Here is a 55,725-nt window from a genome sequence, read left to right on the forward strand (position 1 = left end):
GTAGGAGAACGGCAAAAAGAAAACCGCGGACAGAGATATGTGGGGAACACAGACCTGCCCGCGGAAGGAAGGGGTACGGAATAGTAGGTGCATGTGCGACGCAGGCAAAGTTGAGCCGCACGGCACAGACAGCTTGCATGCTACATTTTCAGCCGCCAACAATGCACTTTTTCCAGTTGCGATTCCGGCTGAAACCTGCCCATCGGAATTTTTGTCGCGCAGTTTTGCGCCTATTCCGGAATTACTCGATTCAGTAGCTTCATATGACGCCAAAACCCAGTTTATGAGTAAATTTAGATGCACATGGCCTTCTTGGTTCCTATCGGACATCCGGAATTTTGGGGCAATTTTCGACTTACGTGAGCGTACTCTCATGCCAACTGCATTGGGCCTCATATTCCGTATATCACGAATATGATTTTCAGCTGTCCCAGTCACCTTTACCGCACCCCATCCAATATATCGGCAAAAGACTGTCGTGCCGTGTCCACGTCAATTACCAACAAAGCTTCGTAGCTGGACGGATCAAAAGGGTCTTCTGCAGCGACGACTTCCCGTCCAAATAGCCAGCTCAGCCGACCAGCATCCAAATTGCCGCGCTCAAAAGGCTGATCGCCGAAATGCTGCCATAAAGCCTCGAAAAACGCAGCGTCTGCCCGCCGGTCAGCAGGTTTTCGATCGCGAAAACGTTCCCTGCGGGTCAAAGGTGTTACGCCTTTGGGATTGGCCCGGCGAATTGTGAACTGATAGTCGGTACCGGCCAGGCGACCGGGAAATCCACGGTGCTTTATCATGATCAAAGCCCCTCCCAAATACACTGGGATTGTTCCAATCGGTAGGCTTCAAAAAATTGCGTCGCCTCGGGCGAAGAGGAGCCGAAATCGATTGGCCGATCCGAGAATGAGATAACAACCCGTGCTGGATCCAGTTTGTGCTGAGCTACATAAGGAACCGCCAAAACCTCGCAAAGGTGCGCCATATCGACAACAGCCACATCATAGGTGATGCGCCCGACGGTCGAACCGATTTTGGGCGCAACAAACCGAAACCGCACCCAAAGTTCGCCCGGATTGGTGTCTAGCAGAACGTTACTTAATTCAACCGGTTGCCCGGATGGCACTGGCAGAAGATTTTCCGCCATGGCTTGCCCTGGGAACCACGCCACAGACAAAACCAATGTCGACCATCCAAGTTTATCCCTCAGACGACTCATGCCTGACACCGAGGCTAAGCGACAGACGCGGTTGGATTTCTTGCTGATATGTCTTTTGCGGCGGTTCATTGGTTAACTAGCGCAATGGCATCTAAGTGTTGAACGTGTCTAATCGTCAGGCAGTGTTACGCCCCGTTGCAGCTAGAGCGGAATATTGTCATGTTTTTTCCATGGGTTTTTCAGCTTTTTGTTTCGCAAGCTCGCGAATGCCCGAGAAACCCTACGACGGGTGGAATGAGGCATGATCACCTCGTCAATGAAGCCACGCTCTGCCGCAACAAACGGATTGGCAAAGCGATTCTCATAGTCCTGAGTGTGTTGCGCAATTTTGTCGGCATCACCAAGATCAGCGCGGTGAATAATCTCGGTCGCGCCCTTCGCGCCCATGACGGCAATCTCGGCTGTCGGCCAGGCATAGTTGAAATCCCCGCGCAAATGTTTTGAAGCCATCACGTCGTACGCACCGCCGTAGGCTTTGCGTGTAATTACCGTAACCTTTGGAACTGTTGCTTCTCCGTACGCGAACAACAATTTCGCGCCGTGCTTGATTACGCCGCCATATTCCTGCGAGGTCCCCGGCAAAAAGCCGGGCACGTCCACAAGCGTCAAGATTGGAATCTCAAAACAGTCGCAGAACCTTACGAACCGGGCTGCCTTTCGTGAGCTGTCGATGTCCAGACAACCGGCCAGAACCATCGGCTGGTTGGCGACCACACCTACCGTTTGTCCCTCCAAACGGATGAATCCGGTGATGATGTTCTTGGCGAAATCTTCCTGAATTTCGTAGAAATCACCCTCGTCAGCCACTTTGGTAATGAGTTCCTTCATATCATAGGGGGTATTTGGGTTGTCCGGAATCAAAGTGTCCAATGATGCTTCGATCCGATCAGGCTCGTCAAAGAAAGGGCGAACAGGTGGCTTTTCACGATTATTCAGCGGCAGAAAGTCAACCAGGCGCCGAACTTCAGCTAATGCCTCGACATCGTTTTCAAACGCTCCGTCCGCAACCGAGGACTTTTTGGTGTGCGTGGAAGCTCCACCCAATTCCTCTGCGGTAACAACTTCGTTCGTCACGGTCTTCACGACATCGGGGCCCGTAACGAACATGTAAGACGTGTCTTTCACCATGAAAATAAAATCCGTCATGGCTGGGCTGTATACCGCTCCGCCAGCGCATGGACCCATAATAACGCTAATCTGCGGCACCACGCCCGACGCCATGATATTTCGCTGAAACACCTCAGCATATCCTGCAAGCGACGCCACACCTTCCTGAATTCGCGCTCCGCCAGAGTCGTTGATGCCAATTACAGGCGCACCATTCTGAATAGCCATGTCCATGATTTTGCAGATTTTCTGAGCGTGCGTTTCTGACAGGGAACCACCAAAAACGGTAAAGTCCTGCGAAAATACATATACCATGCGACCGTTAATCGTGCCCCAACCGGTAACGACTCCATCCCCTGCGGGCCTTTGGTTTTCCATTCCGAAATCAGTGCAACGGTGGCTGACGAACATGTCGAATTCTTCAAAGCTGCCTTCGTCGACCAATAACTCGATTCGTTCACGCGCAGTAAGCTTCCCTCTTGCGTGCTGCGAGTCGATCCGCTTTTGCCCACCGCCCAGCCGTGCATTGTTACGGCGCTCTTCAAGCTCGGAAAGGATGTCTTTCATGGCGATAATCCCCTGTCAAATTTGGCGCGACTTTACAATTAAGCCTGCGCCGACCAAAGAGTTTTTCGGCAAATTTGCAAACTAATAGCAATCCGCCCTTAGGAAAACGCAAAGTTGCTAACCCACCACATCAATTGCAAAGACGAATAGTAATCGAACAAACCTACCTATACATGTGAACCATGCAGTTCAGCTCTCAATCATCGCATCGATCTCCGCCCAGCATAACAACACTTGTTTTACTTTCCGGGCTTTCCGCACTGAGCATGAATCTGTTCCTGCCCAGTCTACCCAACATGGCTCTTTATTTCGACGCTGACTACAAAGTCATGCAACTGTCCATAGCGCTCTACCTTTTGGTAAACGCAGTGCTCCAGATTCTTATCGGCCCTATCGCGGACAAGGCCGGACGCAGGCCGGTTCTTTTATGGGGGCTTGCCCTGTTTCTGCTTTCCACATTGGGCTGTATTTTTGCCCCCAACGCGCAGGTATTCCTAGCGTTTAGAATGTGTCAGGCCGTTATCGTAGTTGGCATCGTGCTTAGCCGAGCCGCAGTTCGTGACATGTACTCTCAAGATCAAGCAGCATCAATGATTGGGTATGTGACCATGGGCATGGCCATAGTACCTATGATCGGTCCGGCAATCGGTGGTTTTCTGGAAGAAGGGTTTGGTTGGAAGGCTAATTTTTGGCTGCCCTTCGGATTGGCAGCACTTACACTCGGCTTAACTTATTATGACTTTGGCGAGACTGCAGCCAAGAGCGGTAAAACACTTATCGAGCAATTCCGCGAATTTCCAGAACTGCTGAGATCGCCTCGATTTTGGGGGTATTCTTTGTCCTCTGCTCTTTCTTCGGGCGCATTCTTCGCCTATCTGGGCGGCGCCCCATTCATTGGCACTCAGGTTTTTGGATTGAGCGCATCTGAGGTTGGGGTTTATTTTGGCGCACCGGCAATTGGGTACTTCTTCGGGAATTTCATTAGCGGAAGATATTCAGTGCGCTTTGGCGTCAACAGAATGGTTTTTTATGGCTGCTGGCTGAACGCTATTGGGGTGATTTTGTCAGCCGCCGTGTTCTTGGCTGACTTGGGTACTGCCCTCAGTTTTTTCGGCTTTATGACCTTTGTCGGCCTCGGCAACGGGATGTCCATTCCAAATGCGACAGCTGGGGCACTGTCAGTGCGTCCACATCTGGCCGCGACGGCCTCGGGATTGAGCGGTGCCATTATGCTGGGCGGCGGGGCAGCCCTTAGTGCGTCAGCAGGTGCCATGCTGACCCGCGAGACCGGAGCAATGCCCCTGCTGTGGCTGATGTTGGGCACCTCAGTTATGGCAATTATTGCCATCTATACTGTAATTGTGCGTGAACGACAGTTGGGCCTGTAATAGCTTGCGAATACCGGTTTGCAAAGTTAGCCTTCCGGTTAAGTAAATCTGCAAAGGCACTCAATGGCCACTCAAAAGCTATACGCAGGCGCGAAACTACGAGAAATGCGCACGCGCCTCGCCGTGACCCAAAAGGAATTTGCCGCCAAGCTAGGTATTTCCCTGCCCTACCTGAACCAGATGGAGAATAATAACCGGCCGATCTCGACCACTGTTGTTCTTGCCCTTGCACAAGAGTTCGGGATGGACGTCACCGAACTGAGTACCGGCGACAGCGAACGGCTTGTTTCCGACATGCGTGAGGCATTGGCCGATCCTTTGTTTGCCGACAATATGCCGCCATTGGCGGATCTAAGATTGACGGCCTCAAATGCTCCCGCCCTTGCCCGTGCATTTATCGAGCTGCATAGAACCTATCGCCAAACCCACGAACGGCTGGCGTCGCTGGACGAAGCTTTGGGTCGGGAAGATGCTCAGATTCAAGCAAGCCCCTGGGAAGAGGTTCGAGACTTTTTTCACTATTGTGACAACTACATTGATGCCGTCGACCGTGCAGCCGAGAGATTTGCTGCGCAAGCTGCAGATGTTGGCGACATTCGAAAAGCCGCGGTCGAAAGTCTTTCAGCGCAGGGAATTCAAGTTAGTTTCGCCGATATTGAAACTCTCCGCATCTATGATTTGGCGAACAAAACCCTCCGTTTGTCATCGCGTGCAGCGCCGCAGACACAGGTTTTTCAGCTCTTGCTTCAGGTCGCTTTGATAAACCAGGACAAATTGCTCGAAGCTACTCTGGACTTTGCCAAATTTCAAAGCGAAGAGGCGCGGTCCATCGCAAAGATCGGCTTGGCCAACTATTTCGCTGGCGCGTCATTGATGCCCTACGCCACCTTTCTTGCGGCTGCGCAAGAAGCTCGGCACGATCTAGAACTTCTTAGCAACCGTTTCGGCGCCTCAATCGAACAGGTTGCGCATCGGCTGTCCACCCTGCAACGCCCCGGCGCGAAGGGTATCCCGTTTTTCTTTGTGCGTGTCGATCAGGCTGGAACAATAACCAAACGCCATTCCGCCACTCGGCTTCAGTTTGCGCGGTTCGGTGGCGCTTGCCCGCTTTGGAATGTTCATCGAGCATTCGAAACACCGGGACATTTCCTGCGCCAACTGGCTGAAACGCCAGATGGTGTAAGGTATATTTCGTTGGCATGCGATGTTTCGAAATCCGGCGGTTCTTTCGGGGCTCCTGTGCGCCGCTATGCAATAGCCCTAGGGTGCGAGACACGTCATGCCAGAGCACTTGTTTACGCTGACAACCTCGATATCGACAATGCGAGCGCCTATGAGCCGATCGGTATCTCATGCAGAATATGTGAGCGTCAAACCTGCCACCAGCGTTCTGTCCCGCCGCTGGAAAGGCGACTGACCATAGACGCGCATACCCGCGGAACACTACCGTATCAAGTGACTTGAAATGTGTTCTGGAACGACGACACTTAAGCCGGCTTAAAAGCGGGATGACCCCGCCCGTCAAGTTAAGCTTTCGACAAAATCCCCCAGATTTCATCCTTGAGGGCTGCACGCTTTTTCCGCAACTCGACCTCGGCCAATTCCTCCATCGGTGAAACGTTGGTTTCGGCCCGATGAACAGTGCGATTCAATTCGTGATACTCTTCTGCCAGCCGAGCAAAATGTGCATCGGTTTGTTTAAGCTGGCTCATCAATTCAACCTTGTCTGGGAATTCTTCGGCCAGTTCATGCGGGGTGTGAGACATCTTGTTCGCTCCTTTGTTTGGCGTTGCGTCCAAGTTTTATCGATGTCCAGAGGCCGTCACTTTGACCCGGATCAAGTTTCCGTCCAAATCAATTTTGACACCAAAAAGAATAATCCCATCAGGTTCGCCCTGACCAGAATTTTACCTTTGCTGCGATGCCCAGTTGGGATGTATCCAAGGCCTGTCATTCGCTTTTGGCAAGGGATCTTTGCCCAACAAGTGATCCGAAACTTTCTCACCCACCATGATAGAAGGAGCGTTCAGGTTACCGTTGGTGATCTGCGGAAAGACCGAGCTATCTGCAACGCGTAACCCGTCGACTCCGATCACGCGCCCATGCGGATCAACAACGGCCTGTTTGTCGTCAGTCCGTCCCATTCGACAGGTTCCGCAAGGGTGATAGGCGCTTTCTGCATGTTCGGCGATAAAACCATTTAACTCTTCGTCGGATTGCAAAGACGCGCCAGGTTGGATTTCTTCCCCCGCGAAGTGTTCGAATGCTTCCTGACCAAAGATTTCTCGTGTCAGTCGAATGCAGGTCCGGAAATCCTCCCAATCCTTTTCGTGGCTCATGTAGTTGAAACGGATCACCGGTGCATCTTCAGGTCGATTTGATCGCAACGTGACCGTACCACGGGACGGGGAACGCATCGGGCCGACATGTGCCTGAAACCCATGTCCTTCAGCGGCGGCCTGACCGTCATAACGTATCGCCATAGGCAAGAAGTGATACTGGATATCTGGGTATTCGACACCTGGTTTCGACCTGATGAACGCAGCGCTTTCAAATTGGTTTGATGCCCCAAGCCCAGTTTTGGTGAACAGCCACTGCGCACCAATCAGACCCTTACTGATGAGGTTCCAGTGTTTGTACAATGTAATCGGCTGCAAGGATGCCTGCTGGATATACAGTTCCAAGTGATCCTGCAGGTTTGCGCCGACGCCGGGTCGATCCGCAACCACGTCGATTTTGTGCTCCGCCAAGTGTGAGGCCGGCCCGATACCGGACAGCATCAGCAATTTGGGTGAGTTTATCGACGACGCCGCCAAAACGACTTCTCGATTGGCCTTGATAACCTCCTTCTTCCCACCGCGGATCAGTTCGACACCTGCTGCACGTCCCTCCTCAAAAACGACGCGTGCAGCCAGTCCCCTGACGATACTGCAATTCCCGCGCCTGAGCGCAGGCTTTAGATATGCGTTTGCTGCTGACCATCGACGACCTTTCCAGACAGTCTGCTCCATCGGGCCAAAGCCTTCTTGCTTTTCGCCGTTGTAGTCGCCTGTTACCTCGTAACCGGCTTGCCTTCCCGCGTCGACAAAGGCTTGAAACAAAGGGTTTTTACGCGGTCCGCGCGATACGTGTAGAGGCCCGTCTTTACCTCGCCACGTTGGATCCCCACCATGACCGTTGTCGTGCCATGTTTCCATGCGTTTGTAGTAAGGCAAGACATCGGAATAGGACCACCCGTTCGCTCCCATCTCGGCCCAGGTGTCAAAATCACGCGCGTGCCCTCGTACATAAACCATCCCGTTTATCGAGGAAGATCCTCCAATGACCTTACCCCGAGGGCATGCCAGCCGGCGATTGTTTAAATGAGGTTCAGGTTCAGACCTATAGCCCCAATCATAACGCGACATGTTCATTGGGTAACTAAGTGCGGCCGGCATCTGAATGAACGGCCCCGCATCGGTACCGCCATGTTCAATCACCAGAACCGAGGCACCCGCCTCGCTCAACCGATACGCCATCGCACATCCGGCGGATCCAGCGCCTACGATGACAAAATCTGCTTGCATTATTTAATCTCCATTGCCCGGGGGATCAGAGTTCTTAATGGCCTGGTCTCTACCCGCGGGATGATCTTCAGTGTTACTCGCCGCGAGGAAAGCGTTGGCTATCTTCGACGTCGTTTAAGTCCATGTGGTTGCGCATGTATCTTTCCGAGGCCTTTTGCAGGGGCTGGTAATCCCAAGGATAATAACCGCCCTGCCTAAGCGCCTCGTAAACTACCCAGCGTCTGGCCTGACTTGCCCGGACATCTGCGTCGAAACGGTCCAGATCCCAACGAGCTTCGGACTTGGCTCGCATTGTCTGCAAGGTTCCGGCGTGTTCTTTAATGCCTGCCAAATTTTTCAGCTCATGCGGATCGTTATGCAGATCGAACAGCTGATCAGGATCCAACGCGCAGCGATTGAATTTCCACTTTCCATACCGCAGAGAAACTAGCGGCGCATAAGACGCCTCTGCCGCATATTCCATGGCGACGGGTGTTGTACGCTCAACACCTTGCGCCAACGGAACAAGGTTTTCACCGTCTGTCCAAGGCGCGATTTCCGCCATATCGACACCCGCCAAAGCACCCAGAGTCGGAGTGACATCGATTGTAGAAACGGGATCGTCAATACACCCAACGGGCAGCGAAGTTGCCGAAATCATGAGCGGAACCCGAGCCGAGCCTTCGAAGAAGTTCATCTTGAACCACAATCCTCGTTCACCCAACATGTCGCCATGATCCGAGACAAACAAAATGATTGCCTCTTGCCGAGTGTTATCCAGCACTTCCAATAATTCGCCGATCTTTTCGTCAAGATACGAGATGTTCGCAAAATAGGCTCGGCGGGACCGGCGGATATCCTCCTCTGTAATGTCGAAACTCCGCCAGTCATTGGCGTCAAATATCCGTTGCGCGTGCGGATCCTGATTTTCGTAACCAATGTCGGCAATTTCAGGCAAAAGGTGTTCGCAGTCTTCGTAAAGGTCCCAGTATTTTCGCCGTGCGACATATGGGTCATGCGGGTGCGTGAAGCTAACGGTCAGGCTCCAGGGACGATCGTCTTTGCCTCGGGCCAAATCATAAAGCTTGGCCTTAGCGTGGTAAGCGACTTCGTCGTCATACTCCATCTGGTTGGTGATTTCTGCAATACCGGCGCCTGTGACCGAGCCCATATTGTGATACCACCAATCGATCCGCTCGCCTGGTTTTCGGTAATCCGGAGTCCAACCGAAATCAGCCGGATAGATGTCCGTCGTCAGCCGGTCTTCGAAGCCGTGCATTTGGTCCGGACCAACAAAGTGCATTTTCCCGGATAAGCAGGTATAATACCCCGCGCGGCGCAGATGATGCGCGTAGGTCGGGATATCACTGCGAAATTCGGCTGCATTGTCATAAACCCCGGTTCGGGAGGGCAACTGACCCGTCATGAAACTGGCCCGGCCAGGCGCGCACAACGGAGAAGCTGTATATGCGTTTGCAAACCGTGTGGACCGTGCCGCCAGTTTTTTCAGATTTGGTGCGTGCAGCCAGTCTGCCGGACCATCGGGAAAGAGGGTGCCGTTCAACTGATCCACCATGAGGATCAGAATGTTAGGTTGGGTCATTCTCTGCCTCTAAAAACCTGGCGAGAACACGCAGGGCGTGATCCACTGCTAATTGTGGCTCTTCCGGTGCGCTTAGTGCAGCGCGGATATAAAGCCCATCTATCAATGCTATCATATCCTCTGCAGCCTCGACCGGATCGGACAAAGCAGGGCGCATCGCGTCAATCAGGTTTGAACGGATACGCGACTGATAGATTTGCCAAAGACGCAGCGCGTCCCCGTTGGTTTGCGCCAGCACATAGAAGGTCATCCAAGCTGCAATGACGTCCGGTGTAAAACACGCGGGCCCAAAACATGCACGGATGATGGCGTGTGGGCGTTCACCCGGCGCGGCCTGTTTAAGTTCTTGGCGTGCCTCTGCCCCGAAATCGCTTAGAATCTGTCGCATTGCAGCAAGAAAAATCTGGTCTTTTCCACCAAAATAGTGATGCGCCAAAGCGCTGGACATTCCCGCGCGCTTGGCGATCTGACTGACAGTAACGTCCAACGATTTCTTTACACCCAACTCCGCAATTGTCGCTTTGACAATCGCGTCCCGGCGGATCGGTTCCATTCCCAATTTTGGCATAACCGCCTCTCAGCCTCACCTAATCCGTTCGAAGGCTAAGAGGATTTTATTGACTCGTCAATCAACAACCTTTCGCAAACGCTCGGGCGGGCATTCCGAACCCGAAGGCGGCGTGCCGCTTGAACGTTTTAGAACAGCCTCACGCCACGCAATGAAACTGACGGCTGCCAGAATCAACGTTCCGCCCGCCACAACCCAGATGTCGACGCTTTCGTGAAAAACGATGGCCCCCAGTAATGTAGCCCAGATTAATTGCAGGAATGTGACCGGCTGAGTGACGGCAACAGGTGCCGCTTGTAGCGCATGTGTCATGAAATAATGCCCAGCAGTGGCAAAGCTGGCGACTAAAAATAATACTCCAAGGTCACGCAGTCTCGGCGGTTCCCAAACGGCGACAGCAAAAGGTATAAGCGCAATTGTCACCCAGATCGAAAGATGAGCCACAACAACCGAAGGTCGGATATCACGCACCATTACCTTGGCCAAAAGGTAAGACCCCCCCAATGCCAATGATGTTCCCAGCATTGCGATATGCCCCGGTGAAACTTCGCGGAAACCCGGACGCAAAATGATAACAACACCGACCAATGCCACGCCAATCGCTGCAATTCGGCGAAAGGCAAGTCTTTCCCCAAGAAAAAGCGCTGCGCCCAGCGTGACGTATACCGGTGTCATGTAGTTCATCGCTGTGACCTCGGCCAACGGAATGCGCGTCATGGCGAAAAACCACAGCATTACCGCCGCTGCATGAACCACTCCGCGTAGGCCAAAAAGGGTCACATTTCGACGGGTCAAACGTGTAGCGACAATGGCGCGCAAAGCCGGAAGCAGAAATACCAACCCCAATGCGTACCGCAAAAATGCCGCCTGTATTGGGTTCATGGTTGTTCCCAATGTCTTGACCAGCGCCGTCATGACCACAAAGGACATACCTGCGGCAAACATCCAAAACATGCCGGCAATTGGGCGCGATTGATCAGTGGCAATACTCATGGGTTTGTTGAACACCTAAACCCGGCACTCCACAACCCTTCACATGGCAACAAGTTTAAGTGCGATCCCCAGCATCACGATCCCTATAATTAGATCTAATACTTGCCACGACCTCGGACGCCTGAAAACCGGAGCCAAAATACCCGCCCCATACCCAAGCGAAAAAAAGAACACGAAACTGGACGTCATCGCGCCAATGGCGAAAGCCATCTGATCTTCGTACTGCGCTGAGATTGAACCGATCAAAACGACGGTGTCCAGATAGACATGAGGGTTCAGCCAGGTAAATGCCGACACGGTAAGCAATGCAGCACGCAGGGTCATGCTTTGGCCTGGCCCAGTTTCCAGGACCGATCCGCCCTGCCAGGCAGAGTGAAAGCTTCGCATTGCATACCATATCAAAAATACCGCACCGCCATAGCGCATCGCCGTTTCGAACCATGGCGCGGCCTGCGTCAGAGTTCCAAAGCCGGCTACCCCCGCGGCGATCAGAATGGCATCTGAGGTTGCGCAGATCAGGCACAAAGCAAACACATGCTCTCGTCTTAGGCCTTGTCTGAGCAGGAAGGCGTTTTGTGCGCCAATTGCCAGGATCAGGCTGAATCCCAAAGCGAAACCTGCAATCAGCGACGTTGTCATTTTGCCTCCATATTTGGAGGCGTTGACTAACCCACTTTGCTGGCTCTATCAAATTAAAGAAACTTCTCCTAAGTTAGAATCTCTAATGCGTTTCGACCCCCATCAACTGTCCGCTTTGTCCGCTATTTTGCGGCATGGGAGCTTTGAGGCTGCAGCTTCGGAACTTGCGGTGACACCTTCGGCCATATCGCAGCGGATCAAAGCATTGGAAGACCGTGTTGGCGCGTCTTTGATCCAGCGGGGCAACCCATGCTCCGGCACGCCGACCGGACTACGGATAGCGCGGCACGCCGAGGATATTGGACTTTTAGAGGCTCAACTGACCAGAGAACTGGCGCTTGAAACCAGTCCGGGCGCGGCACGCGTGAGGATCGCGGTTACTGCAGACAGTCTGGCAACCTGGTTTATTGATGCTATGGCTAAAGTTGACGGAATGCTCTTCGATCTGGTGATCGATAATCAAGATTACTCGGCTGCGTGGTTACGCCGCGGCGAGGTCAGCGCCGCCATTTCCGTAGGCGGTCATGCCGTAAGCGGTTGTGATACCTTTTCACTTGGGTCTCTACGCTATTTGCCTACTGCAAGTCCTGACTTTATTCGAAAATGGTTCGCAGTCGGCGTAACGCCCGTGACTCTGGCCAAGGCTCCTTGCCTGATATTCAATCCAAAAGACAAACTGCAGAGCACCTGGATCGAGGCGCAAACCGGCACCCGTATTTCGCCGCCTTCGCATTTTCTGCCTTCATCACAAGGTTTCGTCGACGCCGCCATCGCTGGCGTGGGTTGGGGGATGAATCCCGAAGTCCTGGTGCGACCCATGCTCGAAGACGGCAGGCTTTGCGAGCTAGTCCCCGGCAAGCCGTTGGACATTCCACTGACATGGCAAGTCGGAAGGATACTTGCCCCCGCCCTGACTTCGCTAACCCGGGCCGTCAGGCAAGCAGCGGCACAGATTATGGTTCCATCCGAATGAGGACTTAAGTTAAAGGTTTGCAGCCTTTACCTCTTCAGGAATGACGACGCGGTAACATAGGACCGCCGCCAAAATACTTACCGCACAGATGAACATGATGGCCAAAGAAACTTCGTGCATGTGCGCGACCGCTGCCAGGACCGATGAGATAACAACGGCAGATATGCGGCATATGCTTTTGATTGCTGCAGCCCCTTGTACGCGTTGATCTTTCGGAGCCACATCAAGAAAATACAATTTCCGTGCACTACTGACACCAGTGACCGCCACGGTCACGACAAACAACGCGGCGGCATGCAAATGAATGTCATGATCGGCACCCAGATAATGTATACTCAGCAACGCGATCCCTGTGCATGCTACCATCAGCGTGCCTGCAACCATGACGGCTCGATGGGATTTCATATTCACAACCTGCCACAACGGCGCAGATACAAGATATCCCGACGCGGAAGAAACAATCATCGCGGTCAGTCCCTTTGCAGATGAATGGTGCGCTTCCGCAGCGATCAAAGCGAAGAAGGGTACCGAAAGTGACACCACAACCAAAGGCAGCCTCATGACCATATAATGTCGGAACCATGGTTGTTCAAACATCTTGGAAATGTTGGTGAAATTCTCAACGAACCTCGTTTTTCCAACATCTTTTTCGGAGGTTTCCTTCTTCTTTTCCGCCTCGGCCATCGCCAGAATTGAAAGGCCAGAAAGAACGAAAAATGTTACAGAAACTGCTATGACAGCCGAGTGGCGCGAGAACGGTGGAGCGTCCTTCATGATCTGATGAATCAATAATGCCAAACCAATCGTAGCTAACCCCCCAGCCCCAAGCTGAAGGTAGTGCAATGCCATCCGAGACTTTGATTTGACATGATCCCCAATCAGATCCGTGTAAAGCAGTGACTGAACTTCTTCGATCAGACCAATCATCAAAAAAGCAGTCGCAAATGCCAAAGCAACAATCGGGACAACACCAGTAGCGGCCAAAGCCAAAGCGAGAACCAAACAGGCCCCGACCGCGACCTCGGTCAACGCAATCGCCCGTTTTTTTCGTTCACGAGCCGCTATCGAATGCGCAAGGAATACGTCAGCGACCATACTTCCAAACATACGTATCGAGACTAGAGCACCGGCGAGAAACATTGGTAGCTCAAGCGACACCGCCAGGAAGGGCAAAACGACCGATGGGCTTCCGAGTGTCCACGCGACCTGAGACAATATGCTTTGACCGGCCAGAACCGGGACATTCCGTCTTGCAAGATCAGGGGAGGTATCCGCCATACGCTCATTTCAGGAGTGACTTGAAGTCCAATCATCCCTTTTGTTTTGTGTGCTCTTTTCGAATGTACCGTCTTTGCACCGAACGGCCAAGTAGCCAATCACAGTACGAAAAACCCCAGCCATTCGGCCGGGGTTCAAAAGGTTTCAGGTCAGATGCTGTTCAGAGTTGCGCCATGACCTCGTCAGTAGCTTCGAAATTGGTTGTAACTCGTTGCACGTCGTCGTCATCCTCAAGTGCATCGACCAACTTCATCAGTTTCTGCATATCCTCAAGACCCAACTCCGTCGTCGTAGTGGGTTTCCAAACCAGCTTGGTGGATTCCGACTCTCCCAAATTGGCTTCCAACACGTTTGAAACTTCGTTCAGATCGGTATCCGCGCACCAAATAATGTGGCCATCATCCGAACTTTCAACGTCTTCGGCGCCAGCCTCGATAGCAGCTTCGAAAATAGTGTCCGCATCGCCAGCAGAAACGGGGTAAACCACCTCTCCTTTACGTTCGAACATGAACCCGACCGAACCGGTTTCACCAAGGTTACCGCCATTCTTGGAGAAAGTCGAACGGACAGTCGACGCGGTGCGGTTGCGGTTGTCGGTCATTGTCTCGACAATTACAGCTACACCGTTAGGGCCGTAGCCTTCATAACGGATTTCCTCGTAATCGTCGCCTTCACCCGCAACAGATTTCTTGATGGCGCGGTCAATCACATCCTTGGGGACCGAGTTCGACTTGGCCTCTTTCACCGCTAGACGCAGGCGCGGGTTCTTGTCAGGATCAGGGTCACCCATCTTGGCGGCGACTGTGATCTCTTTGGATAACTTGGAAAACAGTTTGGACCGCGCGGCGTCCTGACGACCCTTGCGGTGCTGGATGTTGGCCCATTTGGAATGGCCTGCCATATTGCGTCCTCGTCTTCGTAATTACGTATTTGGCGCTCATATAGACGTTTGCGCACCGTGTGATCAAGGGATCGGCTTGCCCGGACCGTCACGGTGGCTATGGTGTCGTTATGACAACTGACCAGATCATTCTTTTTAGCCTTTTCATCAGTGTGTTCGGAATGTTGCTGTGGGGGCGGTTCCGCTATGATCTGGTCGCGTTTGCCGCCCTTATGATCGGCGTCATTTTGGGCGTCGTACCCATAGACAACGCTTTTTCGGGATTTGGTCACCCCGCCACGATTATTGTTGCGCTTGTACTTGTGGTCTCAGCGGGCCTTGTACGGTCTGGAGCTGTATTTCTTATCACGCGCACGTTGGTAGATGCCTCGCGTGGGTTGGGGGCTCATATTGCCCTGATGGGAGGGATCGGAGCAATCCTGTCGGCTTTCATGAACAACGTGGCTGCACTTGCGCTCTTGATGCCGGTAGACATCCAAACTGCGCGCAAAGCTGGCAGGTCAGTTGGATTGAGCCTGATGCCATTGAGTTTCGCCACCATTTTGGGTGGCATGGCCACTCTGATCGGAACTCCACCGAACATAATCATCGCATCGATAAGAGCCGAAACACTGGGCGAACCGTTTCGCATGTTTGATTTTGCTCCGGTCGGCGGCCTTGCCGCGATTGTTGGTCTTGCCTTCGTTGCCCTAGTGGGCTGGCGGCTGATACCAAACCGTGGTCCACAGGTAGAAACGTCCGAGGCTTTGGCCGAATACATTGCTGAGCTTACAATTCCGCCAGAATCCGCCCACATCGGGAAGCGGGTCAGCGAATTATATGAAGTTGCTGAAAAATCCGACGTGGCGATCATTGGCCTGATCCGTGACGATAAACGGCGCTATGGCAGATCAGCTCATGCTACGCTGAAAGAAGGTGACGCATTGGTGCTGGAAGCCCGTCCCGAAGCATTGGATGAGTTTCGGGCGGCGCTAGCTCTGGATTTCTCGGACTCACGCCGTCAGGAGCTTTTGACTGCCGAAGGGGACGGTTTGGAGGTGACCGAGGTCGTCGTCACTGAAAACGCGCGTATTACCGGACGAACGGCCCAGGCAATTGGTCTGGCTTGGCGCCAGAGCACGGTTTTAATGGGAATTTCGCGTCAGGGGCGCAGCATAACAAGTCAGGTCCGAAAAACCGTGGTTGAGCCCGGTGACATCCTGCTCTTGTTGTGTCCGCGGGACCGCACCTCTGACGTGACCGAGTGGTTAGGGTGTTTGCCGCTGGCCGAACGCGGTTTGAACGTTACCGCAAACGAAAAAGCTTGGCTGGCAATCGGGTTGTTCGCAGCCGCGGTTCTGGCCGCCAGTGTCGGGATTATTTATCTACCGATCGCGCTGGGTCTGGTCGTGATAGCCTATGTGCTAACCAAGATCATGCCGATTGCTGATGTTTATAACCACATCGAATGGCCCGTTGTCGTTTTGCTTGGCTCAATGATTCCATTAGGCAGCGCCTTGGAAAGTTCCGGCGGCACAGAACTTATAGCAAATGCGCTGGTACAGCTCACCGATGGCTTACCTGCGTGGGCTATTCTAACCGTGCTGATGGTCGTAACCATGACCTTGTCAGACGTGCTCAACAATACGGCGACAGCCATTGTTGCGGCCCCGGTCGGTATTCAGATGGCGCGCGCGCTCGAGGTTTCGCCCGACCCGTTTCTGATGACCGTTGCCGTCGCGGCTTCGGCCGCGTTTCTTACGCCAATCGGGCATAAAAATAACACGCTGGTTCTTGGACCGGGCGGTTATCGTTTCGGCGACTATTGGCGCATGGGGTTGCCGCTGGAAATTCTGATCATTGCAGTTTCCGTGCCCGCAATCCTTGTCTTCTGGCCATTATGAGCGGTAGTAGCGCGGAATGAAACGATTTCTTATCCTTCAATTGCGACCGGAAACCGATGCGTCGGATGCTGAATTTGCATCGATATTGGACAAAACAGAGCTGTCGCAAGAACAGGCCCATCGCATCCGCCTGGACCGCGAGTCATTGCCTGAAAAATTGAACGTTTCAGAATATGCGGCTGTCATCGTTGGGGGTGGACCCGGGTGTGTCAGTGATGATCCAGACGAAAAATCCCCGTTGGATGCACGCATTGAAAACTCGATAATGGGCCTGATGCCGCAGATCACGGCAAAGGACCATCCATTTATGGGGTGTTGTTACGGGCTGGGAATTCTGGCCGCCCATTTGGATGGCAACGTGAGTAAAAAGAATTTCGGAGAGCCCGTAGGCCCGTCCACTTGCCGACTAACCCAAGACGGTATGCATGATCCGTTGACGGCAGGCCTGCACACTGTTTTCGACGCCTTTGTTGGCCACAAAGAAGCTGTGCAGAAACTACCCGCCGGTTGCGTTCATCTGGTCGCCTCAGACCCCTGCCCGTATCAAATGATCCGGTGGGGGCAGAATGTATATGCCACGCAGTTTCACCCCGAAGCGGATGCCAAAGATTTTGAACAGCGCATCAACATTTACAAAGACCATGGATATTTCCCACCGGAAGATGCGCAGTCACTTATCGATATATGCCACGCAGCTGATGTCACTCAGCCTGGTGAAATCCTGCGCCGTTTCGCGCAGCGTTACGGGTGACCTAACGGCGCGGTTGCTTGCAAGGTGGCGGCTCGCATAGATTGGTCCGAAGCGACTTTGGGAGGAGTTGTATTTGGATCTTTTAATCAATGTGGGCCTGCCAATTTCCTTGGCGATAATCATGCTATCTTTGGGTATCGGGTTGGAGATTGCAGACTTCCGGCGCGTTCTAAGCCGCCGTTACCCTTTCGCCATCGGTGCAATATGTCAGGTGGTTCTTCTGCCCATTGCCGCATTTGCAACCGTAAAGCTGTTCGCTTTACCACCAGAGATCGCCGTTGGATTCATGCTGTTGAGTTTTTGCCCAGGCGGCGTCACCAGCAATATACTGTCAAAACTCGCCAAGGCGGACGTTGCGCTGTCAGTCAGCCTTACCGCCGTGATAAGCCTTCTTTCAATTCTGACCGTCCCAATCCTTGCTGCATGGGCAATCGGCCATTTCATGGGTGAGAATGCCCCAGAGGTTTCCATCAGTGGATTGGCTGTGGCCATGTTTTTGATCACGACATTGCCAGTGGCAATTGGTGTCGCCATCCGAAACTTTGCCGAGGGATTTGCAGACCGTGTTGATGCGCCTTTGGCCAAACTTGCAACAGCATTGTTCATACTAATCGTCGTCGCCGCTTTGGCCGGAAACTGGCAGTTGTTTGTGGAAAATCTTGGCGTGATGGGGGCAGGCCTGATCTCGTTGAATGTGGCGCTGTTACTGATTGGATTGGGTCTAGCGCGTGTCGCGAACCTTTCGTGGAAAGAGAGCAAGGCGATTTCAATCGAAACTGGTATTCAGAATTCTACACTTGGAATCACACTAGCAGCCCTGATTACTGGAACGGAAAGCGGATTCAGCCCACTTGCATTGCCCGCTGCAGTTTACGGGATCACAATGTACGCAGTTGCGATCCCCTTTCTGATCTGGTTCCGAAGCCGCTGAAAGGATGAACCATGGGCGAAAACAAGGCGGACGCGATTGTTGTTGGCGGTGGCCTTGCCGGTCTGGTTGCTGCGGCCGAATTGGGTGATCGCGGCAAAAAGGTCATTGTGCTGGACCAAGAACCCGAACATTTTCTGGGCGGTCAGGCGTTCTGGAGTCTTGGTGGCTTGTTCATGGTTGATACCCCAGAACAACGCCGGATGGGCATCCGCGACAACCGCGAACTGGCTCTTCGTGATTGGATGGGTAGTGCGCAGTTTGATCGCGAAGAAGACCGTTGGCCCCGAAAATGGGCCGAAGCTTACGTCGAATTCGCAGCGGGAGAAATGCGCCCTTGGTTGCACAAGATGGGTCTGCGTTGGTTTCCGGTGGTAGGCTGGGCAGAACGTGGCGGTTCGTTCGCTGATGGGCACGGCAATTCTGTGCCTAGGTTCCACATCACCTGGGGCACAGGTCCGGGTGTGCTTGAACATTTCATCCGCAGGGTAAAAGACCATGTGGCGGCTGGACTAATACAATTGAAGTTTCGGCATCAGGTAAGCCATATCATTATGCAAAATGGCTCTGCCAAGGGCGTATCCGGTGAAGTGCTTGCGGACGACACCGCCCAACGCGGTGGCAAAACCAACCGTGACGAAGTTGGTGAGTTCGAAATCTATGCACCATCGATAATTGTTACGTCGGGCGGGATTGGCGGCAATTTTCATATGGTACGAAAAGCATGGCCGCGCGAGCGTTTGGGCGAACCGCCCCAAAATATGGTGGCCGGAGTACCGTTCCATGTCGATGGGCGAATGATCCCCATCAGCGAGAAAGCCGGGGGACACATTATTAATGGCGATCGCATGTGGCATTACACAGAAGGTGTGCGGAATTGGGACCCTATATGGCCTTCGCACGGAATCCGCATCTTACCGGGCCCAAGTTCGATGTGGTTTGACGCCTGCGGCAACCGACTGAAACCGCCTTACCTGCCTGGTTTCGACACATTGGGTACGCTGCAAGAGATCCTAAAAACCGGATATGATTACAGCTGGTTCATTCTGACGCAAAAGGTGATCAAGAAAGAATTCGCCCTTTCTGGCTCGGAACAAAATCCGGATTTTACCTCCGGAAGTTGGAAAGAGGTGATCCGCCAGCGCATCCTTTCAGGATCAAAGGCAACGGCCCCTGTCGAAGCCTTTAAGGAAAAGGGCGAGGATTTCGTCGTCGCGAATACCTTGACCGAGTTGGTAGGTGGAATGAACCAACTCGGAGACGGCCAGATTGATGAAGCCCATTTGCGGGAACAGATTGAAGCGCGGGACTCGCAAATCGGCAATCCGTTTTCAAAGGACGCTCAAATAATGGCGATTCTCGCTGCCCGCAATTATCTCGGTGACAAATTAATCCGCACTGCCAAGCCGCACCGGTTCCTTGAACCTAAAAACGGTCCGCTTATCGCAGTCAAGCTGCACATCCTAACACGCAAAACTTTGGGAGGACTACAAACCAATCTGGACAGCCAGATGTTAGGCGCAGACGGAAATATCGTTCCCGGCCTCTTCGCTGCTGGCGAGATCGCCGGATTTGGCGGTGGTGGATATCACGGTTACAATGCACTTGAGGGCACCTTTCTAGGAGGATGCATTTTTTCAGGCAGAAATGCAGGACGCTCCAGAGCTGTAGCCTAGTGTGCCGCTGCGCTACGGTGTGCGGACGAAATTCACGACAGGTTCGCCAGCTTCATCAAGAAACACCAAACTGTTCCCTGAAACGGCGTAGGTCGTTACCTTTTGCAGTGCATCGAAGAACTGCTTTTCAACTTCTTCTATCGATGGCGGGCATGCCATCAAGGTAGCAGCCATATTGTCAGGGAAATTTATCGAATTCCCTGAAATCTCAACCTGACCGGAAAAACGGTTACAACCGCCAGTACCACCAAAAGTTCCACCCTCGGCAAATTCGATCTGCGGTTGCCGTTCGGCATTCAGCACGTCTCCGTTCAAACCGACCGCTGTCCACTTGCTGTTCTCAAGGGAAGCAAGGCCCTGCCCCGCCGCTTGCACAAGAACCAAATCGGCTGAATTTCCTGCGCCGTTTGTTATGACGGGATAGGCCTGATCAGTGGTCATTAGCAATTTGTCTCCCTGATACATTGTGGCGCGCACCACATATTGCATTCTGTCGTCGATCAAAGCGTCATCATAATTTAACTCAAACGGCGCGGGCACGCCCGTTAAAGCGTACCTTTGTGCGGCAAGGGTTACCGATGGTGCATCTGCTCGGGATACATCCTGAAGTTCCACAAATAATGTCGTGCCTGGCCGCACGGCTATTCTTTCGCGGTACGTTGCCGTGCCTTCGATCGTTCCTGCCAGTGCCCCGTTGAAAATGGTTGCCGAAGCCATCATGGAAAGCAGCGCGATCCGTCCTGTTTTGGCCATGGGTTCATTCCCTTTCGCAATATCGTGACTCAAAAGTCGTAAGTTCTTTTGAAATTACAAGGACATCTCCGAAAAATCAGCGGTTCTGTGCCGATATCAAAGGGGCCAGATGAGTGGGATCAACAAAGACGCTAATAATCCAACGGTCAGGTTAAGTGGCACACCTACCTTAAGAAAATCAGTGAACCGGTATCCACCGGGACCGTAAACCATCATGTTGGTCTGATACCCTATGGGCGTTGCAAATGAGGCCGATGCCGCAACCATCACTGCAACGACCAGCGGTCGCGGGTCAATTCCGACAGCCTGCGCCAGACCAATCGCGATTGGTGTTACGACAACGGCAACAGCATTGTTCGACACAAGTTCGGTCAGAATAGAAGTCAATAGATAGACGGCCCAGATAATCAGGAATGGCGGCAGCGAACTTAGCCCGGGTGCGACGGTTTCGACAATCAGCGATACGGCGCCGGACTCTCCTAACGCCGCGCCAATTGCCAGCATCGCGAAAATCAGAGCCAACAAGCGACCTTCAACAAAGGAAAACGCCTCATCCGCGTCGATACATCGGGTTATTAAGACGATTGCTACCGCTACAATAGACAATAAAAGGATCGGGGCCACGCCTAGCGCAGCCAATGCTACGATACCAACGAGAGCACCGATAGCGATAGGCGCATGGCTGCGACGGAAAGCGCGCACCGAAGGTTGGCCCACGTCCACCATATCCATATCTGCCGCCAGTTTCTGAATGTCAGCGGCGGCGCCCTCTAGCAAAAGGGTATCGCCGACCCGGACAACCAGATCATCCAGCTGCCGCCCTATGTTCTGATTCCGGCGATGCACTGCAAGGACATAAACGCCATATCGGCGGCGCAAACGCATCGCACCCAATGTGCGACCTACCATACGGCAGCCCGGCGTGATCAGGACCTCAACCGTCTTGGTTTCGACCGCTGAAACCTGATCCACACGCTTGAGCTCTTTGTTGGTCTGCAGGCTTAGTAACTCAGTCATTTCGGTTCGCAGTACTACCCTGTCGCCGACGTTCAGTGTCACTCCTTTGAGGTTGCGGCGTAGCGACTCGTCTCCGCGGACAACATCAATCAAGCGAACACCTGGACGTTTAAACAATTGCACACCAGTGACTTCGCGCCCAATCAGGTTGCTATCTGGTGGAATGACGGCCTCTGTAAAGAATTTCATCTTTGATTTGTCGCTCAGAAGGGACGCCAAGCTGTCGCGCTCCGGCAATAAACGCGGCGCAATAAAGCGCAGGTAAATCATGCCATAAATTACAAGGGCAATGCCCAACGGTGTGACTTCGAATATCGTAAACGCTGCCATTCCCTGCGTACGCGCAACACCATCAACCAACAGGTTCGTCGAGGTTCCGATCAGTGTCAGCGTACCACCCAAAATCGCTGCGTAACTGAGCGGTATCAACAACTTGGAAGCCGGCAGGTTCAACGTTCGCGCGATCTGTACGAACACCGGAATCATGACGACAACGACTGGCGTGTTCGAAACAACCGCCGAAGCGAGAATAACAAATGCCATCAGCAACCCAATTGCAAACCTTGGGTTTACCTGTGCTTGTTTTTGGGCGACAGATGTAAATGCATCCAAGGCACCAGTCCGGACGAGTGCTCCCATCACAATAAACATGGCTGCGATTGTCCAAGGTGCTGGATTGGAAAGAACAGTCAGCGCGCTCTGGTAGGGTAGAATGCCGGTTATTAGCATCAAGGCAACGCCGCCGATTGCCACGACCTCGGTCGGGTAGGCCTCGCGAAGGAACATTGCAAACATACCCGCGACAATTACCAGCGCCAGTATTGCGCTGGCCATATCTGTGAGTTGAAGGAATTGCATTACTGGTATTCTGTCCGAACCCTGGCCTGGCGCAGTTGCCTTTAAGACAGTGTCCCGCATTGGGCGCAACAGGGCAAGCCTGTCGTTTAGTTCAGGGTGCAGCCGGCTGCAAACACCCGCCAATCCGCACCATTCTTACGCTTTTCGCCTGCCCATCGCGATCATCTGTTTCAACAAAAACACCACTCAGGGTGGCTTCGCCACTGGCGGGCGTGAACCGAGCCTTTGGCATCCCGGTAATAAAGCGGCGCATAGGTTCCTGTTTATCCATCCCGATAACCGAGTCGTAGTCACCGCACATGCCGGCATCAGTCAAATAACCCGTACCGCGGGATAAGATTTGCGCGTCCGCTGTCGGAATATGGGTATGGGTTCCAACCACAAGACTTGCGCGACCGTCGCAATAATGACCCATGGCCATTTTTTCCGAAGTAGCCTCGCAATGCATTTCCACGATGATGGCCTGAGCCTGTCCGCCACGAGGATGAGATTTCAGGATCGGCTCGATGGCCGAGAAGGGATCGTCGAACGGGCGTTTCATAAACACTTGTCCAAGCACCTGTGCCACCAGAACCTTTCGGCCACCTGGCGCTGTATAAAGTCGATGACCGCGACCCGGAGCGCCCTTTGCAAAGTTGATTGGGCGCACGATACGCGGCTCGTTTTCGATGAACTGCAGCATGTCTTTTTGGTCGAAAGCGTGATCGCCTAACGTCAGGCAATCGGCGCCCGCATCCAACAACAGCTTTGCGTGGTCACCACTCAACCCCATGCCGTTCGAGGCGTTTTCGCTGTTCACCACAACAAAATCCAGACGCCAATCCTCCCGAAGACGCGGCAGGAGCTCTTGAACCGCGGCGCGACCAGCACGCCCTACAACGTCACCAAGAAATAATATCCTCATGCAGTCTGTCCTAAGTGTGGTATCCCGTTAGCACAAGTGATTAAACTGCCGCCCTCAACCGCCAGATCGAATTCCATTGGAGTTTCAACATGCACCGCTTTCTCGCCTCGACCATAGCCTTGATGACAGTCGTAGCCTGTGACTCTGAGCCCGAGCAATCGACGGAATTAGCAAACCCTGCTGCGACTTTCTGTATAGAGAGCGGCGCGAAATATGAAATCCGCGACGGCGTGAATGGTCAATCGGGCGTGTGCATTCTGCAGGACGGCAGCGAAGTAGACGCGTGGGAATATTTCCGAGAAAACAATCCTGGCTGAAATCGGAGCCAGTCTAAGACTTGATCGAAATGACGCGGCTTTCCGTGACCACCATATCTAACAGCTGATCAGTAGGCTCTAACGGCAGCTCTGCCACCTCCTGCCCATCAAAGGCAAATCCAATAGCGAGTGTCGGATGGTTGGCACGCAACCTTGCAAGGGTACGGTCGTAAAATCCGCCTCCATAACCAAGGCGTCCGCCGCTAGCGTCGAACGCCACCAAAGGTACGATCAAAATCTCGGGATCAAAGTAGTCCTCTATTTCCGGAACTTTCGCTCCAAACGGGCCATCCTTCAGCGTGCCTTCGGGCGTCCAGCGGGAAAACTTCAACGGTTGACCCGCGCCTTGAATAACGGGAACGCCAACCGGACCATAAGCAGCTGCTTCTGCCATTGCCGGCAGTGGATCAATTTCGGTTCGGATAGGAATGTATCCCGATAGGGGCACCCCGCGATACCCTGCCAACACCTCAGATAATCTACCGGCGGATCCTGGCAACCTTAGATCAAAGGCCGCCTTACGGCGTTCAAATGCGGCTTTTCGCGCAGCGGCTTTTTTTTCGGTCAGATCGGTCAAAGTAGCACCACGCTTGCAAGTCCAAGGAAGATAAAGAAACCCATGACATCTGTTGTTGTGGTTACAAAGGTTCCAGATGCAAGCGCAGGGTCAACTCCTATACGATCCAACGCGACTGGAACGACCGTTCCGACAAAACCAGCTATGATCATATTCACAACCAATGCCGTGCCGATCACAACGCCCAGCATCGGTGAGGCGAACCACATCATTCCAACTATGCCCAATACGACGGCAAAACACAGTCCGTTCAGCATGCCAACCAATAACTCTCGTCGGATGACCCGCAGAACGTTTGATCCGGTAAGGTCGCGAGTGGCCAGCGCCCGCACCGCAACGGTGAGGGATTGCGTCCCGGCATTTCCGCCCATTGACGCAACGATAGGCATCAGAATGGCCAAAGCTACCAACCGATCAATCGCAGCCTCAAACTGGGAAATCACCAGTGAGGCACAGATTGCTGTACACAAATTGACCGCAAGCCAGGGCAGGCGTCGTTTGCTAGTGGCGGCAACGCTGTCGGACAACGAACTTTCGTTACTCACGCCCGCGAGGTGCAACATATCCTCTTCGTATTCTTCGTCCAGAACGACCATTGCATCGTCGATGGTGATGACACCGACAATACGTCCATCCGCATCCACCACTGGGGCTGAAATCAGGTGATACTGATTGAACGCATAGGCTACATCCTCTTCATCCTGATCAACGGGGATGGTGTGGAATTCCTGTTCGGCGATGTCGCGCAAGGCTATTTCACGCCGCGCGGCCATAAGTTTCCCGAGTGTAACTTGCGCAGTTGGCTTCAAACGGGGATCGATGAGTACCACGTGATAAAACTGCTCTGGCAGGTCGTCGTTGGCCCGCATGAAGTCAATTGCCTGACCAACCGTCCAATGCTCGGGCGCCATAACAATCTCGCGCTGCATAAGTCGGCCGGCCGAGTTTTCCGGGTAGGCCAGTGCCTGCTGTGCCGCATGGCGATCTGTCTCCTCCAGCGCGTCAAGAATGGTTTCCTGCTGTGGCTCTTCCAGATCTTCCAAAAGGTCGACGACATCGTCGCTTTCCATTTCGCGAACCGCCTCGGCAAGTACGTCGGGACGCAGTACAGCGATGACCTCTTCTCTGACGGCTTCATCCAATTCGGACAAGATGTCGCCATCAAATTCCTTGTCGTAAAGTCGGATAAGACGCGAGCGGTCGTAAGGATTAATCTGCTCCAGAAGGTCCGCAATGTCGGCTGGGTGCAGTGGCTCCAATAACTCGATCAGTTTACCGCGATCATCAACATCCACCGCATAAAGAATGGACGCCACTGTTCTGCGATCAAGCGCATAGGCGTCCTCCTCCCGCGGTTGGTCGGGTCCGGCTTCGTCTTTGACTGTAGTCATGCGCAACCCTCGCGTCGGTGATTTGCGTCTAAATAGAAGAAGCAGCTACCAGAAAACAATGACAATGCGCAGATTTACCCGCAACATGCGCCCGCTTATGCTGTAACGCAGCACAAAACTGGGTGGAGTATGGGAAACATGCCTCAAAAGACGTTACTGAAGGGGCGCGTTCTAAGCTTTTTGGAGTCACCTTTCGCCACCGAACCGACACGGGCGACAAATACTCATGAGGCGGTACTGATCGAAGACGGGAAAATAAAAGCACTGGGTTCGATAGCCAAATTGTCGCAAGAGCATCCAGAAGCGCAAGATGTGGAATATGGCCAGCACCTGATCATGGCAGGGTTTGTCGACCCTCATGTGCACTACCCGCAAACGGCAATGATCGCCAGTTGGGGTAAGCGTCTTATCGACTGGCTCAATACTTACACTTTCCCTGAGGAAATGAAATTCGGTGATCCCCGATACGCGTCGGAAATTGCCAACCGCTATCTTGACCTCACGGCATCGCACGGAACGACCACGATGTGCAGCTTCTGTACGATACACCCAGAGAGCGTTGACGCGTTTTTTGAGGCTGCACAATTGCGTGGGCAGCGCGTCGTGGCAGGCAAAACCTGTATGGATCGCAATGCCCCTGAAGGCCTCCGCGATACGGCTCAAACCGCCTACAATCAGTCGCAAAGCCTGTTGGAAAAGTGGCACGGGGTCAATCGGCTGTCCTATGCAATCACGCCACGATTTTCGCCGACGTCGACGCCTGAACAGCTTGAGGCAATGGGTGCTCTTTGGGCAAAGTACCCTCAATGCCTGATGCAGACGCATCTGTGCGAACAAACCGACGAAATCGAGTGGGTCCGATCTCTGTTTCCGAATGCCCGCGACTATCTGGATACCTACGAACAGTTTGGTCTGTTGGGCGGTAACGGGCTGTACGGACACGTCATTCATCTTGAAACACGCGAGCGTGAACGTCTGCGCGAAGTGGGCGCGGCCCTGATACATTGTCCGACCTCAAACACGTTTATTGGATCTGGCTTGTTTGAACTGGATGACCTTATGCGACAGGGGCACAGGATCGGTCTGGCCACAGATACGGGCGGTGGGTCCAGTTTCTCGATGCTTCGTACAATGGCAACTGCCTACGAAATCGGACAGTTGCAGGGAACGGCACTCCACCCGGCGCAATTGCTATGGCTGGGCACGGTTGGTTCCGCGCAGTCACTTCGGATGGATGACTGCATCGGAAATATTGCGCCAGGATTGGAGGCCGATTTGGTCGTCCTTGATCTTGCGTCGACTCCTGACATTGCGCAGCGAGAAGCAACGGCTGAGGACCTTTGGGAGGCTGTGTTCCCAACCATCATGATGGGCGATGATCGGGCGGTTGCCGATGTTTGGATTGGAGGAAACCGGGTCAGCCGAAAACCTTAATTCCGCAGAGCGCGGGCAAGTTGATTCTGGCGTTCTATCGCTGTTGGCAAATCGATAGTTGTGACGTGACCACCACGCACGATTTGTCGTCCTTCTACAAAGAGATGTTTGACACGCATCGGACCGGACAACAGCAAGGCCGCCGGGTCCCAACTGCCCGCGCTCTCAATACTCCGTGTATCCCAAACCGCAATATCGGCGCGTTTTCCAGGCATCAAACGACCACAGTCAGGTCGGTTCAGAACATCTGCACCGCCTCGTGTTGCGATCTCCAGCGCCTCACGGGACGACATGGCGTCGGCCCCGTTTACAACGCGCTGCATCAACATCGCCTGTCGGGCTTCGAGTATGAGATTGCCATTGTCGTTGCTGGCGGAACCGTCAGCGCCAAGGCCAACGTTTACCCCTTGGTCACGCATTTTTCGAACCGGAGCAATTCCCGATCCAAGACGACAATTTGAGCACGGGCAATGGGCCACTCCTGTCCCAGTTCTGGAAAATAGGTCAATTTCGACGCTATTCAGCTTCACACAATGCGCGTGCCAGACATCCGGTCCTGTCCAACCCAGATTTTCAGCGTATTGGCCGGGGCGACAGCCGAACTGAGCCTGAGAATAGGCGATATCTTCATCATTTTCGGCCAAATGGGTATGCAGCATGACGCCTTTGTCCCGCGCCAGCAACGCTGTGTCCTGCATCAATTCTTGACTGACTGAAAATGGCGAACATGGCGCCAATCCCACCCTGCACATCGCGCCTTCCATCGGATCATGAAACGCATCCACGACGCGGATCATATCCTCTAATATCACGGACTCTGGCTCGACTAAGTCGTCTGGCGGAAGGCCGCCGCCGCTTTCCCCGATACTCATCGCGCCACGCGTCGGGTGAAACCGGATGCCAACCTCGGCGGCCGCCACGATGGTATCGTCCAGACGAGATCCATTGGGATAGAGATACAAGTGATCAGAGCTGAGCGAGCATCCTGACAATGCCAATTCTGCCAGCCCTATTTGGGCCGAAGTAAACATCTCTTCAGGGCCAAACCGCGCCCAGATGGGATAAAGCGTTTTAAGCCAACCGAACAATAGGGCGTCCTGACACCCTGGTACTGCGCGAGTCAGAGTTTGGTACAGGTGATGGTGGGTGTTCACCAACCCCGGCGTTACGACACATCCAGTTGCGTCATGCACTTCGCCTGTGGTCTCTAACCCATGACCGATTTTTGCGATTTGCCCATCACGGATCAGCAGGTCGGCCTGTTCCAGTTCACGCCGCTCGTCGTCAATTGTTAGAATAGTGTCAGCGTTACAGATCAAAAATTCAGACATTTTTCGCGCTCCTGCAATTGCCCGTCTCATGCAAATGGAGTGCGAAGCTGGTGGAAAACGGGCTCAAGAACCAGCACGTGAAAATGGTAATCTTTCACTACATCGACAGCAACAGAATTCAATATTGCTTTAAGATTTCCAAAGCCGCTGCATGCAGCTCGGCGTTGGCAGCCGCCAGAGCACGCCCCCCACCATGAGCTGGGTCGCCTTTCCAATCTGTCACAACCCCACCGGCTGCGTGAATCAACGCGATTGGAGCTTGGATGTCGTAAGAATTCAGCCCCGCCTCGATAACAAGATCGATCTGTCCAGCAGCCAGCAAAGCATATGCGTAGCAATCCATCCCGTATCGGGTCAGCTTAGCGTGCTGTGAGACAGCGCGAAACGCCTCAGCCTCACTCGGAGTGCCGACTTCGGGAAAGGTAGTGAACACAATTGCTTCTTCAAGCGACTGCGTCTTGCGTGTCGTCAGTTTGCGTTGACCGGCCGGTCCCGTAGCAATGGCCAGTTCACCCTGTCCCATGAATCGTTCGCCAATATAGGGCTGATCAATCACACCCAGGCATGGACCGGTTTCATTACTAAGCGCGATCAGGACACCCCAGGTCGGCGTACCGCTAATGAACCCTCTTGTTCCGTCAATTGGATCTAAAACCCAAGTTCGACCGCTGGAACCCGCCGAATGTCCAAATTCTTCACCCAGAATGCCATCGTCAGGTCTGTGTTCGGCAAGAACAGCTCTCATCGCCTTCTCGGCCGCGCGATCGGCGATAGTCACTGGATCGAACCCACCCTCGACCTTGTTGTCCGCTTCTAGATCGGGCTGCCGGAAAAATGGCAAAATGGCCGCGCGCGCTGCGTCGGCCATTGTTTCGGCTATCTCAAGATCATTGGATGGGCTGTGTCGCATGTGGTACCCGTGCGATCACTGCGCCCCATTGTCAAGTGGGTCGATCAGGCAACTTCGCTCAGTACGCGGGCGAGTTCGAAAAGCCTGCGGCGCTGATTTTCTGGAATGGCGTAGTATGAGCGGACAAGATCCAGCGCTTCCTTGTCTCCCATTAGATCGGCAGGAACCGACTTTTTGTCATTGTTGCCTTTGGTTTCGTCTTCCAGGCCTTCGAAGAAAAAACTGACCGGGACATCCAATGCCTCTGCGATATCCCAAAGGCGAGACGCGCTTACACGGTTGGCCCCAGTTTCATATTTCTGGATTTGCTGAAACTTGATACCAACCTGCTGCGCTAACTGCTGCTGGGTCATGCCAATCAGCCAGCGGCGATGCCGGACGCGTTTGCCAACATGAACATCGACGTGATGGGTCATTGGTACTCTCCTTTTTAACTCAAACAACCATCCGGGAAATCGCTACAACACACACCCCGGCACAGCAGCGGGATGCTGATTACAAACTCCCCAACTCGGATACTCCCCCCGAATGGCACCCTTAAGCACTATGACGCATTCCATCTATTTTTCAAGCGGGTTGTATTCGGTGTTGCGAATAGTTGTTTGTGGTTGTGTCAAAAAGTTCATCTGTGTGAGTTCGTTTTCAGATTGGAAACAAAATTCGGCACCTACTTCGCAGAACACATCGCACAGACTCTTTCGAATTGACATTCATTGCGCGTCTATTGCCTATGCCCAAGACGATCAGGAGGGCCCACATGCTTGCGTATTGTGTCGAGACTCAAGGAAAACCGCCAACGCTGACAACTTTGGCCTTACCGACGCCATCCGACGGGCAAATACGTGTGCGGATCAAGGCTTGCGGCCTGAACTTTGCGGATCTTTTGATGCAGAAAGGCACGTATCAGGATACGCCCGAAGCCCCTTTCGCTCTGGGAATGGAAGTCGCGGGCATTGTTGACGAAATCGGAAACAATGTTTCGACCATCGCTCCGGGTGACCGTGTGGCGGTTTATTGTGGTTTTGGCGGGTTGGCTGAATACGGTGTCTTTGACGCAGATCGGGCGGTTCCTCTTCCCGAAACAATGAGTTTTGAAGATGCTGCCGCCATTCAGATTGCTTACGGAACCAGCCACATCGCGTTGGACCATCGCGCGCGGCTACAGCCGGGCGAAACGCTGCTTGTAACTGGTGCGGCAGGTGGTGTCGGCCTGACTGCCGTTGAGATTGGCAAGTTGATGGGTGCCAAAGTCATTGCTCAGGCGCGCGGCGCCGAAAGGCTGTCGGTAGCCGCGAATGCCGGAGCTGACTATCTGGTCGACGCCAGTGAGGACCTGCGCGAACGCGTTCTATCTTTGGGTGGCGCGGATGTTGTTTATGACGTGATTGGTGGCGACGTTTTCAATGCTGCGTTTCGGGCCACTAACCCAGAAGGCCGCCTATTGCCAATAGGTTTTGCAGGGGGCGAAGTGCCAAATATCCCAGCCAACCATTTGCTGGTAAAAAACCTGACCGTGATTGGACTGTATATCGGCGGATATTTAAAGTTCCGCCCCCAGATTGTGCAGGAAAGTTTTTCGACTCTGTTTCAATGGCACAAAGCAGGGCGGATCAAGCCCCATATTAGCCACGTCCTGCCACTTGGACAGGTGGCCGAAGGGATGCAATTGCTAAAAGATCGGAAGTCGACGGGTAAAATCGTGATTTCACTTTGAACCCTAGGCGACAACTGCCTTAAGCGGTGAGCCCCCGAGCATGAGAAAGTTCTGCCGTACCAAAGAAGCAAGGGCGTCAACAACTGCGTCACGTCCTTTATCAGCCCCATAAAGATTGATTCGGTGTGCAGGTAACTCTGGCAGGGCGCCACCCGATTCGATCTGCTCAAGATGGGCAGCCTCGGTACCGTCGAGCATCGCGTGAACGGCCAAGTCTGCGCTTACAGTCGCCTCGATGGTGCGGTCATTCTCGGTTTCAACAGACAATTCCCATGGAATACCTGCTGCATCCAAAGCAGCGATAACCTGAGGACGGAACAAGCAGCGTCGTCCAAGTGCAAGCGGAATTGGTCGCTTGCGCCATGCCGAACCGCCCGGCGCGCCGATCCATCTAAGTGGAAGTTCGGCAATAGTCTCGGCTCCGTCTGCTCCAGAAGCCTCCGTGGTAAGTATGAGATCGCATTCGCCGCGCCGGTACATCTCTTTCAATTGCATCGAGTAGGAAGAAACTAGTTGCACGCGTACGCGCGGAAAGTCGGCGTTGAAGCGCTGCAATACACGTGGGATAGCGGGGTAAACAATGTCATGGGGCACACCCAGAACGACTTCGCCCTCAAACGCCTGATCCGTAAGCTTTGAAATAACTTCATCGTTTAGCGCGACGATGCGGCGGGCATAAGCAAGCAGTTGCTCGCCTGACGCAGTGAGCGCAATCGTCCTTCCGCTGCGATCCAAAAGCTCCAGTCCTAAAAGCTCCTCAAGTCGCTTTAGCTGCATTGAAACTGCTGACTGGGTCAGATGCAGAAATCCCGCAGCGCGTGTTACGCCACCGTGATCAGCAACGGCAATAAAGGATCGAAGAGTTGTAATGTCCAAATTACGCATATTCACGATTCCTTATGGATCACGTCATAAACATTCATTTTCATAATATGGCATGTTGCTCCATATATATCAACATAATTGATCTAATGAAAAAGAACCATCAAGGTTAAGTGAAAGGGCAATCATTATGACCCAAATAGCTATCTCTCACGCTGGAAGCACGAAACGCGTCGCCAAACGCAAGATTTTTTGGAATTTGCTTAATCTTGCCCGGCAGCGTCGCTCACTTGCCAGGTTGGATGATCATTTGCTTGACGATATCGGGCTGACCCGCCGCGAAGCAAACGCTGAAGCAACCCGCCACATCTGGGACGCACCTGATAACTGGGTAAAACAACTGTATTAATCGGACTGATCGTGTTTTGAGGCCGCCAGAAAAGGCGGCCCGAGCACATTACTGACAGTTTTGCTGAGTTTTAGGCGTAAAACCCTTGAATCGGCGGCCACACTCTCCGATATTTGCTTGGAAACCAGCCTGCATTCGCGGGCCGGGAACAGATGAATGAAGGGAGACCCTTTTAATGGCACAATTCGACACGATCCGGACGGCCACCGGTGCGCGCGCCGCCGAGATTGACGAGGGCCTACGCGCCCACATGAACAAAGTCTACGGCACAATGTCCGTCGGCATGCTGATTACATTTGCAGCCGCATGGGCAATTTCCGGGCTTGCAACAACAACCGATCCATCGGCGGCTGCCGCTCAACTAAGCGAAAGTAAGTATCTGACTTCGTTCGGATACACTTTGTTCGCGTCGCCGTTGAAATGGGTCATCATGTTTGCGCCTTTGCTATTTGTTTTCGGTTTCAGCGCCGGAATCAACCGCCTGTCCGCAGCGGGTGCACAGACAGTTTTTTATCTGTTTGCGGCAGTTATGGGTGTATCGATCAGCTGGATCTTCCTGGTCTTTACCGGTCAGTCGATAATTCAAGTGTTCCTGATCACGGCAATCGCATTTGCGGGACTGTCGTTGTACGGCTACACAACTAAGAAAGACCTCTCGGCGATGGGCACGTTCCTGATCATGGGCGTGATCGGCCTGATCGTAGCCTCGATCGTGAATATCTTTATCGCTTCTTCGGCTATGGCATTTGCCATCTCGGTTCTGGGTGTTCTGATCTTTGCCGGCCTGACCGCATACGACACTCAGAACATCAAAACCACTTACCTGCAGAAGGCTCACTCCGGCGATCAAGAATGGTTGGGTAAAGCCGCGATAATGGGTGCATTGAGCTTGTATCTGGACTTCATCAATATGTTCATGTTCCTGCTACAACTGTTCGGCAACCGCGAATAAAATTCTGCAAATTAAAACCTAGTTGGGCGGATCCGAAAAGGTCCGCCCATGTTTTTTGGTGGAAAGTCGAAAGCCGGGCCAAACGAAAACCCCTGCCGTTCAGGCAGGGGCTTGGGACTTGAGAGAGAAAAAGCTTAGCTACAGTTCAGTGGAACCGCAAAACCGGAACTCTTACCGGATGAACCTTTCCGATATACTTGGCCGGCAGACAAACAGCCTGTGAACCGTTCAGTCTCGGATCCAAAAATTGAACCAACCGAGTTATCGACGCGGTTGCTGTTGCTTGGTGTGCGCAAGACGCCGAACAATTTCCCATTCACGGCGACCGTGCTAAGGAAAAGGGGTGTTGCGCTGCCCGACAGCTGCACCGCTGTCGTATCGCTGCGTCCACCGTTATCGATAGCTACACCAGCCATCTTTTCCAGTTCAGTTTTATCTGACGTGACTTGAATGGTCGGCAATTCAGCAAGCTCTGCCGGAACATTGGTTGCAGGCGGAATGAACGCAGCTGCGCCAGCCACTTCGGAAATCGTGCGCGGTTCTCCGTCTATTCCGGTGAACCCGACCCCTTGTCGGTTAAAGGGGTCTTCGCAGGCCGAAAGGGTCAGGGCGGCAAGTGCGGGTAATATGATTTTTTTCATGACGGTCAACATTTTGGGTCGGTTAGGCGAAGCGTAGCGGCAGGTGACGCGAAATTGCAACCCGCGCGAAAACAGAATACTTGAATGGCTGATGCGCCTCTGCAACGGCCTGATTTCCATCATCCAATGTTCGAGTGATTTTCCAATTGCCCAATGAGCATAAAAAAAGGGCCCCTGCCAGTGCAAAGTCCCTTTGAAATTTCACCATTGAGGGCAGATTATTTTATCTTGCCTTCCTTGTACTCGACGTGTTTGCGAGCGACCGGATCGTACTTACGAATGGTCATCTTTTCAGTCATAGTGCGAGCATTTTTCTTGGTCACATAGAAATGGCCCGTGCCCGCGGTCGAGTTCAGACGGATTTTGATTGTCGTCGGCTTCGCCATGGTTATCTCCTGCGTCCGAAAAGGCAGGGGCCTTTCGGTTGAATCCTCTTGAGCGTGCGCTTTTACGCCTTGCACGGACTATGTCAAGGGCAATTGCCTAGGGAGCAGCGGTTGCAGATATGCGCTAGCTGAACAATGTCGACGCACCCATATATTCGTGAATTTGGTTGCGTTCAGAGTCCGACAGTCCCAAAGCTGAGGCCAATTGATGCAAATAGTCAGCTTCGCGCTCATGGTCCAAACGAATCGCCGCAAGGGACGTGGCGTAGATCTGAGCCCGAAGAGGCGCCCCGGAATCCGCAGCCAGCCCCATCACGTCGATCGGAGCTTCTAGTTGTTCTTGAACAAAGGCGCGTTCTTCGTCGCTGATATCATCGCCCAATTCACTCAAGATGGTTTCCTTTTCTTGCGCATCCAATTCTCCGTCAGCCTTGGCCGCCTGAATCATTGCTCGCAGCATTAGCTTGGCATGCTGTTCCATGGCTGCCCCGCCCGGAGTGCCATTGAACACCGTCTCAAGCATATCAACAGTTTGTTGGCTGCCAGTTTTGGCAGCCCCCTGCATTGCGTTCATCAATCCACCCAAACCAGCAGCACCAGCCGGGTCGGCGATTCCGAGTTTGCCGATCATCTCTTGCAACCCCGAAGCCCCACCGGGCATTCCAAGCTGTTCAGCCATCTTGCCAAGCTGATCTATTCCAAATCCACTGCTTGCGCTTTGCATTGCGTCCTGTAAACCAGCCATGCCGCCCATTTGCTTGTATTTTTCAAGCCCCTTTGCCGCAGCAAAACCCACAGCAACCGAAGCCAATGCTTTCATGAAACTCATTTCATTCCTCCCAATGGATGGCGCATTTTATGGGACACTATCGTAACACCTGCATGTATTCAGACAAACCAGAGTCCGATCTGAGCACTTACCTGAAATTCGCTTTGTCATTCGGAGCCGTTGTCCACCACCATAACGCTTGAATCTGAACACGGGTTCATCCCAAGTTTGAAATGTGGCACGTTCAATTGAATGGATCACGAAATCCTGATATGTTCGGCGTAACCCACTAAGTTAAGAAGCCAATTGCGGGCTCGAACTTCGAGGCACCAAAAAACAGGCAAACCCTCTGTCGGCAGAGTTTATATGCATGACATTTTTTGGGGGCATCATGACTGAGTGGACTATTCAAGGTGAAGAGCTGGCAAACTGTAACTGCAATTTTGGTTGCCCATGCCAATTCAGCGTTCTTCCAACACATGGCAATTGCGAGGCAGTGGTTGTTTTCGATATCAAAAGTGGTCACTACGGCGATACTGATCTAGCCGGAGTTCGAGCTGCTGGCGTTTATTATTGGCCCGGCCCTATTCACGAGGGTAACGGCCAGATGCAGTTGATTGTTGATGAGTCCGCCAGCGCGGAGCAACGCGCAGCCCTTCAAGCAATCATGACCGGTGAAGACACCGATGAAATGGCGACGATGTGGTATGTCTACAGCGCCATGGCCCCAACAAAGCATGAAACGCTCTATGTCCCGATTGAACTTAGTTGGGACCGGGACGAACGCTCAGGCTATGCCAAAGTGCAAGGTATTTTCGATGTCGAAGTCAGCCCAATTCCGCACATTGTTTCAGGTGCAGCTCATCGTGCCTCGATTCAGTTGCCGAACGGTTTTGAGTATCGTCATGCCGAGGCAGCTTCTGGTTCCGCAAAAACGCATGGCGGCGAAATTAGCCTGACCTTTGACGCAACCCATGCGCATTTGGCCCATCTGAATATTTCGGGTCACGGTGTAGTTGGAGCCTGATCAGAGCCTTACGATGACCACATCCGATACTTCGCCGCGACCTGGAATGATTGAGCGGCTGTTGCGGCATGACCGCTATATTGTGCTGGGCAGCGTATCTCTAGTTGTTCTCGCCGCTGCTTGGTACACGATCACCGGGGTCGGCATGAACATGTCGGCGCTGGAGATGACGCGCATGGCCGGCCCAATAGGTGAACCGATGCAAATGGGCGGTCCGCCCATTTGGACCCTCAACTACGCTGTTCTGATATTCCTGATGTGGTGGGTCATGATGATTGCGATGATGACGCCTAGCGCCGCACCAACAGTGCTGCTCTATACCGCGTTAAAGCGTGTTGGTCGCGATCAGAACGCCGCTGTTTGGCTCAGTTTCTGTTTCCTTACCGGGTACCTAATCGCATGGGCCGGATTCAGTCTTGTCGCAACAGGCGCGCAATGGGCATTGGAACTTGTCGGTTTGGCCGACGGACCCATGATGACGATACGATCAAAGGTATTTGCTGGCTGTGTTCTGGTATCTGCGGGCGCTTATCAGCTGTCAGATCTCAAAACTGCGTGCCTCAAACATTGTCAAAGCCCGGCCCGCTTTCTATCAAAACACAATCGGCCTGGCGCTTATGGTGCACTGCGAACAGGTGCTTTGCATGGGGTGTACTGTCTTGGCTGCTGCTGGGCCTTGATGGCGCTGCTATTCGTTGGCGGCATCATGAACCTCTATTGGATCGCAGGGATCGCTCTGTACGTCGCCCTCGAGAAATTGCTGCCCCGTGCAAAATGGCTGCCGATACTTACCGGCCTTTGCCTGATTGCGGCGGGGCTTTGGCTTGTCCTAACGGCGTTTGTGACCGGTCTTTGATGGGTATCGATGGCTGTGGAACCGGCCAAATTTTGGGTTCCGATGCAAAAATTGTAGGAGAAACACAATGCCTGTTTTTATCACCTATGCTTCGTATTCCCAATCTGGCGTTCAAGGAATGTTGGAAAAGCCAGCAAACCGAACTGGGCCGGTAAAGGCGTTGCTGGAAAAGGTGGGCGGCAAGTTGCTGGCGTTCTACATGACAACTGGTTCGAATGACGTTGTCGTTATCAGCGAGGCACCAGACGGAACCGACGCGGTAGCGGTCGGTATGGCAGTGGCTGCCTCCGGAGCGGTAGATAAGATCGAGACTGTTCGCGCATGGACGGCAGACGACTTTGTTTCAATCGCGGAAAAGGCCGCTGCCTTAACCGGTGCCTACACACCTCCGGGCAGCTGACGGTATAACGCGCGGAGGGCCTGTAAGCCGGATCTTGTTCCGGGGTTGCCCCCTTCGATGACCATTCCTCTAGGCCGTACATTGCTGCACGGCTCCAGCTGCCAACCCGGTCCCTCTCGGCCAAGACGCGCTTAGCGGCGGTATCGGCTGACGCCGACCGGCCCGCGCGGGGACCCTATTTGGCATTGCTCCCGGTGGGGCTTGCCGTGCCGCCACTGTTGCCAGCGGCGCGGTGGGCTCTTACCCCACCGTTTCACCCTTACCACACGAATGTGGCGGTTTGTTTTCTGTGGCGCTTTCCGTCGGGTTGCCCCGCCCGGGCGTTACCCGGCACCGTTGCCTTGTGGAGTCCGGACTTTCCTCTCGGGCGTAAGCCCCAGCGGCCATCCGGCCCTCCGCGCACGGGGGTGGGTATGCGGTGCGACAGACCACGTCAAGGGTTCAGGTAGCATTTGGGTTTGACGGCATTTTGTCACTCTAACCAGAAACGCTATGGCTCAACCCAAATTGGTTGAGCTGCCAAATGGCTCAAAATCTGCTGATTCAAGAGGACCATTGGCCCATGGTCGAAACCTCAGGCGTACGGCGGCAAGTAATGCTTCGTCATCCACATCAGCTGTGTAACCGGCATTTCGCGCAAGCGTTCGGAAAGTATGAAACTGCTCGTCCTTAGGGTCTTTGTTGAAACCAATAGTTGAAGCTATGCTTTGATGTTCCAAACGCGACCAGTCAAAACGCGGACCGGGGTCACTTTTTCGGCCTGGAGCCATATCAGAATGGCCTATAACCCCTGAGGGTTTGACAGACCAGCGCGCTTTAATTTGACCCAACAGTTGTTCCAAGGTCGTCATTTGTGGTTCAGAAAACGGATGATTGCCGGCATTGTCCAGTTCAATGCCAATCGAGCGGGAATTTATATCGGTCTTTTTGCACCAACTCCCAGCGCCTGCATGCCAGGCGCGGTCTTCTTCGCGAACCAATTGCCAGAGGGTTCCGTCAGATCCAATCAAGTAATGAGCCGATACCTCATGCACTGGATCACACAACCGTTCCAGCGCGGCAGCGGCACTTTGCATCGCGGTATAGTGAATAACGATCAGCGACGGCGTAAGACCATCCCGGCGCGGGCCGAAATTGGGGGATGGGCGCCAGATCGGCGTAAGTGGATCAGTTGTTGATGGCACTGCGGAACGGGCTTGGATCCCAACCGCACGCATATCCGTCTCCGTCTGGGTCAAGTCCTTTACGGTCTCGTTGAGGTCCGCCGCTTGAAAGAAACTCGATTTGCGCCTGATCTGGTGAAGTGAAACGGGAACAGTTTCGTTGCGCTTTGGCTTCAAGATTGAAACCCGCTCGACTATAAAGTTGCGTGCCAACAGGGTTTGAAGTGTTCAACGCATATTGAACGATGTTGGGTTGACCGTCCTGACCGCGCGCCGGAACCGCCGTAGGAGCCACGACCTCGTAAGTCTGGCGGTTCTGTTCTATCAGAGCGGCGTCGGATTCTATGCTGCGCCGACCTGAAACGGCAGTAAAATCCTGCTCGTCCGAAATTCCTGGATTGCTGATTGGTTGCACGAGCGCGGTTTGCGTAGACTGTCCAGATGTGCTGGCCAATGCAACAGCGGTCTGGTTGGCGATATCGGCACTGTCACCGCCCACTGATACGGCCCCTTGCGGGTCCTGTGCTGACAGCGGTTGTTGTGAAACTTCCTCGGGTGGCAACAGCGGATTTCCAGTATATCCCTGCCCGGTCAGTTCCGCCTCTCGCTGCGCCTGATACTGAGGCGTATTGAAACCCGTTCCCTCGACAGGTGCCACCGTGTTGCACGCACCAATCAATCCTATTACGGGGATCAGAAGCAAATTGCGCATTTGGCTTTTCCGTCTCTGTGCGTTGCCTGTACTGCCCGAAGGCTTACCACCATTTCACGGGCTTTGCCACAAACCCTGCTGCACTTTCCAACGCATAGGCGGTATTGAGCAGGTCGCCTTCATCCCACGGGCGCCCAATCAGCTGAAGACCCAGCGGAAGACCTTTCTTGTCAAGGCCAGCAGGCACCGAGATACCAGGCAATCCCGCAAGGTTTACCGTCACGGTAAAAACATCGTTCAAATACATTTGAACAGGATCAGCCTCGGTCATCTCACCCAGTCCGAATGCTGCCGAAGGAGTTGCCGGCGTTAGAATCGCGTCGATTCCGGCGGCAAATACGTCCTCGAAGTCTTTCTTGATCAAGGTACGCACGCGGCGCGCGCGATTGTAGTAAGCGTCGTAGAAGCCTGCCGACAGAACGTAAGTTCCAATCATGACACGACGCTGGACCTCATGACCAAATCCCTCGGCTCGCGTTTTTTCGTACATTTCAGTTATGCCGTCGCCTTGTGCCAATGTGGCGCGGTGGCCATAACGAACGCCATCGTAGCGCGCCAAGTTCGACGACGCTTCGGCAGGAGCAATAACGTAATACGCAGGCAAGGCGTATTTCGTGTGCGGCAACGAGATATCGACTATCTCGGCACCTGCGGCCTTTAGCATTTCAGCGCCCTCTGACCAGAGTTTTTCTATCTCGGCGGGCATACCGTCCATGCGGTATTCTTTGGGGATGCCAATTTTCTTGCCTTTGATATCTCCGGTAAGCATACCTTCGAAATTCGGTACGGCCAGTTCGGCGCTGGTAGAATCTTTGGGGTCGTGACCGCACATCGTTTCCAGCATGATCGCCGCGTCCCGCACGTTTTTGGTCATCGGCCCCGCCTGATCCAACGACGAGGCAAACGCAACAATACCCCAGCGCGAGCATCTGCCATAGGTCGGTTTGATGCCCGTGATGCCGGTGAATGCAGCTGGCTGTCGGATCGAGCCGCCAGTATCTGTCCCGGTGGCCGCAAGACACAAATCCGCAGAAACAGCTGCTGCGGAACCGCCGGACGAACCACCCGGTGTCAGCTGCGCATCATCGTTACCGCGCCGCCAAGGGCTGACCGCATTTCCGTAAACAGAGGTCTCATTTGACGAACCCATAGCGAATTCGTCCATATTCAGTTTGCCCAGCATCACAGCGCCATTATCAGCCAACTGTTGAGAAACCGTCGACTCGTACTCTGGCTTGAACCCTTCAAGGATTCTTGAGGCGGCTTGAGAAGGCACACCCTTGGTGCAGAACAGATCTTTAATACCAATCGGCAGACCGCACATGGAAGGAGCGTTTCCCTTCTTGATCCGCTCGTCCGCGGCTTTAGCGCGTTCAAGTGCGATTTCGGGCGTTTTGTGGACAAACGCGTTCAGCGCGGCGGCTTCATCAATTGCCTTCAGGCAAGAATCGGTAAGCTCGACCGAGGTCACCTCACCTTTGCGCAATGCATCACGCGCTTCGGCTAATCCCAGCTTGTTAAGTTCGCTCATGTCTTACTCCACAACTTTGGGAACAGCGAAAAAGCCCTCGCGCGCGTCGGGCGCATTTGCCAGAACCTTGTCTTGCTGGTTGCCGTCGGTGACCACATCTTCTCTGCGCTTCAGACGCATCGGCTCCACCGACACCATCGGGTCGACACCCTCTACGTCAACTTCATTCAATTGCTCAATGAAGCCCAGGATCGTGTTGAATTCGGATGCCAGCGCCGGCAGCGCGTCATCCTCGACCTTGATCCGGGCCAGTTTCGCCACTTTGGCGGCGGTACTTTGGTCAATTGACATCGGCTTCCCTCAAATTCGCTCAGAGGGCATTTACCTGTCCGTCGCGGCAGTCGCAAGAGCACCAGATTAACGGGATCAATTTCCGCGCATTAAGCCGAAGAAAGCTCCCGTTTACGCGGTGTTCGGTTAGGTAAATCGAAATAACAAAAAAAATGAACCAATTAGTTCATTTTGGCCCTTGAAAAATGAACTAAACAGTTCATTTCAGTCTGACGGCGCAGCAAACATGGAGAAAGGCAATGAAAACCTTTTTTATAGCGTTCCTTATGTCCACTTCATTTCTGACGGCACAGGCACAAGCCTTTGATCTTAGCATGGATAACCTAGTCCGCGATCTGAATTTCCCCGATCCAATCGCGGAGCCTGTAACCAAAGATAAAGTTCACCCAGAGCGATAAAATGGCCCTTGAGCCCGGGTCGGATCCCCCTGACCCGGGCGCGTTCAAATTGAATGCTGCGCAGCTGTTCCCAACTCGTTAACATCGAAAAGATGATGCCCAACCTTGGCTCAATGTAGTCGGCGCAACGGAGCTAATAATGACCGCTCGAATGCAACTTGTTCTGGACGCCATAGACGCGGCCAATTCACAAGATCCAAATCTGGAAAATGGTACGCCCGAGGCTTTGCTTTATGGTCAACGGATGACTGCAGAACTTGAAAGACTCTTCCCAAATGCTTCGGAAGAACTGCAGATTGCCGCGCGGGGGCAGCATGTTGAACGTTGGAAACTAAAACGGTCCGAATATCCTGAAGGTCGCGCAGGGTATTTAGCTTGGCGTAAGGCGCAGGGCGAGTTCCACGCAAAGGTCGTTATGACTTATATGAAAGATGCGGGCTATGACCATGAGCAGCTTGAGACCGCGAGTCAAATGTTGCGCAAACAAGGCATAAAGCGTGACGCGGAAGTACAGGCGTTGGAGGATGTGATCTGTTTCGTGTTTCTTAAATGGTATTTTCAGCCCTTTGCAGCCAAGCACTCCTCCGAAAAGATACAAAGGATCGTTGAAAAAACTGCGCGAAAGATGTCGTCAGATGGCCGTGCGCGAGCGTTGCGGGAGTTCGATTTGCCTGAAGTTCTGGCGGCAGCCTTTCAACCATGAAATTGTTTTTTCCAACATACACCGGAGACTCAATCCGATGGATCAACTCAAACTCTTGGTGGATCTGCATATAAAGGGACAAAGGCAGGGCCCCGGCGGTAGGGACGCGACCCGGCGTGCAATCGATCTGGCTGGACTGAACAAGAAACAGCGTTTGAAAATCGCCGATATTGGCTGTGGCACTGGGGCGGCCAGCCTGATCCTTGCACAGAGCCTAAATGCCGAAATTTGCGCCGTAGACTTTTTGCAGGACTTTCTTGACGAACTCGATACTCAAGCCGTGAAGCTTGGACTTGCAGATCGCATCAAGACGCTGCTCGCGTCGATGGAAGCACTGCCATTTCAAGATGCCTCGCTGGAAGTGATCTGGTCTGAAGGCGCCATCTACAATATTGGGTTTGAGAACGGGGTTCGGTACTGGCGTAAGTTCCTGAAACCGGGCGGTATCTTGGCAGTTTCCGAGCTCACCTGGCTCACCCGAAACCGACCAGACGCTTTGACCCGTCACTGGGGTCGGGAATACCCCGAAGTCGGACTGCCGTCTCAAAAGATCGGGCAGCTAGAAACACATGGGTACGAGGTTTTGGGCTATTTTCCTTTGTCACCAGATTGTTGGCGCGACAACTACTATGGCCCAATGCAAGGCAGGTTTGCTAACTTTTTGGACAAGCACGGACATTCAAGCGAAGCCATGGCGCTTGTCAGCGCCGAGCAGACCGAGATTGACCTGTACGAAAAGTATTCATCTTTTGTGAGTTACGGATTCTACGTTGCGCGCAAATTGCCGGACTGACCGTTACGCCTTAACAGCGATCGAAGATACACCTCGATCATCCATCCCAACATCGTTGCATTCAGTATGTGCCACATAAAATGCGTGCCAACTGAAAAAGAGCCACATAGCGGTTCGTCTAATGCGCGGAAAGTTATAGATGCTATCAGGATGACAGCGCCCAACGCCAAGCCGCGTGCCGTACCTGGCGCTCGGTGGCGTAATAAGGCTGCGTAGATCAATATTAATAACGGAATAGGGGCATAACTCGCCGAGCCGCCAAGACCGGGTATCGTTTGAAACAATGGGAGCGTCACAGCGACGAAAGGGAAAAACAGCAGCGTGAGTGCTGCCGCGAGCCAGGGTTTCAACCCCCAAACATCCCGGTTTATTGCAAAAATATATACCAGCACAAACATCAGAATAGGTGTGACATCTGCGACCGCGGCCCAAACCTGAGCATGCGTGTGAAATAAAAAACTGCCAACACCGATTCCAGCCAGAATTGCAATCAAAAGATAGGCTAGAGGTGCCTTCTGACCGGCAACACGGCTCCACATAATGAAGGCCGAAATCAGAAATGCTAAATTCGTCACGGCATTTATTGGTTCGGCCCAATAAGCAGGCGACAGCCGCTCACAGTATCCATCAATATATTCTGACCATTCCATAGATTTTTACATAGCGGATGCTAGGCTGAGACCAAGCTGTATGTTGGAGGATTCTTGATGAATATCATTTGGCTGGGACATGGAAGCTTCAGAATTGAAACCGAAGGTCAGGTTTTTCTGATTGATCCATGGTTGACCGGAAACCCTTCTCTGCCAGAGGCGCAGCACGATGACGCAGTTGAAGGCGCGACGCATATTCTTTTGACACATACGCATTTTGACCATGTGGTCGATGTGCTGCCACTGGCAAAGCACTTGGGTATTCCCGTGGTCGGCCAATACGACCTGATGGGCTATTGGGCCGAAGCCGAAAACATCGAAACCGTCGGATTTAACAAAGGTGGAACCGTCAACCTGAACGGCATAAAAGTTACCATGGTACCGGCATCACACAGTTCAACCTTTTCCACTCCGGAAGGATTGCGAACAGGCGGTTCAGAGGTTGGTTTTATTATCGCTGCCGAGGGACGTACGGTTTATGTTTCGGGCGACACAGACATAATGGCCGACATGGATTGGATGGGCGACTATTATCAACCCGATATCGGAATTTTGTCGGCTGGCGGTCATTTCACAATGGACATGAGAGGGGCTGCATATGCGGCTAAACGGTTTTTCAAATTCAAAACGGTAATACCCTGCCACTACAAAACCTTTCCGATCCTTGAGCAGACGGCTCAGGATCTGATTGATGGTCTGCCCGGTGTGGATGTGATCGAACCAGAAGTTATGCAGGCAATCAGGTTGTAGGTTCAGCTTTATGAGCAAGATAACTCCGTCGCCGGAACTGGCCGCAGTTGTGCGCAGATGGAACCTTGCCGTTCAGAACCAGGACCAAGCAGTCTTGATGAACATGTTGTCGAAATCAGAGCACTTGCGGTATCAGGGCTCTGCAGACGGTGAGTGTTGGTCCGGAACTGTGTTTCGGGACGGATTTGCAGATCATGTAAGGGAAATTCCGGAATTCGACTGGGATGAACACAGCTTGGAAGCCTTTGAATGTGGCGAAGTTGGCTGGGCCCATTGTTCTGCGACGCTCACTTTTGCAAGTAATGGAAATTCGACGCCCCATCGGTTCACATTTGTGCTGAATTTAGAAGACGGCATCTGGAAAATGGTACAGCTGCATGTGTCCAACCCTATGTCCAACCTGGAGAAGATTGGTGTGGAACATGAGGCACTTAACGCCCTTGTCGAAGCTGCGCGTATCGGATTTCAGCAAGATCAGAGCGATGGTATAGCCTCAGTCATGTTTACCGACATCGCAGATTCTTCTGAACTGACACGCAAACTAGGCGACCATGAATGGGCGGATATAATCTCAAGGCACTTGGAACTGGCCGAAGGAATCATAGTTTCGCACCGGGGAAGATTGGTCAAATCGCTCGGTGACGGCACAATGTCTATCTTTACTTCCGTACAAGATTCGGTGGACGCGGCGGTGAACCTTCAGCGACGCAATGCGTCAATCGACACTGCGAAGATTTTGCGCCTACGGATCGGCATTCACACCGGTGAAGTTATCCAAAAGGATGAAGATTTTTTTGGAACAGTTGTCAATAAAGCGGCACGCGTTACAGATGTCAGCGGTCCAAACGAAATTCATGTTTCGGATGTTACGCGCCTGATGCTCGATACAGATCCTAATGGGTGGTTCGGTCCACCAAAACCTGTCTTGCTGAAAGGGTTCGGAGGCCGCCAAACGGTGTACAGTCTTAATTGGACGTGAACAGTTTTCACCTTTCAAGGGGCTTACTAGTTATTTCCGGCGCGTTTTTCTGCAAAAAACGATTTGAGCAGTTTTTCACATTCCTTGGCAGCGATCCCGTCATAAACCTCGGGAACATGATGGGACTGAGGGTGTATAAACACCCGGGCGCCATGGGCGACGCCACCAGATTTCGGATCAGACGCACCATAATAGATACGCCTGATGCGTGCGGCCGCCATTGCCGCAGCGCACATAGCGCATGGCTCCAGCGTTACATAAAGATCGAAACCCGACAGGCGCTCAGACTCAGTGACAGCGCAGGCTTCCCGCAGGGCTAGTATTTCGGCATGCGCAGTGGGATCCTTCAATTCGCGCGTCCGGTTTCCAGCCTTCGCCACGACGCTTCCACTGGGTGACACGACCACAGCTCCAACCGGAACTTCGCCGCGATCTGCTGCGGCACGCGCCTGTTCCAACGCCAATTCCATATGCGATCTGAACATCATGCTTCTGACTGCCTCAGAAACCTGGCTTTCGCAAGCCGTCGGGATAGGTTAAGGCCGGGGAATGAGAAACACCCCTCCTCCAGGCGACCGGATCGCCAAGGTTCTTGCACGCGCAGGCGTCGCCTCTCGTCGCGAGGCAGAGCGGATGATCAATGCAGGCCGCGTCGCCGTCAATGGCAAGACAATCGACAGCCCTGCACTAAACGTGACGGTCAATGACAAGATCATTGTCGATGGCAAACCGATTTCTGAACCGGAACCAACTCGTCTTTGGCTATATCACAAACCTCCGGGTTTGGTTACATCCACGCGAGATGAGAAAGGCCGAGCAACAATTTATGACAGCTTACCCGAAGATATGCCGCGGGTTATGAGCATTGGCCGTTTGGACCTAAACTCGGAAGGGTTGTTGTTGCTAACCAATGACGGCGGCATAAAGCGCAAGCTTGAATTACCTTCGACAGGCTGGCTGCGAAAGTACCGGGTGCGTGTAAACGGACGACCAAAAGACGAGGATTTCGCGCCGTTGCGTAACGGCCTGGTAGTTGAGGGTGAGCGGTTTCAACCCATGACAGTGACTTTAGACCGACAGCAAGGGGCCAATGCGTGGCTTACCGTTGGCCTGCGAGAAGGGAAAAACCGGGAGATTCGACGCGCGATGGAAGACATCGGTTTTGCCGTCAACAGGTTGTTGCGTGTTTCATATGGACCATTTCAACTGGGCGCGCTTAAGGCAGGCGAAGTCGAGGAAGTTCGCCGTCGTGTCATGCGCGATCAGCTGGGTCTGGATGAAGGGGCAAAACCTGGCAACCCTTCAAAGCGTCCGGTCCGGCCGCAACGCAAACGTGCGACCGTAAGCAAGAAACATCGCAATTGACGACGGTTTGTAAACCTTCCCCCTAGCGCCAAGCCCTCGCTTCCACTAAATTTTCCTAGGAAACTGTGATGAGGGGGCATCATGTCCGGTTCCGGAGTTCAAAAATTCGCTTATGTGGCGTTGTTGGTGGTGATGTTTGGCGTTTGCACCGGCCTGCTGGGAGGCTTGTAACAGCATGGCTAAGCGGTATGGCGGGAAATTCAGCCCTCAGGGCGGGTCCGAGCCGGACGCACAGCCTCCGCGCGGACAGTTTGACGGTGCACGCGTCGAACCCGCAGGCGCACGCGCGAACGTCTTGTTTGTACCAGCTATTCCACTTGTATTTTTGTCCCTAAATGATGGTGCTATTGGCATGACCATCGGACTAGTGGCAGCAGGTTTGCTGACGGCTGCGGCTTTTCTGCTGCGCGAAGGATTGCGTGCCGAGGCAGCTTATAACGAACGACGGACGGCCCGGCGCCCTGCTTTTCCCCGAAAGATCAGTGCAAGTGTTCTGACTGGTTTGGGAGTTGCGCTAGCATCTTACCGAACTGAATTGATAAGCACAGACGCCGCCATGCAGGCGAGCTTGCTGGCTCCGATCTTGTTTGGTGGAGTCGCGACCGTTTTGCACTCGGTTTCGTTTGGCCTTGATCCGATGAAGGACAAGGGCATGGAAGGAATAGACACTTTCCAGCAAGACCGCGTAGCCCGGGTCGTTGAAGATGCGGAAACACATCTGTCTGAAATGACGGGTGCCATAAAACGGGCCGGAGATCGTAGGATCGAAGCACGTGTAGAAAAATTTCAGACAACAGCCCGAGATCTGTTTCGCACGGTCGAGGAAGATCCGCGCGACTTGGCGGGTGCACGAAAATACCTGACGGTGTATCTGCAGGGCGCACGCGACGCGACGGTAAAGTTCGCAGATGTTTACGCCCGAACGCGCGACCCCCAAGCGTTAGCAGATTACTCGGCTTTACTGGACGATCTTGAACAGAATTTCGCGGCGCGAACCAGAAAAATGTTATTGGATGATAGAAGCGACCTGACGGTCGAAATTGATGTGTTGCGCGAAAGGTTGCAGCGCGAAGGAGTCCGGCTTGACTGACCGGCCAATATTTGAGCGAGGATTTACCCAATGTCCGAAGACATCAAGAACAAGGCCGTTGAAACAGAAACTCTGGTTCAGGAAGTGACAGCCGTCGCGCTGCCTGAACCACAGGCCGAAGTCGTTACGCTGGAAGAGGCTGACGAAGCCGTCAGTGCAGAGATCCGAAAACGCATGGACGAGATCGACATGGACAACACAAACTCGATCGTTGCTTTTGGATCTTCAGCCCAAGCAGAACTGCAGGAAATCAGCCAGGCCATGCTGGCAGATGTGAAGAACAAGGATGTAGGGCCTGCTGGTGATAGCCTTCGTAACATCGTAACCACCATTCGGGGGTTTTCGGTCAGCGAACTTGATGTTCGTCGCGAACGCAGCTGGTGGGAAAAATTGTTGGGCAGAGCCGCTCCATTTGCCAAGTTCACCGCCCAGTACGAAGAAGTTCAGAACCAGATCGACAGGATCACTGACGATTTGTTGGGGCATGAACATACCTTGCTAAAAGACATCAAATCACTGGATTTACTCTACGAAAAGACCTTGGGATTTTATGATGAACTGGCGCTTTATATTGCTGCCGGCGAAGAAAAACTGACTGAACTGGACAGCCACGATATTCCTGAAAAAGAAGCTGAGGTCGAGGCCGCCCCAGAGGACGAACAGGTAATGAAAGCGCAGGAATTGCGCGACCTGCGCGCTGCACGAGATGATCTGGAACGCCGCGTTCACGATCTGAAATTGACACGGCAAGTAACAATGCAATCTCTGCCCTCGATCCGACTGGTGCAGGAAAATGACAAATCGCTTGTTACCAAGATCAATTCCACGCTGGTAAACACTGTTCCACTTTGGGAAACCCAATTGGCGCAAGCCGTGACGATCCAACGAAGCGCCGAAGCTGCGGCGGCAGTCCGGGATGCAAACGATCTTACGAATGAGTTGCTGACGTCGAACGCGGCCAACCTGCGGCAGTCAAACAAAATGATCCGAGAAGAGATGGAGCGTGGCGTTTTCGATATTGAGGCTGTTAAAAAGGCCAACGCTGACTTGATTGGCACGATCAACGAAAGCCTGGCAATCGCAGATGAGGGCAAAGCCAGACGAGCTGCTGCTGAGGAAGAATTGCAAAAAATGGAGGCGGAACTGCGCGATACACTGGCATCTGCCAAAGCTCGCAAGGACGGTCTGGGCGACACCGCCAACACAGCAGTCCCCAGCTGAGGTTGGGGGCCATGGTCCCGAAAGGACATCAATTTAGATTGACCTTTGGGGTCATTGCCCTGCTGGTGGTGGCAGGGTGCGAAGACGTGGTTCCAACCGTCACCGCGCCCCAACCCGAACCCGTCCAAACTGTTGAAACAGCCAATGCTTACGTGCCGCCATCGGCGGCCAGTCAGGATTTGGCAAGGTTCTACAAGCGAGTAGAACGCGATTTGCAAACGCGCGGACTGCTAAGGACCGACGGGGGCGGGCCTGACACACCGTACGAAGCCGATGATCTGGCCAGAAACTTCGAAACAATCGCTTTTTACAGCGAATACCCGGACGATATTGCCTCGGTTGGCGCCCGGCGGACAGACGGGCAACTGAGCCGCTGGTCAGGCCCCGTGCGCATCCAGCCCGAATTTGGTCCCTCGGTCCCACCGGAAGTGCGAAACAAGGATCGGGAGGACGTTTCCAATTATTCCAAGAGATTGGCCAGATTGACCGGTCATCCTATTTCGACCGTCAGTCGAAACGGAAACTTTCATGTGTTTTTTGCGGGCAAGGATGACGGTAGCTATGTCGTTGGTCGCCTCAAACAGTTAGTCCCGAATATTGGACAAAGCACCTTGGACCTGATCGCTAATCCGCGCCCTTCTTTTGACTGTTTTGTATTCGCTTCCGCCACGAACTCGGCGCCGAACGTTTATGTGCGTGCTGTCGCATTAATTCGGGCCGAACTACCCGATCTTGTGCGGTTAAGCTGCATCCACGAAGAAATCGCGCAAGGTTTGGGCCTGCCAAACGACAGCCCGGCTGCCCGGCCTTCGATATTCAATGACGACGATGAATTTGCGTTACTGACAAGTCATGACGAACATCTGCTGAAATTATTGTACGATCGACGTTTGCAACCAGGCGTCTCGGTGGAAGACGCACGTCCAGTGGTGCGGAACATTACCCGTGAATTGATGGGGTTATAACGTTGACCCCAAAAACAGGAGAACCCCAATGGGAATATTCGATTTTCTGACCGGAGAATTCATTGACGTCATTCATTGGGTGGATGACACGCGGGATACCATGGTCTGGCGCTTCGAACGCGAAGGTCACGCGATCAAATACGGGGCCAAGTTGACTGTCCGCGAGGGTCAAGCAGCGGTTTTTGTGCATGAGGGGCAGTTGGCGGATGTTTTCACTCCGGGCCTTTATATGCTCGAGACCAACAACATGCCGATACTGACTACGCTGCAGCATTGGGATCATGGTTTCCAATCACCATTCAAGTCCGAAATCTATTTCGTCAACACAACCCGCTTCAACGATCTAAAATGGGGAACAAAAAATCCAATCATGTTGCGGGACCCAGAGTTTGGGCCGACCCGTATTAGGGCCTTTGGCACGTATACGGTACGAGTGAAGGACCCAGCGAAGTTCCTCGTCGAGATCGTTGGCACTGACGGCGAATTTACAATGGATGAGATCAGTTTTCAGATCCGGAACATAATCGTTCAGGAATTCAGCCGAGTGATCGCAGGCTCCGGAATTCCGGTCCTCGACATGGCCGCAAATACGGCCGACTTGGGCAAACTCATCGCTGCCGAGGTGTCACCTGTTCTTGAGGGCTACGGATTGGAAATGCCCGAGTTCTACATTGAGAACATATCATTGCCTCCGGCAGTCGAAGCCGCGCTCGACAAGCGGACTTCGATGGGTTTGGCAGGCGATCTGGGCAAGTTCACACAATATTCTGCCGCCGAAGCGATGACGGCTGCGGCCAACAACACGGGCCAAGGCGGGGGTGTGGGCGCAGGATTGGGAATGGGCATGGGAATGGCAATGGCGAACCAGATGGCAAACATGGCATCGGGCCAGCCAAGTGGCCCATGGGGTGCGTCGGCATCATCACAACCCTCCACTCCGACGACTCCACCGCCGCCTCCGCCCGTTGAACATGTTTGGCACATAGCCGTCGATGGCCAAACCAGTGGGCCGTTCTCCAAGGCCAAGATGGGTCGAATGGCGACCGAGGGAGAGATCACGCGGGACACACATGTCTGGACGGCTGGTCAGGACGGATGGAAAAAGGCAGGCGATGTTCAGGAACTAGCGCAACTGTTCACGATTCTGCCCCCACCTCCGCCCGGCGCGTAGAAACGGATTTGTCGCGCACAGAACAAGGTGAGCCGCGCTATGACCAATGAAGAACACCGTTTCCCTTGTAACCAATGTGGAGCGGATTATCGTTTTAATCCAGCCAACGGAACGCTGACCTGCGATCATTGCGGAAACTCGGAACCTATCGGTGACGGGCCTTGGGGTGGCGCCAACTTACGAGAGTTGGATTTTGACGCCGCAGTGGCGGATCGCTTACCTGACAGCGAAATCGAAGAAACTCGGATTCTGACCTGCCCCAACTGCGCTGCGCAGGTCGAATTCGACCCGAACACGCATGCAGCGGAATGCCCGTTTTGTGCCACGCCAGTTGTTACGGACACCGGCATCAGCCGCCATATCAAACCCCGCGGCGTCCTGCCTTTCGCGCTGGACGAGCGATCTGCAAATAAGGCCATGAGTGACTGGCTGGGACGTCTATGGTTCGCGCCAAATGGCTTGAAAGACTATGCGCGCAAGGGCCGGAAAATGCAGGGTATATACGTTCCATATTGGACATTTGATGCTGATACCAAATCGTCATACCGGGGCGAGCGAGGGACGGTCTATTACGAAACTCGCACAGTCGTTAAGGACGGGAAACGCGTTCAACAACAGGTGCCAAAAATCAGGTGGTCACCAAAATCCGGTCGTGTGGCCAGATTCTTTGATGATGTTCTGGTTCTGGCTTCGCGATCTTTGCCAAAGTCCTACACCGATGCTTTGGAACCATGGGACCTGCCAGCGCTGGAACCTTATCAGCCAGAGTATTTGGCGGGTTTTCGGGCCGAAGCCTATACCGTCGAACTTCGCGAGGGCTATCAGGAAGCCCGGAGTTACATGGCACGCGTTATCGAAAGGGACGTTCGATTCGACATCGGAGGTGATCGTCAGCGCATCCATGCGGTCGAAACTGACGTTCGGGATGTCACTTTCAAACATATTCTGTTGCCGGTTTGGATGGCGGCATACAAGTATCGCGGACAAACCTACAGGTTTGTTGTCAATGGCCGCACCGGGCGCGTGCAAGGGGAAAGACCTTGGTCGGCAATAAAGATAACGATTGCGGTGACTTTGGGGCTAATAGTTGCCGCTGCGATTGGTTATATGGCAGCGACCGGTCAGCAGTAATTTCTATGCGCTTGCTTGAGTTCGAAACGGAGTGCATCTTCCTGAACTGAAACAGGGAGTGACCGTTTGACCATCTCAGTTCTGAATCAATTGCTGCGGGGACGCTACTCGTGCAGAGCCTTTCGACCCGATCCAGTTCCTAAGACAGAGATTGAGCAGTTGCTCATTAGCGCGGGACGTGCACCAAGCTGGTGCAACGCGCAACCTTGGAAAGTAGTCGTTACCACCGGAGATGAAACAGACAGGTTCCGTAAAGCATTGCAGCAGGAGGCGACCAACCGCCCACCTGCCCCAGATATGCCGTTCCCAACAAGCTACTCCGGAGTTTACCAGGATCGCCGGCGCGCGTGCGGCTGGGCGTTGTACGAAGCGGTCGGAGTCAAAAAAGGCGACCGCGAAGCGTCCCAACGACAGATGATGGAAAATTTTGCCCTGTTTGGAGCTCCGCATTGCGCAATTCTGTCCAGTCCCGTTGAGCTGGGTTCTTATGGCGCCATGGACTGCGGAGGTTTCGTAACGGCCTTTTCCTTGGCCGCTCAGTCGCTTGGTTTGGCATGCATTCCCCAGGCCGCCGTGGCTTCTTATGGGCCGTTTCTGCATCGCTACTTTGACATATCGGATGACCGGCTGATCCTTTGTGCTATCTCCTTCGGCTACCCTGACACTGACCATCCAGCTAACGGGTTTCGAACCGACCGCGCACCTTTGGGTCAATTCGTTGACTGGCGTGGCTAACAGATAAGACAGAGGATCATATCGTTCATGCGAGCATTGTTGCAAAGAGTGTCGAAGTCTTCTGTATGGACCGATGGTGCCTTGATCGGTCAATCCGGCCCAGGTCTGATGATCCTAGTTTGTGCAATGCACGGAGATGGTCCAGAGAAGGCCGCTCAACTGGCGCAAAAAATAGCTAAGCTGCGGATATTCAAGGACGAAGTTGGAAAAATGAACAGATCGATCCTGGATGTTGGCGGCTCGGCTCTGGTGGTCAGTCAGTTTACCTTGGCCGCCGATACGACGCGTGGCAACAGACCCGGCTTTTCGGACGCGGCCCCGGCAGCGGAGGGTGAGCGTCTTTTCAATGCCTTCGTCTCAAACCTCGCTGACCACGGGATTCCTGTGGAAACTGGAGCCTTCGGAGCGGACATGTCGGTTGAACTCGTCAACGATGGTCCCGTGACAATCTGGATGGAAAACTGATGAGGGGCGAAAGCGCGTCACCCGACTTTGCCGCAGGAACTCAACCAACTGAAAGGAAGTCGACCATATGACTCCAGCTGCCAATTCGCTGCGCGACATCGAAGATCTTCCTGACATGGGCATCAAAATGTCCGACGGTTGCCGATTGTCAGCGCGGATGTGGATGCCTTTGGACGCAAAAAAAGACCCTGTTCCTGCCATTCTTGAATACTTGCCCTACCGGAAACGCGACGGCACAGCGACCCGCGATGCCCTGACCCATCCGTGGTTTGCCAAGCGTGGATATGCCTGCGTCCGCGTTGACATGCGCGGCAATGGTGACAGCGAAGGGTTCATGGAAGACGAATACACCCAACAAGAGCTGGACGATGCAGTCGAGGTCATTGACTGGTTGGCACGGCAGCCATGGTGCAATGGCTCGGTAGGTATGATGGGCATCAGTTGGGGAGGGTTCAACGCCCTTCAGGTGGCAGCGATGCAGCCTGACGCCCTGAAAGCGATCATAACCTTATGCTCGACAGCGGACCGGTACGCCGACGACATACACTACAAAGGTGGCTGCCTTTTGAACGAGAACTTGGGCTGGGGCGCAACGATGTGGTCTTATTCCTCTCGTGCGCCTGACCCGGCACTACGCAAGGATTGGCGCGAGATTTGGGAAAAGAGGTTGGAAGCAGAACCATTTCTGCCGTCAGTCTGGCTGCGCCACCAAACACGTGATGACTATTGGCGGCACGGTTCCGTTTGTGAAGACTTCAACGCAATCAGTGCTGCAACTTTGGCGATTGGCGGTTGGGGCGATAGCTATAAAAACACTGTGCCGTTACTGGTCGAAAGACTAGCGGCTGTTACAAAAGGGATCGTTGGGCCTTGGGTTCACAAGTACCCTCATTTCGCAGTTCCCGAACCCAGGATTGGGTTCTTGCAGGAAGCTCTTCGATGGTGGGAACGTTGGCTCAAAGGTATCGAAACCGGCGTTGAAAATGATCCCGATTATCGGGCCTACTTAATGGATGGCGTTCGTCCGGCACGATGGTATTCCGAACGACCGGGGCGTTGGATCGCCGAGTCAAATGGCACGACTTCGCATATAACGCACTTAAAGATGACGCTTAGCAACCTTGGGCTCGACAAGACCGGTCCGCTGGACCAACGCGTTAGCTCGCCGCAACACTGTGGAATGGAAAGTGGGGAGTTCTGTGCCATTTGGCTAGGCCCCGACATGCCGGGTGATCAACGCGCTGATGATGCCCTGTCGGTTTGCTTCGATGGCCCCGGGTTGACCGAAGATCTGGACATAGTCGGCGCACCTCGGGTTCGGTTAAGTCTAAGTTCCGATAAACCGCAAGCACAGGTCGTGGTACGTCTGAATCATGTCCATCCCGACGGTGCCTCTGCCAGAATAACTTATGGTGTGCTCAATCTGACCCATCGCAATGATCATGCACGGCCCAAGGCTCTAGCGCCCGGTCAAACTTATGAAGTGACGCTTGACCTTGATCATATTGCTTATCGCGTTCCGAAAGGCCACAGCCTGCGCGTAGCCATTTCCAGCGCCTATTGGCCGTTGATCTGGCCGTCGCCCGAGGTTACCGAACTTCACTTAAGTGACGGCGATATCACCATACCGGTGAGACCGACCGCCGAAACCGATGAATGGTTATTTGCCCCGGCTGAAAGCGACGCGGAGCGCAAGCTTACGACTTTGCGGACTGCGACAAATTCAAGACGTATTGAAACGGACATGAACACAGGTCTGCTTCGCCTGACAATTGAAGATGACTTCGGCCTTGCCCGAGACGACGAACACGGCCTGATCAGTGGAGGAAGCGCCAGCGAATCATGGTCGATCCATCCTGATGATCCATTATCAGCACGAGGCGAATGTACTTGGGTGCAGGAGATGGTCCGAGGGGACGTGAACCTCAGAACCCAAACCAACTGTGAAATGTGGTCAGATCGTTCCGATTTTCATCTTCGAGCCAGTATAATGGCCTACGAGAACGGCAAGGTAATCCATTCCCGCCAGATCGAAGACACGATACCGCGGGAACAAGTGTAAATCCGGCATGAAACTCGATTTACATTAAATCTTGCCCGATGAGCGGAAATGCGCAACTTTGACCCATGC

Annotated in this window: 58 protein-coding genes and 1 other RNA gene; 29 read left to right on the forward strand and 30 right to left on the reverse strand. The window is 53.4% G+C overall.

Annotation, left to right across the window (positions count from 1 at the left end; translation table 11 throughout):
• Positions 1-440 precede the first annotated feature (440 nt).
• The 3 genes from AC2FNE_RS07415 to AC2FNE_RS07425 form a co-directional block, all read right to left on the reverse strand.
• The gene (locus tag AC2FNE_RS07415; protein ID WP_170607079.1) at positions 441-794 is read right to left on the reverse strand and encodes a hypothetical protein; all 354 of its coding nucleotides are present in this window, start codon (positions 792-794) and stop codon (positions 441-443) included.
• Between the two features lie 2 nt (positions 795-796).
• Positions 797-1,213 (reverse strand): DUF6497 family protein, encoded by a 417-nt coding sequence (locus AC2FNE_RS07420; protein ID WP_254442588.1) that lies wholly within the window; start codon positions 1,211-1,213, stop codon positions 797-799.
• A gap of 141 nt (positions 1,214-1,354) precedes the next feature.
• A complete protein-coding gene (locus tag AC2FNE_RS07425) occupies positions 1,355-2,887 on the reverse strand; it encodes an acyl-CoA carboxylase subunit beta (RefSeq protein WP_170478742.1) in 1,533 nt (510 codons plus the stop codon).
• 182 nt (positions 2,888-3,069) lie between these two features.
• Here AC2FNE_RS07425 and AC2FNE_RS07430 point away from each other — a divergent pair, with 182 nt between their 5' ends.
• Positions 3,070-4,275, forward strand: a complete 1,206-nt coding sequence (locus tag AC2FNE_RS07430) for a multidrug effflux MFS transporter (RefSeq protein WP_170478740.1) — start codon at positions 3,070-3,072, stop codon at positions 4,273-4,275.
• Between the two features lie 63 nt (positions 4,276-4,338).
• A complete protein-coding gene (locus AC2FNE_RS07435) occupies positions 4,339-5,739 on the forward strand; it encodes a helix-turn-helix domain-containing protein (RefSeq protein WP_170607083.1) in 1,401 nt (466 codons plus the stop codon).
• A 62-nt stretch (positions 5,740-5,801) separates the two neighbouring features.
• Here AC2FNE_RS07435 and AC2FNE_RS07440 read toward each other — a convergent pair whose 3' ends face one another.
• The 6 genes from AC2FNE_RS07440 to AC2FNE_RS07465 form a co-directional block, all read right to left on the reverse strand.
• Complete coding sequence (locus tag AC2FNE_RS07440; protein WP_170478736.1) at positions 5,802-6,041, reverse strand: HP1242/YdcH family protein; 240 nt, start codon at positions 6,039-6,041, stop codon at positions 5,802-5,804.
• Between the two features lie 141 nt (positions 6,042-6,182).
• A complete protein-coding gene (gene betA / locus AC2FNE_RS07445) occupies positions 6,183-7,841 on the reverse strand; it encodes a choline dehydrogenase (protein WP_170607085.1) in 1,659 nt (552 codons plus the stop codon).
• A gap of 73 nt (positions 7,842-7,914) precedes the next feature.
• Positions 7,915-9,423, reverse strand: a complete 1,509-nt coding sequence (betC, locus tag AC2FNE_RS07450) for a choline-sulfatase (RefSeq protein WP_496805074.1) — start codon at positions 9,421-9,423, stop codon at positions 7,915-7,917.
• Positions 9,410-9,991: a choline-binding transcriptional repressor BetI gene (betI, locus tag AC2FNE_RS07455; RefSeq protein WP_170607089.1), complete on the reverse strand. Its 582-nt coding sequence runs from the start codon at positions 9,989-9,991 to the stop codon at positions 9,410-9,412. Before betI ends, betC begins: the two co-directional genes overlap by 14 nt.
• A 57-nt stretch (positions 9,992-10,048) precedes the next feature.
• A complete protein-coding gene (locus AC2FNE_RS07460; protein WP_496805075.1) occupies positions 10,049-10,984 on the reverse strand; it encodes a DMT family transporter in 936 nt (311 codons plus the stop codon).
• A gap of 39 nt (positions 10,985-11,023) precedes the next feature.
• Positions 11,024-11,623: a LysE/ArgO family amino acid transporter gene (locus AC2FNE_RS07465; RefSeq protein WP_170607093.1), complete on the reverse strand. Its 600-nt coding sequence runs from the start codon at positions 11,621-11,623 to the stop codon at positions 11,024-11,026.
• Between the two features lie 85 nt (positions 11,624-11,708).
• Here AC2FNE_RS07465 and AC2FNE_RS07470 point away from each other — a divergent pair, with 85 nt between their 5' ends.
• Positions 11,709-12,596 (forward strand): LysR family transcriptional regulator ArgP, encoded by an 888-nt coding sequence (locus AC2FNE_RS07470; RefSeq protein ID WP_170607095.1) that lies wholly within the window; start codon positions 11,709-11,711, stop codon positions 12,594-12,596.
• 9 nt (positions 12,597-12,605) lie between these two features.
• On the opposite strand, the gene AC2FNE_RS07475 is transcribed toward AC2FNE_RS07470, so the two are convergent.
• Positions 12,606-13,874 (reverse strand): permease, encoded by a 1,269-nt coding sequence (locus AC2FNE_RS07475; RefSeq protein ID WP_496805076.1) that lies wholly within the window; start codon positions 13,872-13,874, stop codon positions 12,606-12,608.
• A 160-nt stretch (positions 13,875-14,034) separates the two neighbouring features.
• Positions 14,035-14,775: a YebC/PmpR family DNA-binding transcriptional regulator gene (locus AC2FNE_RS07480; protein ID WP_170607099.1), complete on the reverse strand. Its 741-nt coding sequence runs from the start codon at positions 14,773-14,775 to the stop codon at positions 14,035-14,037.
• Positions 14,776-14,885: 110 nt separating this feature from the next.
• On the opposite strand from AC2FNE_RS07480, the gene AC2FNE_RS07485 reads away from it, so the two are divergent.
• From AC2FNE_RS07485 to AC2FNE_RS07500, 4 genes are all read left to right on the forward strand, one after another.
• Positions 14,886-16,658 carry an SLC13 family permease gene (locus tag AC2FNE_RS07485; RefSeq protein WP_170478718.1) on the forward strand — a complete coding sequence of 591 codons (1,773 nt, stop codon included), beginning with the start codon at positions 14,886-14,888 and terminating at the stop codon, positions 16,656-16,658.
• Positions 16,659-16,674: 16 nt separating this feature from the next.
• Positions 16,675-17,409, forward strand: a complete 735-nt coding sequence (locus AC2FNE_RS07490) for a glutamine amidotransferase (RefSeq protein WP_170607101.1) — start codon at positions 16,675-16,677, stop codon at positions 17,407-17,409.
• A 73-nt stretch (positions 17,410-17,482) separates the two neighbouring features.
• A complete protein-coding gene (locus tag AC2FNE_RS07495) occupies positions 17,483-18,340 on the forward strand; it encodes a bile acid:sodium symporter family protein (protein ID WP_170607103.1) in 858 nt (285 codons plus the stop codon).
• 11 nt (positions 18,341-18,351) lie between these two features.
• Positions 18,352-20,013, forward strand: a complete 1,662-nt coding sequence (locus AC2FNE_RS07500) for an FAD-binding dehydrogenase (protein WP_496772758.1) — start codon at positions 18,352-18,354, stop codon at positions 20,011-20,013.
• A 12-nt stretch (positions 20,014-20,025) separates the two neighbouring features.
• Here AC2FNE_RS07500 and AC2FNE_RS07505 read toward each other — a convergent pair whose 3' ends face one another.
• The 3 genes from AC2FNE_RS07505 to AC2FNE_RS07515 all read right to left on the reverse strand — a co-directional run bounded on the left by AC2FNE_RS07505 (position 20,026) and on the right by AC2FNE_RS07515 (position 23,545).
• On the reverse strand, positions 20,026-20,766 hold the full coding sequence (locus AC2FNE_RS07505) for a YbaY family lipoprotein (RefSeq protein WP_254442587.1): 741 nt from the start codon (positions 20,764-20,766) through the stop codon (positions 20,026-20,028).
• A 96-nt stretch (positions 20,767-20,862) separates the two neighbouring features.
• Complete coding sequence (locus tag AC2FNE_RS07510; protein ID WP_170479033.1) at positions 20,863-22,641, reverse strand: SLC13 family permease; 1,779 nt, start codon at positions 22,639-22,641, stop codon at positions 20,863-20,865.
• A 91-nt stretch (positions 22,642-22,732) separates the two neighbouring features.
• On the reverse strand, positions 22,733-23,545 hold the full coding sequence (locus AC2FNE_RS07515) for a TIGR00282 family metallophosphoesterase (protein WP_170478710.1): 813 nt from the start codon (positions 23,543-23,545) through the stop codon (positions 22,733-22,735).
• 89 nt (positions 23,546-23,634) lie between these two features.
• On the opposite strand from AC2FNE_RS07515, the gene AC2FNE_RS07520 reads away from it, so the two are divergent.
• Entirely contained in the window at positions 23,635-23,862 is a 228-nt protein-coding gene (locus AC2FNE_RS07520; protein WP_496805077.1) for a putative hemolysin, read from the forward strand.
• Between the two features lie 13 nt (positions 23,863-23,875).
• On the opposite strand, the gene AC2FNE_RS07525 is transcribed toward AC2FNE_RS07520, so the two are convergent.
• On the reverse strand, positions 23,876-24,439 hold the full coding sequence (locus tag AC2FNE_RS07525) for a 5-formyltetrahydrofolate cyclo-ligase (protein WP_496805078.1): 564 nt from the start codon (positions 24,437-24,439) through the stop codon (positions 23,876-23,878).
• Positions 24,436-25,830, reverse strand: a complete 1,395-nt coding sequence (mgtE, locus tag AC2FNE_RS07530; RefSeq protein ID WP_496772753.1) for a magnesium transporter — start codon at positions 25,828-25,830, stop codon at positions 24,436-24,438. The genes AC2FNE_RS07525 and mgtE overlap by 4 nt, the downstream gene beginning before the upstream one ends.
• A 138-nt stretch (positions 25,831-25,968) precedes the next feature.
• Between mgtE and guaD the strand changes: the two genes are divergently transcribed.
• Positions 25,969-27,264, forward strand: coding sequence for a guanine deaminase (gene guaD, locus AC2FNE_RS07535; protein WP_170607113.1), 1,296 nt, complete (start codon positions 25,969-25,971; stop codon positions 27,262-27,264).
• On the opposite strand, the gene AC2FNE_RS07540 is transcribed toward guaD, so the two are convergent.
• The 3 genes from AC2FNE_RS07540 to AC2FNE_RS07550 form a co-directional block, all read right to left on the reverse strand.
• Positions 27,261-28,595, reverse strand: coding sequence for an 8-oxoguanine deaminase (locus tag AC2FNE_RS07540; protein WP_496805079.1), 1,335 nt, complete (start codon positions 28,593-28,595; stop codon positions 27,261-27,263). The two genes, guaD and AC2FNE_RS07540, sit on opposite strands and share 4 nt — an antisense overlap.
• 118 nt (positions 28,596-28,713) lie before the next feature.
• Entirely contained in the window at positions 28,714-29,505 is a 792-nt protein-coding gene (hisN, locus tag AC2FNE_RS07545) for a histidinol-phosphatase (protein WP_170607117.1), read from the reverse strand.
• Between the two features lie 44 nt (positions 29,506-29,549).
• Positions 29,550-29,921 (reverse strand): helix-turn-helix domain-containing protein, encoded by a 372-nt coding sequence (locus AC2FNE_RS07550; RefSeq protein WP_170478695.1) that lies wholly within the window; start codon positions 29,919-29,921, stop codon positions 29,550-29,552.
• Positions 29,922-30,262: 341 nt separating this feature from the next.
• On the opposite strand from AC2FNE_RS07550, the gene AC2FNE_RS07555 reads away from it, so the two are divergent.
• Positions 30,263-31,219, forward strand: coding sequence for an NADPH:quinone oxidoreductase family protein (locus AC2FNE_RS07555; protein WP_170478692.1), 957 nt, complete (start codon positions 30,263-30,265; stop codon positions 31,217-31,219).
• Between the two features lie 3 nt (positions 31,220-31,222).
• Here AC2FNE_RS07555 and AC2FNE_RS07560 read toward each other — a convergent pair whose 3' ends face one another.
• Positions 31,223-32,104, reverse strand: coding sequence for a LysR family transcriptional regulator (locus tag AC2FNE_RS07560; protein ID WP_170478690.1), 882 nt, complete (start codon positions 32,102-32,104; stop codon positions 31,223-31,225).
• A 127-nt stretch (positions 32,105-32,231) separates the two neighbouring features.
• On the opposite strand from AC2FNE_RS07560, the gene AC2FNE_RS07565 reads away from it, so the two are divergent.
• Together AC2FNE_RS07565 and AC2FNE_RS07570 are read left to right on the forward strand one after the other, a co-directional pair.
• Positions 32,232-32,450 (forward strand): DUF1127 domain-containing protein, encoded by a 219-nt coding sequence (locus AC2FNE_RS07565; RefSeq protein ID WP_496805080.1) that lies wholly within the window; start codon positions 32,232-32,234, stop codon positions 32,448-32,450.
• Between the two features lie 175 nt (positions 32,451-32,625).
• Entirely contained in the window at positions 32,626-33,402 is a 777-nt protein-coding gene (locus AC2FNE_RS07570) for a Bax inhibitor-1/YccA family protein (protein WP_496805081.1), read from the forward strand.
• A 134-nt stretch (positions 33,403-33,536) separates the two neighbouring features.
• Here the strand turns inward: AC2FNE_RS07570 and AC2FNE_RS07575 are convergent, their stop codons facing one another.
• The 3 genes from AC2FNE_RS07575 to AC2FNE_RS07585 all read right to left on the reverse strand — a co-directional run bounded on the left by AC2FNE_RS07575 (position 33,537) and on the right by AC2FNE_RS07585 (position 35,258).
• Positions 33,537-34,043 (reverse strand): lipoprotein, encoded by a 507-nt coding sequence (locus tag AC2FNE_RS07575; protein ID WP_170607121.1) that lies wholly within the window; start codon positions 34,041-34,043, stop codon positions 33,537-33,539.
• A gap of 218 nt (positions 34,044-34,261) precedes the next feature.
• Complete coding sequence (rpmG, locus tag AC2FNE_RS07580) at positions 34,262-34,429, reverse strand: 50S ribosomal protein L33 (protein WP_010441901.1); 168 nt, start codon at positions 34,427-34,429, stop codon at positions 34,262-34,264.
• A 124-nt stretch (positions 34,430-34,553) separates the two neighbouring features.
• Positions 34,554-35,258 carry a DUF533 domain-containing protein gene (locus AC2FNE_RS07585; RefSeq protein WP_496805082.1) on the reverse strand — a complete coding sequence of 235 codons (705 nt, stop codon included), beginning with the start codon at positions 35,256-35,258 and terminating at the stop codon, positions 34,554-34,556.
• 331 nt (positions 35,259-35,589) lie between these two features.
• Between AC2FNE_RS07585 and AC2FNE_RS07590 the strand changes: the two genes are divergently transcribed.
• The 3 genes from AC2FNE_RS07590 (at position 35,590) to AC2FNE_RS07600 (ending at position 37,481) form a co-directional block, all read left to right on the forward strand.
• Complete coding sequence (locus AC2FNE_RS07590; protein WP_170478675.1) at positions 35,590-36,225, forward strand: DUF1326 domain-containing protein; 636 nt, start codon at positions 35,590-35,592, stop codon at positions 36,223-36,225.
• Between the two features lie 13 nt (positions 36,226-36,238).
• Positions 36,239-37,081, forward strand: coding sequence for a DUF2182 domain-containing protein (locus AC2FNE_RS07595; protein WP_496805083.1), 843 nt, complete (start codon positions 36,239-36,241; stop codon positions 37,079-37,081).
• 67 nt (positions 37,082-37,148) lie between these two features.
• A complete protein-coding gene (locus AC2FNE_RS07600; RefSeq protein WP_170478669.1) occupies positions 37,149-37,481 on the forward strand; it encodes a GYD domain-containing protein in 333 nt (110 codons plus the stop codon).
• Positions 37,482-37,488: 7 nt separating this feature from the next.
• On the opposite strand, the gene rnpB is transcribed toward AC2FNE_RS07600, so the two are convergent.
• From rnpB to gatC, 5 genes are all read right to left on the reverse strand, one after another.
• Positions 37,489-37,880: RNase P RNA component class A (gene rnpB / locus AC2FNE_RS07605), an RNA gene on the reverse strand.
• Positions 37,881-37,978: 98 nt separating this feature from the next.
• A complete protein-coding gene (locus AC2FNE_RS07610; protein ID WP_170607127.1) occupies positions 37,979-38,698 on the reverse strand; it encodes an N-acetylmuramoyl-L-alanine amidase in 720 nt (239 codons plus the stop codon).
• Positions 38,649-39,356: a hypothetical protein gene (locus AC2FNE_RS07615; protein ID WP_170607130.1), complete on the reverse strand. Its 708-nt coding sequence runs from the start codon at positions 39,354-39,356 to the stop codon at positions 38,649-38,651. The genes AC2FNE_RS07610 and AC2FNE_RS07615 overlap by 50 nt, the downstream gene beginning before the upstream one ends.
• 43 nt (positions 39,357-39,399) lie before the next feature.
• Entirely contained in the window at positions 39,400-40,887 is a 1,488-nt protein-coding gene (gene gatA, locus AC2FNE_RS07620) for an Asp-tRNA(Asn)/Glu-tRNA(Gln) amidotransferase subunit GatA (protein ID WP_170607132.1), read from the reverse strand.
• 3 nt (positions 40,888-40,890) lie between these two features.
• Positions 40,891-41,178: an Asp-tRNA(Asn)/Glu-tRNA(Gln) amidotransferase subunit GatC gene (gene gatC, locus AC2FNE_RS07625; protein WP_170478658.1), complete on the reverse strand. Its 288-nt coding sequence runs from the start codon at positions 41,176-41,178 to the stop codon at positions 40,891-40,893.
• 239 nt (positions 41,179-41,417) lie between these two features.
• Here gatC and AC2FNE_RS07630 point away from each other — a divergent pair, with 239 nt between their 5' ends.
• The 3 genes from AC2FNE_RS07630 to AC2FNE_RS07640 all read left to right on the forward strand — a co-directional run bounded on the left by AC2FNE_RS07630 (position 41,418) and on the right by AC2FNE_RS07640 (position 43,072).
• Positions 41,418-41,576 carry a hypothetical protein gene (locus tag AC2FNE_RS07630; protein ID WP_170607134.1) on the forward strand — a complete coding sequence of 53 codons (159 nt, stop codon included), beginning with the start codon at positions 41,418-41,420 and terminating at the stop codon, positions 41,574-41,576.
• Positions 41,577-41,715: 139 nt separating this feature from the next.
• Positions 41,716-42,279, forward strand: coding sequence for a DUF4202 domain-containing protein (locus AC2FNE_RS07635; protein WP_170607136.1), 564 nt, complete (start codon positions 41,716-41,718; stop codon positions 42,277-42,279).
• 37 nt (positions 42,280-42,316) lie between these two features.
• Entirely contained in the window at positions 42,317-43,072 is a 756-nt protein-coding gene (locus AC2FNE_RS07640; RefSeq protein WP_170607138.1) for a class I SAM-dependent methyltransferase, read from the forward strand.
• On the opposite strand, the gene AC2FNE_RS07645 is transcribed toward AC2FNE_RS07640, so the two are convergent.
• Positions 43,045-43,722 carry a ceramidase domain-containing protein gene (locus tag AC2FNE_RS07645; protein ID WP_170607139.1) on the reverse strand — a complete coding sequence of 226 codons (678 nt, stop codon included), beginning with the start codon at positions 43,720-43,722 and terminating at the stop codon, positions 43,045-43,047. The genes AC2FNE_RS07640 and AC2FNE_RS07645 overlap by 28 nt on opposite strands.
• A 57-nt stretch (positions 43,723-43,779) precedes the next feature.
• On the opposite strand from AC2FNE_RS07645, the gene AC2FNE_RS07650 reads away from it, so the two are divergent.
• Both AC2FNE_RS07650 and AC2FNE_RS07655 read left to right on the forward strand, forming a co-directional pair.
• Positions 43,780-44,472: a metal-dependent hydrolase gene (locus AC2FNE_RS07650; RefSeq protein WP_170607141.1), complete on the forward strand. Its 693-nt coding sequence runs from the start codon at positions 43,780-43,782 to the stop codon at positions 44,470-44,472.
• A 10-nt stretch (positions 44,473-44,482) separates the two neighbouring features.
• The gene (locus AC2FNE_RS07655; RefSeq protein WP_170607142.1) at positions 44,483-45,451 is read left to right on the forward strand and encodes a nuclear transport factor 2 family protein; all 969 of its coding nucleotides are present in this window, start codon (positions 44,483-44,485) and stop codon (positions 45,449-45,451) included.
• 26 nt (positions 45,452-45,477) lie between these two features.
• Here AC2FNE_RS07655 and AC2FNE_RS07660 read toward each other — a convergent pair whose 3' ends face one another.
• Entirely contained in the window at positions 45,478-45,939 is a 462-nt protein-coding gene (locus AC2FNE_RS07660; RefSeq protein ID WP_496805084.1) for a nucleoside deaminase, read from the reverse strand.
• Between the two features lie 61 nt (positions 45,940-46,000).
• Between AC2FNE_RS07660 and AC2FNE_RS07665 the strand changes: the two genes are divergently transcribed.
• The 9 genes from AC2FNE_RS07665 (at position 46,001) to AC2FNE_RS07705 (ending at position 55,656) form a co-directional block, all read left to right on the forward strand.
• A complete protein-coding gene (locus AC2FNE_RS07665; RefSeq protein ID WP_496772738.1) occupies positions 46,001-46,816 on the forward strand; it encodes a pseudouridine synthase in 816 nt (271 codons plus the stop codon).
• 175 nt (positions 46,817-46,991) lie between these two features.
• Complete coding sequence (locus AC2FNE_RS07670; protein WP_496805085.1) at positions 46,992-47,906, forward strand: 5-bromo-4-chloroindolyl phosphate hydrolysis family protein; 915 nt, start codon at positions 46,992-46,994, stop codon at positions 47,904-47,906.
• 30 nt (positions 47,907-47,936) lie between these two features.
• Positions 47,937-49,127 (forward strand): toxic anion resistance protein, encoded by a 1,191-nt coding sequence (locus AC2FNE_RS07675; protein WP_170610848.1) that lies wholly within the window; start codon positions 47,937-47,939, stop codon positions 49,125-49,127.
• 11 nt (positions 49,128-49,138) lie between these two features.
• Complete coding sequence (locus tag AC2FNE_RS07680) at positions 49,139-50,092, forward strand: DUF2927 domain-containing protein (protein ID WP_170607149.1); 954 nt, start codon at positions 49,139-49,141, stop codon at positions 50,090-50,092.
• A 28-nt stretch (positions 50,093-50,120) separates the two neighbouring features.
• Positions 50,121-51,263 (forward strand): SPFH domain-containing protein, encoded by a 1,143-nt coding sequence (locus AC2FNE_RS07685; protein WP_170607151.1) that lies wholly within the window; start codon positions 50,121-50,123, stop codon positions 51,261-51,263.
• 39 nt (positions 51,264-51,302) lie between these two features.
• Positions 51,303-52,394, forward strand: coding sequence for a TFIIB-type zinc finger domain-containing protein (locus AC2FNE_RS07690; RefSeq protein ID WP_496772735.1), 1,092 nt, complete (start codon positions 51,303-51,305; stop codon positions 52,392-52,394).
• A 66-nt stretch (positions 52,395-52,460) separates the two neighbouring features.
• A complete protein-coding gene (locus AC2FNE_RS07695; RefSeq protein WP_496805086.1) occupies positions 52,461-53,129 on the forward strand; it encodes a nitroreductase in 669 nt (222 codons plus the stop codon).
• Between the two features lie 27 nt (positions 53,130-53,156).
• On the forward strand, positions 53,157-53,594 hold the full coding sequence (gene dtd, locus AC2FNE_RS07700; protein ID WP_170478624.1) for a D-aminoacyl-tRNA deacylase: 438 nt from the start codon (positions 53,157-53,159) through the stop codon (positions 53,592-53,594).
• Between the two features lie 67 nt (positions 53,595-53,661).
• The gene (locus tag AC2FNE_RS07705; RefSeq protein ID WP_496805087.1) at positions 53,662-55,656 is read left to right on the forward strand and encodes a CocE/NonD family hydrolase; all 1,995 of its coding nucleotides are present in this window, start codon (positions 53,662-53,664) and stop codon (positions 55,654-55,656) included.
• The last annotated feature ends 69 nt before the right edge of the window (positions 55,657-55,725 follow it).

Source organism: Ruegeria sp. YKSD179 (genome assembly GCF_059612885.1).

Coding starts and splice junctions, on each gene's coding strand:
- AC2FNE_RS07415 (WP_170607079.1), bottom strand. CDS start 794: ATGATAAAGCACCGTGGATTTCCCGGTCGCCTGGCCGGTACCGACTAT.
- AC2FNE_RS07420 (WP_254442588.1), bottom strand. CDS start 1,213: ATGAGTCGTCTGAGGGATAAACTTGGATGGTCGACATTGGTTTTGTCT.
- AC2FNE_RS07425 (WP_170478742.1), bottom strand. CDS start 2,887: ATGAAAGACATCCTTTCCGAGCTTGAAGAGCGCCGTAACAATGCACGG.
- AC2FNE_RS07430 (WP_170478740.1), top strand. CDS start 3,070: ATGCAGTTCAGCTCTCAATCATCGCATCGATCTCCGCCCAGCATAACA.
- AC2FNE_RS07435 (WP_170607083.1), top strand. CDS start 4,339: ATGGCCACTCAAAAGCTATACGCAGGCGCGAAACTACGAGAAATGCGC.
- AC2FNE_RS07440 (WP_170478736.1), bottom strand. CDS start 6,041: ATGTCTCACACCCCGCATGAACTGGCCGAAGAATTCCCAGACAAGGTT.
- betA (WP_170607085.1), bottom strand. CDS start 7,841: ATGCAAGCAGATTTTGTCATCGTAGGCGCTGGATCCGCCGGATGTGCG.
- betC (WP_496805074.1), bottom strand. CDS start 9,423: ATGACCCAACCTAACATTCTGATCCTCATGGTGGATCAGTTGAACGGC.
- betI (WP_170607089.1), bottom strand. CDS start 9,991: ATGCCAAAATTGGGAATGGAACCGATCCGCCGGGACGCGATTGTCAAA.
- AC2FNE_RS07460 (WP_496805075.1), bottom strand. CDS start 10,984: ATGAGTATTGCCACTGATCAATCGCGCCCAATTGCCGGCATGTTTTGG.
- AC2FNE_RS07465 (WP_170607093.1), bottom strand. CDS start 11,623: ATGACAACGTCGCTGATTGCAGGTTTCGCTTTGGGATTCAGCCTGATC.
- AC2FNE_RS07470 (WP_170607095.1), top strand. CDS start 11,709: ATGCGTTTCGACCCCCATCAACTGTCCGCTTTGTCCGCTATTTTGCGG.
- AC2FNE_RS07475 (WP_496805076.1), bottom strand. CDS start 13,874: ATGGCGGATACCTCCCCTGATCTTGCAAGACGGAATGTCCCGGTTCTG.
- AC2FNE_RS07480 (WP_170607099.1), bottom strand. CDS start 14,775: ATGGCAGGCCATTCCAAATGGGCCAACATCCAGCACCGCAAGGGTCGT.
- AC2FNE_RS07485 (WP_170478718.1), top strand. CDS start 14,886: ATGACAACTGACCAGATCATTCTTTTTAGCCTTTTCATCAGTGTGTTC.
- AC2FNE_RS07490 (WP_170607101.1), top strand. CDS start 16,675: ATGAAACGATTTCTTATCCTTCAATTGCGACCGGAAACCGATGCGTCG.
- AC2FNE_RS07500 (WP_496772758.1), top strand. CDS start 18,352: ATGGGCGAAAACAAGGCGGACGCGATTGTTGTTGGCGGTGGCCTTGCC.
- AC2FNE_RS07505 (WP_254442587.1), bottom strand. CDS start 20,766: ATGGCCAAAACAGGACGGATCGCGCTGCTTTCCATGATGGCTTCGGCA.
- AC2FNE_RS07510 (WP_170479033.1), bottom strand. CDS start 22,641: ATGCAATTCCTTCAACTCACAGATATGGCCAGCGCAATACTGGCGCTG.
- AC2FNE_RS07515 (WP_170478710.1), bottom strand. CDS start 23,545: ATGAGGATATTATTTCTTGGTGACGTTGTAGGGCGTGCTGGTCGCGCC.
- AC2FNE_RS07520 (WP_496805077.1), top strand. CDS start 23,635: ATGCACCGCTTTCTCGCCTCGACCATAGCCTTGATGACAGTCGTAGCC.
- mgtE (WP_496772753.1), bottom strand. CDS start 25,830: ATGACTACAGTCAAAGACGAAGCCGGACCCGACCAACCGCGGGAGGAG.
- guaD (WP_170607113.1), top strand. CDS start 25,969: ATGCCTCAAAAGACGTTACTGAAGGGGCGCGTTCTAAGCTTTTTGGAG.
- AC2FNE_RS07540 (WP_496805079.1), bottom strand. CDS start 28,595: ATGTCTGAATTTTTGATCTGTAACGCTGACACTATTCTAACAATTGAC.
- hisN (WP_170607117.1), bottom strand. CDS start 29,505: ATGCGACACAGCCCATCCAATGATCTTGAGATAGCCGAAACAATGGCC.
- AC2FNE_RS07550 (WP_170478695.1), bottom strand. CDS start 29,921: ATGACCCATCACGTCGATGTTCATGTTGGCAAACGCGTCCGGCATCGC.
- AC2FNE_RS07555 (WP_170478692.1), top strand. CDS start 30,263: ATGCTTGCGTATTGTGTCGAGACTCAAGGAAAACCGCCAACGCTGACA.
- AC2FNE_RS07560 (WP_170478690.1), bottom strand. CDS start 32,104: ATGCGTAATTTGGACATTACAACTCTTCGATCCTTTATTGCCGTTGCT.
- AC2FNE_RS07565 (WP_496805080.1), top strand. CDS start 32,232: ATGACCCAAATAGCTATCTCTCACGCTGGAAGCACGAAACGCGTCGCC.
- AC2FNE_RS07570 (WP_496805081.1), top strand. CDS start 32,626: ATGGCACAATTCGACACGATCCGGACGGCCACCGGTGCGCGCGCCGCC.
- AC2FNE_RS07575 (WP_170607121.1), bottom strand. CDS start 34,043: ATGAAAAAAATCATATTACCCGCACTTGCCGCCCTGACCCTTTCGGCC.
- rpmG (WP_010441901.1), bottom strand. CDS start 34,429: ATGGCGAAGCCGACGACAATCAAAATCCGTCTGAACTCGACCGCGGGC.
- AC2FNE_RS07585 (WP_496805082.1), bottom strand. CDS start 35,258: ATGAGTTTCATGAAAGCATTGGCTTCGGTTGCTGTGGGTTTTGCTGCG.
- AC2FNE_RS07590 (WP_170478675.1), top strand. CDS start 35,590: ATGACTGAGTGGACTATTCAAGGTGAAGAGCTGGCAAACTGTAACTGC.
- AC2FNE_RS07595 (WP_496805083.1), top strand. CDS start 36,239: ATGACCACATCCGATACTTCGCCGCGACCTGGAATGATTGAGCGGCTG.
- AC2FNE_RS07600 (WP_170478669.1), top strand. CDS start 37,149: ATGCCTGTTTTTATCACCTATGCTTCGTATTCCCAATCTGGCGTTCAA.
- AC2FNE_RS07610 (WP_170607127.1), bottom strand. CDS start 38,698: ATGCGTGCGGTTGGGATCCAAGCCCGTTCCGCAGTGCCATCAACAACT.
- AC2FNE_RS07615 (WP_170607130.1), bottom strand. CDS start 39,356: ATGCGCAATTTGCTTCTGATCCCCGTAATAGGATTGATTGGTGCGTGC.
- gatA (WP_170607132.1), bottom strand. CDS start 40,887: ATGAGCGAACTTAACAAGCTGGGATTAGCCGAAGCGCGTGATGCATTG.
- gatC (WP_170478658.1), bottom strand. CDS start 41,178: ATGTCAATTGACCAAAGTACCGCCGCCAAAGTGGCGAAACTGGCCCGG.
- AC2FNE_RS07630 (WP_170607134.1), top strand. CDS start 41,418: ATGAAAACCTTTTTTATAGCGTTCCTTATGTCCACTTCATTTCTGACG.
- AC2FNE_RS07635 (WP_170607136.1), top strand. CDS start 41,716: ATGACCGCTCGAATGCAACTTGTTCTGGACGCCATAGACGCGGCCAAT.
- AC2FNE_RS07640 (WP_170607138.1), top strand. CDS start 42,317: ATGGATCAACTCAAACTCTTGGTGGATCTGCATATAAAGGGACAAAGG.
- AC2FNE_RS07645 (WP_170607139.1), bottom strand. CDS start 43,722: ATGGAATGGTCAGAATATATTGATGGATACTGTGAGCGGCTGTCGCCT.
- AC2FNE_RS07650 (WP_170607141.1), top strand. CDS start 43,780: ATGAATATCATTTGGCTGGGACATGGAAGCTTCAGAATTGAAACCGAA.
- AC2FNE_RS07655 (WP_170607142.1), top strand. CDS start 44,483: ATGAGCAAGATAACTCCGTCGCCGGAACTGGCCGCAGTTGTGCGCAGA.
- AC2FNE_RS07660 (WP_496805084.1), bottom strand. CDS start 45,939: ATGATGTTCAGATCGCATATGGAATTGGCGTTGGAACAGGCGCGTGCC.
- AC2FNE_RS07665 (WP_496772738.1), top strand. CDS start 46,001: ATGAGAAACACCCCTCCTCCAGGCGACCGGATCGCCAAGGTTCTTGCA.
- AC2FNE_RS07670 (WP_496805085.1), top strand. CDS start 46,992: ATGGCTAAGCGGTATGGCGGGAAATTCAGCCCTCAGGGCGGGTCCGAG.
- AC2FNE_RS07675 (WP_170610848.1), top strand. CDS start 47,937: ATGTCCGAAGACATCAAGAACAAGGCCGTTGAAACAGAAACTCTGGTT.
- AC2FNE_RS07680 (WP_170607149.1), top strand. CDS start 49,139: ATGGTCCCGAAAGGACATCAATTTAGATTGACCTTTGGGGTCATTGCC.
- AC2FNE_RS07685 (WP_170607151.1), top strand. CDS start 50,121: ATGGGAATATTCGATTTTCTGACCGGAGAATTCATTGACGTCATTCAT.
- AC2FNE_RS07690 (WP_496772735.1), top strand. CDS start 51,303: ATGACCAATGAAGAACACCGTTTCCCTTGTAACCAATGTGGAGCGGAT.
- dtd (WP_170478624.1), top strand. CDS start 53,157: ATGCGAGCATTGTTGCAAAGAGTGTCGAAGTCTTCTGTATGGACCGAT.
- AC2FNE_RS07705 (WP_496805087.1), top strand. CDS start 53,662: ATGACTCCAGCTGCCAATTCGCTGCGCGACATCGAAGATCTTCCTGAC.